Genomic DNA, 57,409 nt, shown 5'->3' with positions numbered 1-57,409 from the left:
CCAGGCTTCCCACCGCCAAGCGAACGCCCTGCGCGCCACCGCGGAAGGACACAAGCCCCGGGCTGTGGCCCGAAGATTCCACCATCCGGGTGGAGTTCTCCACCGCGTGGCGCAGCATCTCATCGGCCTCTCCCGGACTGTACACGGGCAGCGGAGGCACGGGCTGATCCACCACGTACCACGTCCACAAAACCTCCTCGGGAAAGCCCTCGAAACCCCCGCCAGAAACGAGACCTGGAGCGTGGTCCTGCCTCGGAGACTCACCCGACACCACACCCACATCTGGGACGAGGACGTGGCACCGAGCAGGCTGGGCGTCGGATAAAACAATCCCAGATCCCACCCGCATCACATGATCGGCAGCGCCCGTCCCCGCGGGCAACAGGGGAACATCGCCAGGGCCAGCCAACAACAAAGACACCAACGGGCGATCCTCCAGCCCCATCGGCGCCTCCTCGGTCACCTCGCGGGCCTTGGCCATCAGACCCACCAACCCCGCGACCGGCGCCTCCGGAAGGATCTCCGGGGCGATCGCCGCCACCTCATCGGCGAACACGACCCGATGCCTCGAGCCCTGCACCGCATGAAACGCATCGATCACATAATCCGCACCGATCACGTCATGCAACCACCAGCCCAACCACAGGGCAGTATTTTGCACAGGCGACCACAGCTGTCGATACAAAGTGTTGGGAGATTCGATGTATGTCACCCGCATTAGCCTAAGCTTGTTGCCCATGAGCTTCAATCACCACGATCCCTATGGCGGCGATATTCTCAAGGGTCATGCCCGCCAAGCACGGAAGACCTATCCCCAGATCCCTGCGGAAAAGGACATGGTTGTCGAGGTCATCGCGGATGATTTCGTGGGCGCTATCGTCGGCGGGGAACGAACTGCGGAGGGGGATTTCATTCGCCTCGAGGATCGTTACGGCGCCACCCGCCTGTTTAAACTCCGCGAGGGAGCGTTCCTGCTGGAGGGGCAGCAAGTCACGCTGACGCGCTACATCGACCCCACGCTCCTCCCGCCGCAGCAGCGCATGTCCAACTCCGGCTCCCGGAAGGTGCAGGGGGTTCAGGCCAAGGTTGCTGCCCCTTCGCGCATCTGGGTGGAGGGACTGCACGACGCCGCCATCGTGGAGCAGGTGTGGGGCCATGACCTGCGGGTCGAGGGAGTGGTGGTCGAGTTCATCGAGGGGCTGGACAACTTGCCGGAGATGCTGCGGGAGTTCGGACCTACCGCCGACCGACGCGTGGGCGTGCTGGCCGACCACCTCATTGAAGGAACCAAGGAATCCCAGGTCGCCCGGGGCCTTGGACCGCACGTCATGGTCACCGGCCATCCGTACATTGACATCTGGGAAGCGGTGAAGCCCTCCAGCGTGGGGATCACAGCCTGGCCACAGGTGCCGCGCGGGGAGGATTGGAAGACAGGAGTGTGCGAGCGACTGGGGTGGGGGACTCCGCGCGAGGGCTGGGCGCGGGTGTACCGTTCCGTGCACAGTTTCCGCGATCTCGATTCCTCGCTGATCTGCGCGGTGGAACGGTTGATTGATTTTGTGACCGAGCCGCAGGGTTATTAGGTGGCTGGACGATTAGGACACTGGACTATTAGACCGCTGGACAATTCCTTGCGTGGAATTGTTCTCTGCACAAAATGCTGCCAACAGATAAGGTAGAGCTATGGGTCCAATTGTTTGGTTAATCGTCGCTGTAGTGTTCGCTGTTGCCGAAATGCTCACGATGGATTTTTCCCTCCTGATGCTGGCATTGTCCGCGCTCGCCGTGTCCGGCGTGGCACTCGCGGACGTGCCGCTGTGGGTGGAAATCGTCACCTTTGCTGTCTCCTCCCTGGTGACGTTGCTGGCAATTCGACCTCTGTTGAAGAAACGCTTTCACACCGATTCCGGCTCTGAGCGCTTCAGCACCAAAGAGCTGGAGGGCAAAACCGCCACCGTGGTGGAAGCGATCTCTGCGGCATCCGGATCCTCCGGGATGGTCTCCATCGACGGCAATTTCTGGACCGCCCAGGCCGCACACGCCGGCGAAGATTTAGAGCAGGGAGACGTGGTGCAGGTTCTTGAGATCCGCGGGAATACCGCGATCGTCTGGAAAGGCATCTAGCACGCTAAGCCCACTACCAGCGAAGAGAGTAGACAAATGTCACCATCACTCATTGTCACGGGTATCGTCGTCGCGCTCATTATTGTGATCATGCTGAAATCCATCGCCCTGATTCCTCAGGGCGAGGCAGCGGTCATCGAGCGTCTCGGCAAGTACACCCACACCGTATCTGGAGGGCTCACCCTCCTTGTCCCCTTCATCGACCGCATCCGCGCCAAGGTGGACATCCGCGAGCAGGTGGTGAGTTTCCCGCCGCAGGCCGTGATCACCAAAGATAACCTGACCGTTGCGATTGATACCGTTGTGACGTTCCAAATTAACGACGCCGCCGCGGCCATCTACGGCGTAAACGATTACCTGGTGGGCGTGGAGCAGGTCTCTACCGCCACGTTGCGTGACGTGGTGGGTGGAATGATGCTGGAGGATACCCTCACGTCCCGTGAGACCATCAACCAGCGGCTTCGTGGAGAGTTGGACACCGCAACCACCAACTGGGGCCTGCGCATCGCGCGCGTGGAGCTCAAGGCGATTGATCCGCCACCGAGCATCCAGAAGTCCATGGAGCTGCAGATGCGCGCGGAGCGTGAGAAGCGTGCCATGATTCTGACCGCTGAGGGTCAGCGTGAGTCCGATATCCGCACCGCCGAGGGTGAGAAGCAGTCCAAGATTTTGTCTGCCGAGGGTGAAAAACACGCGCGGATCTTGGCTGCCGAGGCTGAGCGCCAGGCGGAGATCCTGCGCGCTGAGGGTTCCCGTGCTGCCGCCTACATTGAGGCCCAGGGTAAGGCCAAGGCGATCATGAAGGTCAGCGCCGCGATCCGCTCCTCGCAGATCACGCCGGAGGTTCTGGCCTACCAGTACTTAGAGACGCTGCCTGAGTTGGCCAAGGGTGACGCTAATAAGACGTGGATGATTCCTACACAGTTTGGGGATTCTCTGCAGCAGTTCGCCCGTTCCATGGGCTCCGCAGATTCCGATGGTGTGTTCCGTTTCGAGCCCGCTCCGGTGGACGAGGAGACGAAGAAGCTGGCGACGGAGGACGAGGAGGAGCACTGGTTGCAGTCCAGCGCTACGGAGGAGATCGCCGAGGCAGTGGCTCAGGCCAATGCCGAGGCCGCGAAGACCGTGGACCAGGCCGCACCTACGAACTCCCTCGGTCAGTAGGGGGACTGCAGCTGCTCCACGCGGGCGAGCATGTGGATGGCGAGGTTCCATCCCGCTTGCTCGGCCTGCCATCCGGCTGCGGCTAAGCGCTGGCTCATAGCCTGCTTTGATATTCCCACTTCGGCCGCGGCCTCACTCTGGCTCAGACCCGATCGCAACAGGGCAGTGGCCTCGCGGCCTTCTTTGGTGCGACGGGCCAGCACGTGGGCGAGGAGTGTAAAGGCGGACACCACGTCGTCGGCCACCTCGGAGGCATATCCCGGGGCGACCACCGCACCGGGGCCTGGCATCTCGACCCGCACGGCCACGTGCGTTGCCTTGAGGCTGGGTTGGATTGTCCGCTGGGCCGCGTCCTTCAGGTGCTGGTGGATCTCCTCAACAGAGTCGTAGTATTCGTTGAGCTGAGACTCGGCTCCGGCAATCACGCCGATGCCGATGGCGAAGTCTCCCGCCTGAAGCAGGCTGAGCACCAGGCCGCCGGTGTGTTCTGCATTGTCCGACAGGCAGACAAAATCTTCCACGCCGATGGCGTCCACGGACAGGACTGCGGCGGATTGGGAGAGTGCGTGAACAATGTCGCGTACATAGGCAGCCCGTCGACGAGAGCGACCTCGGTACGATGCATGGATTGCGAACATACCCCTTAAGTTACACCGACGTGTCGTGTTGTTTGAGTTGGGCACGCCAGTTCAGCAGCTCTCGGGCAGACAAGGCAAATCCACTGACTACAACCACGAAGCTCAAGGCCAGGATCCATGGACTGGAACCCGACGCCAGGGCGTCCGCTGCCATCACCGTGGCAATGGTGTTTGGCGCCGACCCCACCACCGTGGAGAAGAGGAAGCCAGCCATGGGCATCATCGCCAACCCGCAGGAGTAGTTGAGGATGGAAAAAGGGATGGCCGGGACCATCCGCATACCCAGGACCGCGATCCATCCACGCTCAGCCACGATGCCCTGGAGAAGGTGCAGGCGGTTGTCTCCCTGAGTTTTCTTTTCGACCCAACGTCGGCCGAGGCGTCGGACTAAGGTCAGCGAGATCATGGCAGACAGCGACAGGCCAATCAGCGCCACAACGCTGCCCAGAACGGCCCCGAAGAGCAGGCCGGCAGCAATCGTCCACACGGTGCGGGGCAGGGGGAATTGCGTGAAAAACACCATGAGCACGATGAACACCACTGGAGCCCAGGTTCCTGCGGCTTGGACCCGGTTTCTGATGTCTTCGGGATCAGGGAGTGGCGCGAAGCGCATGAGCGCCAGCAGGGCGAGCAACAGGACAATGGCGAGGAAAATCTTCCGATACTTGCGGAAAAAGTGAGGACGCCCCGTGTCTTGTGTGTGGGTTTCCCTCTGCTGATCCATAAGCTGTGAACCCCCAAAGCTGATCACGGAGGGAAAGAAGTGTGTCCGGAGGGGGACTTGAACCCCCACGTCCATTAGTAGGACACTAGCACCTCAAGCTAGCGCGTCTGCCATTCCGCCACCCGGACCTGGGTGAAGCTCTTCACAGTTGTGAAGGCAACGCGGATTACTTTAGTACCAGTGGCACTGAGAAAACAAATGCACAGCTCAACACAATCGTTATAGATATACTCTCAGGGAATTCTCAGGTGATTTTCCTCGGCTTTAGGTAGTGACTTTCACTAAGATGAGGGGCATGCCTTCCAACGAACGCCTTCACCAGCCAACCTACATTGACGATCGTTTCCCAGGGCCAGATCCTTATGCACCACTGGCGGACCTTCCTCAGCTGACCGTTACCAGCGAGACCTTTGCCGATGGTGACCGCATCCCCGAGGATCAGCTGGGTGGAAACGACATTTCCCCGCAGCTGTCCTGGACCCCAGGACCAGAGGGAACCGAGTCCTATGCCGTAACTTGCTTCGACCCAGACGCGCCCACCGCCAGCGGATTCTGGCACTGGGCTGTCTTTAACATCCCTGCTGATGTCACCTCGCTGGACCTCGGCGCAGGTTCCGGGGATCTCTCCGGCCTTCCCGATGGTGCCGTTGCACTGCGCGGCGATAGCCGCTCCTACGCCTACTACGGCCCACAGCCACCAGAGGGACACGGCCCACACCGCTACCTCTTTGCCGTCCATGCCGTAGGCGAGAAGCTCGAGATCGGGGACCGCAACACCCCCACAGTCCTGGGCTTCAACCTACAGTTCAAGGCTGTGGCCCGCGGCATCCTGTGGGGATGGGCTGAGAACTAAACCTCACGCCACGGCAGGCCGCAACCCACGGCTTCGGAGATGTTGCTGAATCCGTGGGCTCGCACCTGCTGCGCCAAGCCGAGGTGAATGTCCCGGATCCAATCCGGGCCACCATAAATGAACGGCGTGTAGCCCTGCAGCAGGGTAGCGCCAGCAGCGATGCGCTCCCAGGCCTGGCGAGGAGTCTCGATTCCTCCCACACCAATGAGGATCAGGCGGCTACCAGCGCGGGCGTAGATCCGTTCCAGCACTTCCTGGGCTCGGGCAGCGACTGGCGCGCCCGAGACTCCGCCAGCACCCAGCGAACGAACATACGTGCCGTCGGTGGCCAAGCCCTCGCGACTGATCGTGGTGTTCGTGGCGATCAGCCCGGCAATGCCGGTCTCCAGGGCGAGGTCCGTCACGGCGTCGATATCTTCATTCGACAGATCAGGGGCAATCTTCACGAACAAGGGTTTATCGCTGGTCTCTTGAACAGCCGCGATGATCGGCTTCAAGGACTCCACCGCCTGCAGGTCGCGCAGACCAGGCGTGTTGGGGGAGGAGACGTTAATCACCAGGTAGTCCGCCACATCGGCCACGAACGCGGTGGATGCGCGGTAATCACCTGGAGCCTGCTCCGGCTCGCAGCGCTTCGTCTTGCCCATGTTCACACCAATGGGGATGTTGGTTGACCTCCGGGCCAAGCGGCGCGCAGCTGCTTCCGCACCGTCGTTGTTGAAGCCCATGCGGTTCAGCAACGCACGGTCTTCCGGCAGACGGAACAGTCGCGGGGTGGGGTTGCCCGGCTGTTCCACCGAGGTCACCGTTCCCACTTCTGCAAAGCCGAATCCGATGGGACCCCAGGCGTCGACCTCCTCGGCATTCTTATCGAAACCAGCCGCAAGTCCCAAGGGGCGCGGAAAGTCGATGCCCGCCACGGTCTGGGACAGCACGGGGTCGTGGACAACCATCGCCCTGTCCAACAGCTTGTGTGCAGCCGGAAGAGCAGCGAAGGTTTTCAGAGCAACGGACATCGCCCCGTGGATACGCTCAGGCGCGACCCGAAACATCACATCCTTCACTGCCACGTCGTAGATTTTTCCTCGAATATCTCGCAATGCCATGGTGTTGTTTTCCTTACACTTCGTAGGTGACAGCCACACCGAGGGCGTTCACTCCGGCGCAGCTAGTCCGGCGCTTTCGTCTCCGCATAGCCGCCGGTTATTCGCCCGCGATCTTCTTCACGGGGTACTGGGTGGATGGCTTGTCGGCGTTCTTCTTCACCGCGGTGTCGATCGCGGAGGCCTCAATGGTCTGCACGTCGCCATTCTTCGACAGCAGCATCAGACCGTGATCACCGGTGGGGTAGACCGCCGCGATGTTCGCGAGGGTCGCCATGTCAGCCACAGCGACGGGAACTCCCGTGGTGATGTCAAAAGCGGTCAGCGTGTTATCCGCGGTGGTGGACACCCAAGCCAGGTTCCGTTGGCTATCCCAGGTCACCGCGAAGGGCGAATGCCCGGTGGGGGTGGACTGATGCAGGCGGACCACGTCGTTCATGGTGTAGATGAGCAACTGGTCTTGGCGGGTATCGCTGGCCACCACCACACCATCGGTGGACGCGCTGGCAGCAACCTGGCCCACACCCTGGCCGATGCGCAGTGCTGCGTTGTAAGCCTTGTCTGCGGGGGCAACATCATTGATGCTGGTGCGGGTGCGGTCGATCATGGCCACGCGTTGCGGGCCATCATGAGGCTGAACCAGCACGCTGCGATCCAGGTCCTTGGAGACAATGTCATCGCCGACGGTCTTGCCCTCCGCGTCAAAGAAATAGACCTTGTCGCTATCGCTGGTGCTGTAGGCGCCCAGGCCATCCGCGGTGAACGTGCCGCTTCGCACAGTCCCCTTCGTGTCGACCTTCCGCGCTTCCTTTCCCTCTGCCGTGTACTCGATGAGGCTCGAGCCACAGGCCAGGGCCACACCAGCGCCAGAGGTGGCGATGTCCGTGCAGTCATCGGGGACGGATACGGAGCGGGCCTTCGCGTCGCCAGGGGAGGCGATCAGCAGGGAGGATCCAGCCAGCACGCCGATGCTCTGGGAACTCTCGTGAGCGTTGTCACCGAGAGGTCCAAACGCCGCCGACCGGAAGTTCGCAGTGTTGCCGTCCTTCACATCGGCGTCTGCAAACACACCCCGGGCAACGGAACCTGCAACGCTGTCCGATTGAGCCTGCGGAGAGTCCACTGCCTTCATCGGCAGATCGGCAACGCTCGGCGCCCCCTGATCCTGAGTATCTCCGTCCGGCAGGCCCGGCAGGCTGGAACCACAGGAGCTTAAGCCCAGGCCAGCTACCGCCAAAACGGCCACCGACATACGGGTTGCGGTCTTTCGCAGCGTGGGTGTGTGCAGCAGGTTTTTCACCTTATTAAGGCTACCAGCCTTTCACTGCGCTACCGCGTTGGGTCTTTAGGTGTATGGTCTGTGTTCATGACAACAGAACTTTCGTGGGCACAGACGATTGTCCTTGCCATTGTGCAGGGGCTGACCGAGTTCCTGCCTGTGAGCTCGTCGGGGCATCTGCGCATCGTCTCCGAGCTCTTCTGGGGTGCGGACGCCGGTGCGTCGTTCACCGCCGTGATCCAGTTGGGCACCGAGGCCGCCGTGCTGGTGTACTTCGCGAAAGACATTTTCACCATCGCCAAGGGGTGGCTGTTGGGCCTCACCGATTCCTCGAAGAGAGGCTTTGATTATCGGATGGGCTGGATGGTGATTGTCGGCACTATTCCTATTGGCCTGCTGGGCTACTTGGGCAAGGACTTGATCCGCGATTCCTTGCGCAATTTGTGGATCACCGCGGCGATGCTGATTCTGTTTTCCTTTGTCTTTATGCTGGCCGAAAAGATCGGAACACATAAGCGCTCCTTCGAGCAGCTAACCATGAAGGATGCCGTGTGGATGGGCCTTGCCCAGTGCCTGGCGCTGATCCCTGGTGTGTCCCGTTCCGGCGGCACGGTGTCCGCGGGTCTGTTCTTGGGCCTCAACCGTGAGGTTGCCACGCGTTTTTCCTTTCTGCTGGCGATTCCTGCCGTGTTGGCGTCCGGTATTTTCTCCTTGCCCGACGCCTTCAGCCCCGCATCCGGCGGCCAGTCCGCGAGCGGAGCGCAATTGCTGGTAGGCACCGCGATCGCTTTTGTGGTGGGGTATGCCTCCATTGCATGGCTGCTGAAGTTCGTGGCTAATCACAGCTTTGCGTGGTTTGCCGTCTGGCGCATCCCCGTGGGTCTGTTGGTGATGGGACTGCTGGCGTTTGGTGTGCTCCAGCCCCTGTAGTTGTCCCATCAACAAGTTGCTGCCGTAGAATGTGACACATGCATTCGTGGCCAATTCCTGATGTCCCTGTACTTCCCGACCCAGCCCCAGAACTGCGTTTGTATGACACTGCAGATGACGCGGTCAAACCGGTCGATGTCTCGGGAGGGGACTCCGGGGAGGTGGGGATGTACGTGTGCGGTATAACGCCCTACGATTCCACCCACTTGGGACATGCTGCCACCTATCTGGCCTTCGATCTGGTCCACCGATACCTAACCACCGCAGGTCACTCCGTTCATTACGTCCAGAACATCACCGATGTGGACGACCCTCTGTTTGAACGCGCCGAGCGCGACGGTGTGGACTGGCGCGACTTGGGTACCGACCAGATCAACCTGTTCCGTTCCGATATGGGAGCGCTGCAGGTCATCCCGCCGCGAGACTATGTGGGCGCTATGGAGTCCATCGATGAAGTGGTGGAGATGACTCAGAAGCTCCTTGATGCCGGCGCCGCCTACCAGCTCACTGAGGATGAATACCCGGACATTTACGCCGACCGTCACTTCACGCAGCAGTTTGGCTACGAGTCCCGCTATGACCAGGCCACGATGGAGCAGTTCTTCGCTGAGCGCGGAGGCGATCCAGACCGCCCTGGGAAGAAGGATCCTTTGGACGCGTTGTTGTGGCGGGCTCATCGCGAGGGCGAGCCGCAGTGGGACGCTCCCTTTGGTGCGGGCCGCCCGGGCTGGCACGTGGAGTGTTCCGCCATTGCCACTCGGCGCCTGGGCACGCCTTTTGCCATCCAGGGCGGCGGCAACGACCTCCGGTTCCCACACCACGAGTTCTCCGCCGCTCATGCGGAGGCTGCCACCGGCGAGGAGCGCATGGCGGGACACTACGTCCACACCGGCATGATCGCGTTGGATGGCACCAAGATGTCCAAGTCGCTCGGCAACCTGGTCTTTGTCCACAAGCTCACCGAAGCGGGGCACGAACCGTCCGCGATCCGCTTGGGGGTGTTTGCCGGTCACTATCGTGATAATCGTGATTGGTCCGACGCCATCTTGGCCGCCGCGGAAGAGCGCCTGGCTCGTTGGCGTGGCGCTGTGGATGCCGTGCGCGGGGCTGAGGTGAGCGAGCAGGCTCTGGCTGATTCGCGGTCGCTCATTGCCGATGTCCGCGCGTGTCTGTCCAACGATCTGAACACCCCCGCCGCTTTGGACCGGATCGATCAGTGGGCTGAGTTGTGCCTTCAGGACGCAGGCCAGCATGGCGAGCGCGCTGAGTCGGCTGCGCAGGCGGTTGAGCTCGCCACCTCCGTGCGCACCGGACTGAATGCCCTGCTGGGGCTCAGCCTCTAACCCCGGAGGAGCGCATGTCCACGCACACCCCTGACCAACGCAGCGCCGAAGGCCTCGCCACCGAGTTCATCTCCAACCTTCGGGCGCTGTCCACCGGCAGCTACCTGCGCCCCGAGGAGAAGACCTTCTGGGAATCGCCGTACCCAGAAACCGTGGTCGACCAGGCGCAGACGATCCTGTCGCATATGATCGACGCCGCGCGCGATGGACAAGGCACTGCTGCCGAGAACGCGGTCTCGTCTTCTCACGCGATTGCTGCCTCTGACGCGCTCACGGTCCGCGTTCCCCACAGTGCCTTAGAGCAGGACGAGGTGCGGCCGGAGCCCACGCCGGCGTCGAAAAAAATGATTGGTCAGATCCAGCCCCACGTTGAGCAGTTGAAGCAGCTGTCGGATCAGCACCTCGGCGCGGTGCTGGACGTGGAGGAAATCGACGAGCTAGTGCAGATCGTCGAGGTGCTCGCCGAGGACGGCGGCGCGCAGGCGTCGGTGGTGGGTGGACACGTGCGAGCGGTGTGCGAAGACTAGCCGCGCGGCTCACGCACGCGAGCCAGCAGCAACCCCTGATTCACGGTTCCCACAGGTCCCCGCTCGTCGTAGATTCTGGTGACGGTGGTGCCCACGCCATCGGGACCATAGTTGGCCTCGGAGACGTGGCCCACCCACTCGCCGTACGGCACTGCGTGCAGGTACACCGTCATGTCCACATTCATCCACGTCCACTCGCGCGGATCCAGAATCTGGTTCAGCCCGTTGGAAATATCGACCGTTTTCATCAGCCGCACCCACGGGCTATCCTCTTCGCCGAGCACAACCGGTAAATTACTGCGCGACCAGTAGACGTGGTGGATCGGGCTGTCAAAGTCCCAGTGATGCTTAATCGCCTGCTCAGGGCGGTCGATCTGCACCACGTCGATGGAGTCAATGTAGCCCGAGCGCCAGAACTCCGTGAACTGCTCCGCGCGCACTCCATGTTCTGGTCCGGGAATATTCTCGGCGACGTGGCGCACCAGATCCACCGTGGAGTCCGACTTAATCCACCAGCCTGTTCCGCGGATAAACTCCCGGCCGTCGGCATCGGTAATCACCGTTTCTATGTAGCTGATGCGCTTGCCTCCGCGTAGCAGGCGAGAGGTGCACGTCAACTCGGAGAGGGGAACCGGGCCCAGAAGCTCCACGGTCATGCGGGAGAAGCGGCCGTGCACCATGTCCAGGCCGAATTCTTTGGCCGCCGCCTCAAGGTTCACGGCCACCAACGCAGCTGGGGGAGAGCCGTGTTGGAAACCGCCGCCGCCCCACGGGCTCTCGGTGTGAACGGTGGGCAGATACGTGGCGGTGAGGACCTGTTCGGCTTGATTGGCTGCGTCTGGGGCGGCTGCGTCTGAGGTGGCTGCATGAGGACTGTTGTTGAGGGAACTCTCTTGAGCCACGAAATAGGCCTGCTCAGCATTCTTGGGTTGTGACACGTTCGCTACCTTTCGCACGAAGTTGGTGTTGCAGTGGTGTTGTTTTGAACTTCTACATACATGTGACACTCCTCACCTTAGAAGCCGTTGGGCGCATTGTCTGCGATTCCCCTAAAATCGGACACATTATGAAGGCAATTGTGTGGGATATGGACGGAACGCTGGTGGACTCGGAGCCGTTGTGGGGGATCGCAACGTACGAGATGTCCGAGAAGATGGGTGCCCGCATCACCGAGGATGTCCGCGCACAGACAGTGGGGGGAACCACGGAGAACACGGTGCGCCTGTGTGCCGCGTTCAACGACCTCACGCTCACGCCCGAGGAGGAGGCGGACTGGGCGCAGTGGATGTTCGACCGAGTCGGCGAACTTCTATCCAAGGAGCTGGAGTTCCGGCCGAATATCCCGGAGCTCCTCGCCGAAGCGAACCAGCGGAACATCCCCATGGCGCTGGCCACTAACACCACGCGATCCCTCACGGCGCTGGCGCTGAACACCATCAACGAGGACCATTTCCACTTCACGGTCTGTGCCGATGAGGTGGATGCCGGCAAGCCCGCGCCAGATCTATATCTCACGGCGGCAAAGGCCTTGGGCGTGGATCCCGGCGATTGCCTGGTGCTCGAGGATTCCACCGCGGGAATGCAGGCGGGCCTCGCGGCCGGGTGCCGTGTGCTGGGTGTACCCACGGAGGATGACGTGGCAATTCCGGACGGTGTTCCCACGATCTCCGAGTTGGCGGGACAAAACACGCTGGCGGGAATGAGCATCGCGGATCTGGAGGATATGTTTGCGCGCATCGAGCCACTCGCCCCCAAAGCGGGAGGCATCGGCGCATCCTCAGCGTGAGCGTGGCAGAATAGATGACCGTGAGTGATTCCGCGAAAAATTCCGAGCAAAAGACATTCGAGTCTCTGTTTGCAGAGCTGGCCAAGAAGGCACAGGAGCGACCTGAGGGGTCCGGCACTGTTCAGGCCTTGGATAACGGTGTCCATTTCCAGGGCAAGAAAATCGTCGAGGAGGCCGGCGAGGTCTGGCTAGCCGCGGAGTACCAGTCCGATGAGGAGTTGTCCGAGGAGATCTCCCAGCTGATTTACTGGTTGCAGGTTGTCATGGTGGGCCGTGGGCTCACCCCTGAGGATATTTACAAGTATCTGTAATCCCCATCAAAGTTTTTAAGGAAACCACAGTAGATGTTGCGCGTTGCCGTCCCGAATAAGGGTTCACTGTCCGAAACTGCTACAGAGATTTTGAAGGAAGCCGGGTACGTCACCCGCGGCGATTCTAAGTCGCTCACCATCACCGATGACGCCAACGGCGTGGAGTTTTATTTCCTCCGCCCGAAGGACATTGCAATCTACATCGCCTCGGGACACTTGGACATCGGCATCACCGGCCGTGACTTGGCGGCGGATACGCGCGAGGAGGTCGACGAGCTGCTGCCGTTGGGCTTCGGCGCCTCCACGTTCCGTTACGCTGCGCCGGCGGGCGAGGACTGGTCGATCGAGAAGCTGCAGGGACGCCGTATCGCCACCAGCTATCCGAACTTGGTGCGCAAGGACCTGAATGCCCGTGGGATCGACGCCACAGTGGTGCGTTTGGACGGCGCGGTGGAAATTTCTATCCGCTTAGGTGTGGCGGACGCTATCGCCGATGTGGTGTCCACCGGCCGGACGTTGCGCAAGCAGGGTCTGGAGCCTTTCGGTGAGGCGCTGTGCACCTCCGAGGCTGTTATTGTGGGCCGGAAGGATGCCCCGGTTACGGACGAGATGAATGTGTTGATCAAGCGCATCGAGGGCATCCTGCACGCGCGGACGTACCTGATGTTGGATTACAACATTCCGGCGGACAAGCTGGAGGAAGCATCCCAGATCACTCCTGGTTTGTCCGCCCCGACGGTGTCCCCGTTGGCGAACGCAAACTGGGTGGCTGTGCGAGCGATGGTTCCTCGCAAGGAGGCCAACCACTTGATGGACAGGCTGTCCGCCATGGGGGCGAAGGCCATCTTGGCCTCGGATATTCGTATCGCTCGCATCTAGCCGCAGCCACTCGCCAGTGCCGCGGCTTATCCGAAGGTGAAGGAGTGGATGCTCATGCCCTCGGGCACCTTCAGCACCACTCGTCCGGTCTCCGGGCTTTTTGTATCAATCGCATTGATCGTCCCGTCGCGGGAGCTGAGCTTCATCGCCGTGTCATTGACCTGAATCTTGCCAGGCTGCGGTGCCTGGGAGTACACCAGCTGCACGGTGGAGGCGCGGTAGTTGAGCACCACCCAGGCATCCTTGCCAGCGGTAGCCTTTTCACCATCCAGGGTCCATGTCCCACCCAGGGCATAGCGCTGAGTAGCAACGCGCTGTACCGCATCCTGTGCACTTACACCGGCGGCGAAGTCGTGCTGACCGAGGCTGTACTCCTGCTCAGGGTTGAGCGCCGTATCGAAGAACTGTGCGCGTTCCACACCAATGTAGGTCTCTGGGTTGCGCCCTTGGACCAGGGCATTTCCTTTGTTTCCGCCGTGAATGTCCTCCACGGGCTCCGGAAGCTTCACGCCGGGATTGGCCTGCGTCAGCAGATCGCGCACCAGCTGTTCGGTCTCTCCATAGGCACCTTCGCCCTCGTGGATCTGCCGGACGTTGCCCTGTGCATCGACCAGGTAGTGTGCCGGCCAGTACTTGTTATTGAACTGCTTCCAGGTGCGGAAGTCGTTGTCCTGAGCCACAGGGTAGTGAATGCCTTGCTCCTGCACAGCGCGGGCAACATTCTGGGCATCGTGCTCGAAGGCATATTCCGGGGCGTGCACGCCGATGATCTCAAGGCCCGCGTCCTTGTAGCGGTCGTAGAGCTTCGTGACGTGTTCGTTGGCGCGCTGGCAGTTGATGCAGGCAAAGGCCCAGAAGTCGATCAGAGTGACGGTCTTGTTGGTCCGGGGATCGATCGGGTGATCCGTATTGATCCAGTTCGTCAGGCCTTTCAGCTCTGGCACCTCGCCGCAGTCTTGAGCGATATGAGCTGCGGTCATTCGGCAGTCCTCCAGCGCACCGTGTCCGCCCGCACCCGTGGCATGACGCAGTGCGGATTGGGTGGATTCGTTGGAGTTGAACTTCTCCTGCGCCGTGGCCGTCCAGTCCGGCAGCGAACGCTGCAACGCGGCAGGCGCATCCAAAGCGATCGCCAGGGCCAGCACCATCACCAGCGCGCCCGCCGCCTGGCTGATGCGCGTGCGGTGCTTCCGGACAATCTGGGCGCGTTGGCTGAGCGCGGAACCGGCCGTCGCCAGGAAGAACAGCGGGGTACATGCACCCGCAGCAAAGCTGACGGTCAGGGCGATGGTTTGCCAGCCAATGTCGCCGGTAGCACCGGCAACGGTGATCGCGGCCAGCACAGGCCCAGCACAGGGAGCGTACACCAAACCCAGAGCCAAGCCCACGCCGAAGCCGGACCCGGAACGGCGAGTGAGGGCGTCGAGTTTCTTAGAATGCGGAAGGTAGGTGAAGGGGCGCTCCAGGAGCTCGCCCACGCGCGGGATGAACATGCCCAACCCCACAAGCACCAACAGAATCACACCAGCCCAGCGCAACGTGGCCGTCGGCAGCCCCAGAGCGTGGAGGATGATGGTTCCCACCAACGTGGTGAGGGCGAAGCTTAACGCAATGCCCGTGGCCACCAACACGGGCTTACGCCGCTGATCCGCCGAGACGGCAAGAACAACGGGGAGCACCGGCAGGATGCACGGAGATACGCCCGTCACCAGTCCGCCGATAACCCCAATGAGAATATATTCCCAGATCACAGTAGTGTTTCTCCATTTCTTGTTCAGTGCTTCAGTGAGCGCGCATGGATTGTTTCGCGCGGCATTCAGCGCACCGGGCGCTGGCGTGTTAGTCACAGGCACTGTCATCAAGCACTACGGAGCGACACGGCGTAGGGATTGTGGGGGTAGCGAATACCGGACGAGCAGCACCGGAGCGGGGGCAGGCTTCACCCACCCCCGTAAAGAAAAATAAAAAATATCCAATCCACCCCACCCCTGTGCTCCGTATGGACTCATGAAGCCTCCGGAGGGAGCACACCCCTCGCGAGCTTTGTCTCACACAATGCCTCTACGTGAGGCACCTACCGAAAGGACTACACAATGAACAATTCTGTCCACCGCACTGGAGTTCGCGTTCTGGCCGTTGCTGTCATGGCAACCGTTGGTTTGGGCCTGGCAGCCTGCAACGACAGCAAGGATGACTCCAAGATGGAGTCCAGCACCAGCTCCGAAGCTCCAATGATGAGCGAAAGCGACAAGATGTCCGACAGCTCCGAAACTCCGATGATGAGCGAGATGAGCGACAAGATGTCTGACAAGTCCGAGGAGGCCATGAAGGACAAGGACAACATGATGTCCGAGAAGTCCGACGAGCCTGCCATGACCGACAAGATGTCCGACAAGATGGGCGAGATGACCGAGAAAATGGGTGAACAGGCCGACAAGATGGAACAGAAATAGCCACAGTAGCGCTATTATCTGAATCTATGTCCTTATCCCCACCTACTCGCACGGAGCAGATGCCCTCCTTGGAGGATCTTCTGGTGCGCGTTCAACGTGGGGATAAGCATGCCTTTTCCTTGTTCTACGACGCCCTCGCGCCGCGAATCTTGGGCCTGTGCGTCCATGTGCTGCGTGACCGGGCTATCGCGGAAGAAGTGACCCAAGAGGTGTTCATTGAACTGTGGAACAATGCGTCCCAGTTCGATGCACGCCAGGGCTCCGCGTCCAGTTGGGCGTTTCGCTTGGCGCGCCTGCGATCCATTGATCGCTTGCGTTCCTGGCAGGCCAGCCAGCAACGCGATGATCGCGAGTACCGCCTAGATAGCGCTCGCGCGCACAGCTCGGTGGAAGATCAAGCACTCACGGCGGTCGAGCACGACCGTCTGTCGCACGCCATTGTCGCTATTGGGGAGCCTCATTCCACCGCCGTCCGCCTGGCATACTTTGGCGGTTTGAGCAGTAGGGAAGTGGCCGAAACCACCGGAGTGGCAGTGGGAACTGCAAAAACACGTATCAGGGATGGGCTGAAGAAACTGAAGGCAGCACTTCGCAGCGACGCTCAGGAAGGAGGAACGCGATGAACGCTTCTCATGATGATTCTGCGTATCCGGCCCCGCGCTCGCTCCGCGACTGGGATCCGGAGTTGGAGGAGCTCATCGGTTATTCCGTGACCCCCGTGGAGCCATCCGCTGAGTTGAAGGAGTCCCTTTTCGACGCGCTTCCTGACCGTCAGGATCCGGAAGCGCAGGCCGCAGGCGCGAAAGACTCCGCAGCACACGACCTCACAGCGCAGGATAGCGAGTCTGCTGGTGACGATCGGACGGTCGTCGACCTTGACAGCAGGAGGCCGTTCCGTGGGGCTCGATGGGCGGTGGGTGCCGCGGCGGCGTCGGTATTGCTCATCGTGGGAGGGACAACGATCTGGAGCCCTCAGGATACGGCGACCAACACAACCCAGCACGAAGCAGCGGGTGAGGTCATTCAAGGCGACGCGGCGCACGACGTCATGGATTCGATCATGGCGGCGCATGACGTGCGATCCACGTCGATCAACGCCGACGGGGCGAATCTGGACGTGGTGGTGTCCCACTCGATGGGCAAGGGCGGCGCGATGGTCAACGGCTTCTCCGCGGTCGATAAAGGTATGGGTGCACAAGTATGGTCCATCGACGAACACGGCCGAGCACGATCCGCCGGCGTGATCGCGCAAGAGCCGCATAGCGACGTCTGGATGCCTCTACCAGCAGATACGATGAGCGTAATGGTCACGGAAGAGCCCGTGTCCGGCTCGCACGAGCCGTCTGGCGAAATTTTGGCTGAGCAAAAACTCTAACGCTGTTAGGGTGGGGATACTAGCCAACACAACGAAAGTTAGGATCCCCGCAATGGCCGAAGACTACGAGGTAGGCACCTCACCCACGTACCGAGCTCATCCCGGCGAGAAAGCAGGCAAGGGCCAAGATCAAGATTCCAGCGTGCGGCGCAACACCCCGCTGGTCTCCTCCACAGACATCGTCACGTCCGCGGAGACGCACTCTCTGGAAGCCCGCTCATCCAACAATTTCCGCACCGAAGAGGACCTGCTGGGAGAGCTGGATATTCCCGTCGACGCCTACTACGGCGTGCATACGCTCCGCGCAGTCGATAATTTCCAGATTTCCCGTACCACCATCAATCAACTTCCCGAATTCATCCGTGGAATGGTCATGGTGAAAAAGGCGACTGCGCTGGCCAATAACGAGGTGGGGGCATTGTCTGATGACAAGAAAAATGCCATTGTGTGGGCCTGCGACCAGGTGCTGGAGAACCACCGTGCCATGGATCAATTCCCCATTGATGTTTTCCAGGGTGGCGCGGGAACGTCCGTCAACATGAATACCAATGAGGTGATTGCCAACCTGGCGCTGGAATATATTGGCGAACCCAAGGGATCCTATGACGTGATTCACCCCAACGATGATGTCAATATGTCCCAGTCCACGAACGACGCCTATCCCACCGGATTCCGGCTGGGACTGCATTTCGCGATCGACCAACTGATTATGCATCTAGAGGGATTGCGGCGTGCTTTCGAGGCCAAGGGGCGCGAATTCAAACACATTCTGAAAATGGGACGCACGCAGCTCCAGGATGCAGTTCCCATGTCCTTGGGGGATGAGTTCAAGGCATTCGCAAACAACCTCTCGGAGGAAAAGCTGCAGCTCCAGCGAGCTCAGGCACAGTTGCGTGAGGTCAACATGTCCGGCACCGCGATCGGAACCGGGGTGAATACGCCTCCCGGATATCAGGATGCTGTGATCAAACACCTCAGTGAGGTCACCAAACTGGAGATTGTTCCCGCATCCGACCTGATCGAGGCGACCAGCGATACAGGTGCGTATGTCAACGCACATGCGGCAATGAAGCGAGTGGCGATGAAGCTGTCGAAGATCTCGAATGACCTGCGCTTGTTGTCCTCCGGTCCGCGTGCCGGGCTCAACGAGATTAATCTGCCTCCGCGGCAAGCAGGATCCTCCATCATGCCCGCCAAGGTCAACCCGGTGATCCCGGAGGTTGTGAACCAGATCGCCTTCAAGGTGTTCGGTAATGATGTGACCGTATCTATGGCGGCGGAGGCAGGGCAGCTTCAGCTGAATGTGATGGAGCCTGTCATTGCGCAGTGCGCCTTTGAGTCGGTGCGCTTCCTGGCTCGCGCGTGCACCACGCTGCGGACGCTGTGCGTGGTGGGCATCACCGCCAACGAGGACGTCTGCCGCGAGTTCGTCGAGAATTCTATTGGAATTATCACTTATTTGAACCCCCTGATCGGCCACCACAACGGTGATCTGATCGGTAAGGAGGCCGCGGCAACTGGCAAGTCAGTCCGTGAATTGGTGCTGGAAAAAGAACTTCTTGACGAAAAAACCCTGGATGACGTGCTCTCTCCTGAGAACCTATTGAACCCCCGTTGGCAAGGCAAGAAAAAATAGGAAAAATTTTTTGCCAAAGGTATTCCCTTCCGTATGTAGTTTGGTTTAAGATACCTTCCGTGAGGTAAAACTGGGGCTGAGCACCCGTTCAGCCCCAGCTCACACCGCTGATATCTAGGTTAGATTCAGCACGCTGAAGGGGGTTGCCATGACCACACCGCTTTGGGGAAAGCACGTGGTCACAGGAGTTGCCATCACCACACCGATGGCGCTCCTGGTGGCTGGGTGTGGGGAGGATGCTAAGTCCACCCCGCACCCAGCCCGGCAAGGCGTCGGCCTCGTCTCTCAACAAGACGGGGGCACGCGCAGCCTCGCTGCTCGAGCATCGACGCCTCAGCGCGATACTGAAGGGGAACACTGGTGGTCCGCGGATCCTACGGATCCGTGGGACACACCGGTGTATAAACCGCAGCGCTTCACCGGCAAGCCGCTGGCGCTGCAGCCACTGTTGGGGGACGAGATTAAGGAGGTACTTACAGAAGAACAGATCTGTGTGACCCGCAAGTTGTGGAGCGGCTCGAGGCCATCGGAATCGAGCCTGCTTCACAACTTCGGTTCAACACACCACAGGTCTGCATCTTCAGCTATGACTATTTTCAAGAATACTGAAGGGGGATCACTACACATGGATACTGAAGGGGAACCGGAATGATGCTCGAGTTAAACCACGCTGATACGCGTTCCGTATTAGGAAGGATCAGCACCGCGACTCACAACGGTCAATGCGTTGAGAGTCAGCTGAACTGAGCTCATTAAAAGGAGGATGCCATGACCACAACGCTTTGGGGAAAGCACGTGGTCACAGGAGTAGCCATCATCATCTCGATGGCGCTTCTGGTGACTGGGTGCAGCGCGGACATTTCGTCCAACTCTCACCCAGTCGGGCACAGCGTCAGCCCCGTCTCTCAACAAGACGGGGATGCGCGCAGCAACGCTGCTCGCGATTCGACGCTACAGAATGATACTGAAGGGGAACTGGAATGATGCTCGAGTTCAGCCATGCCGATATGAGTTCTGCGCTCAGATCAAAAATCGGCACCGCTCACAGCGCTCGCTGTCCTGACAAGCAACTGGACTCAGCTCATTAAAAGGAGGATGCCATGACCACAACGCTTTGGGGAAAGCACGTGGTCACAGGAGTAGCCATCATCATCTCGATGGCACTCCTGGTGACTGGGTGCAGCGCGGATACTTCGTCCAACTCTCACCCAGTCGGGCACAGCGTCAGCCCCGTCTCTCAACAAGACGGGGACGCGCACAGCAATGCTGCCCGCGAATCGACGCCACAGAAAGATACTGAAGGGGACATCTGGTTTGACGCGGAACCCACGGATCCGCTGGACAAACTGGTCTATAAATCGCAGCGCTTCATCGGCAAACCGCTCACACTGCGACCACTAGAGGGGGACGACCTAAGGGAGGAGTTTAAAGGAAAACCAGACCTGTGTGACCCACAGATGTTGGAAAGGCTCGGAGAAATCGGGATCGAGCCCGCTTCACAACTTCGGTTCAACACACCACTAACACTGACATGCAACCTGTGGATTGACCTTCAAGAACTGATCATGCACATCATTTCGCGGAACTATCAAGTAGGGGATCTCTCGGAGATGGCGTACGAAAAACTAGGTAAAGACCAATACATGCTTAACCCAATCTTCGAGGAACTTACCTGCGCCGCCACAGGATACGTGGATCCACACATGTTTGAATACTTCGCCATTCAAACCGTAGGAGGACCACGCACAGACGAACAGTGCCAAAAGGCGCTCAAGATTCGTCAAATTTTTAAGAATATTGAAGGGGGAACATCGCACATGACGATCGAAGGGGAACCAAAATGATAATCGAGTTCAATAAGGCTGATATGAATTCTGTACTCCGACGAATCACCGCCGCCGTTACCGAGATGTCGATGGCCAAGCGTGCCACACTATCTCCGGGAAAATACACGCAATCACCGACACTCAACGCTGCTTTTAGCCAGCACCTGTCTACATTATTTGGCCAGACAGGGGCACTTTTTGAGGTTGTAGAAAAGCTCGCACTAGATGCTCAATGGCTTCGAGCGGTTTTTAAGGTCCACACTGAGGTGTTCGCCGAGCAAGAGGCTGACTCCGCATTCGTCCTGAACCGGATCTACAATGGATCAGATCCATTCCTCAACATGGGACTGTCCAAGGTAATCCCACAACGAGATCTTGAGCCAATTCACAATCTCACCTACACAACTCCACCAGGAGTGGCAGAAGCGACCATGCCCCTCCAAGCCCTCATCGCGATGTTCACCTCGGATGACGCAGCACCGTTGATGGTGGCAGAGCAATGGCGTTCAAGTGGAAACCAATTAGAGACGGCGCTGCAGGACCTTCATAACGCGTCCACATCTATTGGGCTTAGCTTGAAGGGTTTGTCCTTCGATGCTGCACGCAGTGCCATCCAGGACATCACGTCCATGGGAGAGATCGTGGTTGCGAACGCCCGGATCATGGAGCAGTCGGTACGGCAGTTCCCTGTGGTTCGAGCAACCAACCTTTCTGCGCTCCAGGCAATTCAAGCCTCCACTGCGGCAATTCCCGAGCAAGCAGAACGGATCGCTGCCGAACAAGCTGCCGTGGCGACCTACGTCACCTCCACGCTGCAGCCCTCACTCGAGCTCGTGAAACCGCCTGTTGTCAATCTTGGAGTTCCGGTAGCCGGGCACACAGGAGGGGGTTCCCTGTCTGCCTACGCATCGGGCACCGCCAGCGGCCCAGTTGGTATCCATCACATCGGAGGCAATCTCTCGCAGGCCGCCGCATCCGACGGATCCCAGGCATTTTCTAGCCGAGTAGCAGATGCCGCTCAAGCCGCGGGGCATGGGAATGCGAACGCGGCGCAGGCAGCTACCGCTCCATCCAACACCCCAGTTCAAGTGCCTGCTGCGGCAGCACACGTGAATCCGTCCGGGACGGTTTCCGCCGCTGGGGCTGGCGCTCACGCAGGAACACCCACTCCCGCGATGGGACTCGGCGCCCACGGAGGCGGGCTCCATGCTTCCGGGCAGGGACAAGCCGTGGCGACTCACGCTGCGAGCACTCACAACCTCACGCATGCTATGGCACCCGTGGGACATGCGAACTCCCAGCTTGGGGTGCGCATGCACCAAGAGGGAACGGCCCATAAGCATCCGTCGTCCAACGCGATGAAGGGAGCTGCACCTGGAAAGCCAGCCCCCACACCGTCCACGGGTGTGGGGCCAACGCCCGGGTTCGGGGGCGCGCCACACAATCAGTTTGCTCAGGCAGGACAGAGGTTTGGGTCACCGCGCCTTCCTCAGCTTCCGTACTCGGCGACCAACATGATGAACGGGCAGAGCGCTGGAATGATGAACGGGCAGGGTACCTACGCAGGCACTGGTGGACAGACTGGTACAGGCACTGGTGTTCGGGGCGGCACATCTGCCATGATGTCGCCCGGCGCGGGCGGGCCTGCTAATCGCTCTGCACTGTCCATGGGAGGCAATGGCGGTTCATCCAGAGCTACATCTGGGTTCGGCAGCTTTGCTGGAGCTGGCATGGGCCGCGGATCGGGGGCTCAATCGTCGTCTAACGCTGGCTCATCGTTGAAGGCTAACTCCGTAGTTCGGGAGTACTTCCTGCGGGAGTTCATGGGGAAGCGGGACACGAAGAGAACCGTCAATAGAGTGATCACGCGGGGTTAAAAGCCTCCGGGGCGGACCCCACTGATCGCTCACCGGTTCACTTCACGGATCCGGGCCCTGGCTCGGATCCGCTGAGTCCCTTTTGGTTAGAAACCTTCTGGAGCGCCGGGATATTCCGGTGGTGTCCCGTCAAAGGCGGGGCACAGCTCCTGGAAGGAACACCATCCGCACAGCTTGGACGTCTTAGGCTGGAAGTTTCCAGACCGGACATCCGCAGAGATCTGATCCCACAGGGTCCCCAGATCTCGTTCAAAGTAGTTCAACTCCGCAGGAGTAGGTGTGAGAACCATGTCATCGGCCACCTTAAGGTACATCAGCCGAAGCTGAGCCGGAATCTCACCCATCATGCGCCACCACACCAGCGCATAAAACTTCATCTGAAACAGAGCCGATTCCGCAAAGCGCGGGATCGGCTTCTTCCCTGTCTTATAATCCACCACGCGAACAGCACCGGACTCCGCTACATCAACACGGTCGATGAATCCACGCACGGGCACACCATTCGGCAACGTGAAGTCCACATACTTCTCGCACTCGTGCGCATCGAAGCCTTGGGGGTTCTCCATCCGAAAGTAACCCTTGACCAGCTCCCGGCATTCCACCAGAAAAGCCAGAGTGTCCTCCTCGGTATCTGGAACAAGCTCCAGCAGTTCCGGCTCTTTGTCTGTCATCTTTGCCCATTCGGGCTTCAGCATCTTCACGGCCACAGGGTAGGTACGCTCGTCGCGCTGAAGCTGATGCAGATTCTCCAGGACAGCGTGCACCAGCGTGCCCTTCACCTGAGCGAGAGTCGAGGGCTCAGGCAACTTATCAATGGCACGGAACCTATACAGCAATGGACACTGCTTGTAGTCACTCGCGCGAGAGGGGGAGAGAGCCAGCTTTGTTTTCACCTTCTCCACACTAATACATCCCGTCCCAGGCCCTATCTCCACTGCGCACGTAGGGGCGGTGTCTCAGAACGTCGACTCGATGACAAGGAGATTTTCGTTTGCGCTGGTCAGAGAGTTTCGCGAAAATCTGGAGGCGATCGAGTCGACGTTCTCAGACACCGCTGTTTGTAGAGACGTCTTGGATGTGAAGAGGACCTGGATGGAGAAAAGGCTTGTATGTAAAGACGCCCTACATGCAGAGAAGCCTGCAGACAACATCACAAGAAAACTGCAAACAGCATCACACGCCAGCATCACAAAGGCAGGCCATGCTTCCGCCTGTGGCGCCTGACAAGCTGATTCGCAGCAGCGCACACCAAGATCACCAGGAATATCCACGCCACGGAGGTCAGCTGGTAGTGGTGATACATCAAAGCCCCCACAATCGCCCCGGTAGACAAAGAGATCCACAGCGCCAGATGCAGAATCCAGACCAGGTGCTTGCCACCAAAGAACGCGTCCACGAAGCGTTGCCCCATCTTCACCAACGTGCCTGTCATGTAGGTAAGGGGAATGGAGACTTCTCCATTGCGTTCAAACACACTGTTCATCATGCCGATGCCCACGGACAGGCTGAGGATCGCGATGTGTTCCATGTCTGCCAGGATCAGCAGCGTGGTGATCCCAAACACCGCAGTGATGCTCCACATCACCGCCTCGCGACCGCGGTACACATCCCACGTCCTAGTACTCAGGCGGGTAATGAGCGCTCCAGTCATCACGCCGATCAGAAACAGGATGATGCACGAGCCCGCCAGCGTAGCCTGGTTTACGTTCCCTTCCACCAGCGAGGTTGCCGAGCGCGTGGTATTGCCGGACATGAAGGACAGGAACACGCCGCCAAGATGGATGAATCCCACCGAGTCCACGTACCCCGCAACGAAGGTAAGGGCCAGGGCTAGGATGCGTTCTCCCAGGCGGAAGTTGATCATCGGTTGTGTCCTTTACATGTCTGCTACATGTCAGCCGGTGTATTCATGTCTGCTGGTGTATTCACCGACGGCAGATACTTTAGCGGTATTGCCTGGTCGTGGACAATGCTTGAACCCGTGGATCGCCCCCGCCAGCGCACATCGCGGCTGGGGCAACTAGGATCAGAGGGTACGTACTCTCTATCAGCGAAGGACTTTCCACCGTCATGGCTTATTCTGGACCTTTTCAGGCTGGCGATCGTGTTCAATTGACGGACGCTAAGCGGCGGCATTTCACTATTACGTTGGAGGAAGGCCAGAGCTTTTTCACGCATAAGGGCGAGATCAAGCATGACGAGATTATTGGCTCTGACGAGGGCACGGTGGTGACCTCGTCCACGGGCGCTGATTATCTGTGCTTCCGGCATCTGTTGGTGGATCATGTGTTGTCGATGCCGCGTGGTGCTGCGGTGATTTATCCTAAGGATGCGGCGCAGATCCTGGTTGAGGGTGATATTTTCCCTGGTGCGACGGTGTTGGAGGCGGGCGCTGGTTCTGGCGCTATGTCGACGTGGCTGCTACGTGCGGTGGGCGAGCGGGGGAAAGTTATTTCTTATGAGATCCGTGAGGATCATTTGGAGTATGCCGAAAGTAATGTGCGTGAGTATTTCGGCGGCCATCCCGAGAATTGGGATGTGCGTTTGGGGGATTTGAAGGGCGTGACGAAGGCTGATGTGGGGGAGGTTGACCGTGTGTTGCTGGATATGTTGGAGCCGTGGGAGATGTTGGACACGGTGAAGGATGTTCTTATTCCTGGTGGGGTGTTTATGACGTATGTGGCGACGGTGCCGCAGTTGATGAAGGTGATGGAGGGGATTCGCGAGCTGGGTTGTTTCACGGAGCCGAAGGCGTGGGAGTCTTTGGTGCGTGAGTGGAAGGTGGAGGGTTTAGCGACGCGCCCTGAGCACCGGATGAATGCCCATACTGCCTTTTTGATTTTAGCCCGACGCCTAGCTGATGGTGTGACCGCGCCGCGCCCTCAGCGGAGGGCGCGGCGCTAGGCGTGGGCGCTGCCGCCTGAGGTTTTTCGTTTTCATTACTTTTACCGTTTTTTGTTCCGTTGGTTTTCGACATTATTTTCTTCCCATTTGAGAGGGGTTGTACTCCACGATGACTGAGACTTTTCACAGTGACCCGAAGGATTCTTCTTCTGAGTCTGAGGGACCGCGTTCGGTTCGTGAGCTTCAGATCGCGAACCGGACGTTGGGTGCGCGTAATGCCAAGTTGGTAGAGATGTTGAAGTCCAGCCGGGAGAAGTTGGAGGAGATGAATAGCCGGCTGGAGGCGTTGGCGGAGCCTCCGAACACGTATGGGACGTTGTTGGAGGTGAATCCAAAGGGCTTGACGGCCGAGGTGTTTACGGCGGGTCGGCGTATGCGTTTGCAGGTGTCTCCGCTGGTGGAGCGGTCGAGTTTGATTCCTGGTTCGACGGTGCGTTTGGGGGAGGGCCAGCAGGTGGTGGAGGCCTCAGGCTATGAGGATTCCGGCGATGTTGCCCAGGTTGTGGAGATCGTGGGCGAGCGGTTGATTGTGGCCGATAAGTTGGGCGAGGAGTCCGTGGTGAAGGCTGCGGGGCGTTTGCGTGAGGATGTGTTGAATAAGGACATCACGCCGGGCCAGTCGGTGATTGTGGACCGTAAGTCCGGGTGGGCTTTTGAGGCTGTGTCGCGCACTGAGGTCACGAGTCTGGTGTTGGAGGAAGTGCCGGACATTAACTACTCGGATATTGGTGGTTTGTCGCGTCAGATTGAGCAGATTCGCGATGCGGTGGAGCTGCCGTTTTTGCACCCGGAGGTGTACACGGAGTACGGTTTGCGGCCTCCGAAGGGCGTGTTGTTGTATGGCCCTCCGGGTAATGGAAAGACGTTGATTGCGAAGGCTGTAGCGAATTCTTTGGCAACGTCTGTGGGGGATTCGGATGTGAGCTACTTCCTGAACATTAAGGGCCCTGAGCTGTTGAATAAGTTTGTGGGCGAGACGGAGCGGCAGTTGCGTCAGATTTTTGAGCAGGCTCGGCGTGCGGCGAGTTCTGGCCGTCCGGTGATTGTGTTTTTCGATGAGATGGAGGCTCTGTTCCGGACGCGTGGCACGGGCGTGTCTTCGGATATGGAGTCCACGGTGGTTCCGCAGTTGCTGGCGGAATTGGATGGTGTTGAGGGGGTGGAGAATGTGATCGTTATTGGTGCGTCGAATAGGGAGGAGTTGATTGATCCTGCTATTTTGCGCCCGGGTCGTTTGGATGTGAAGATCCGTATCGAACGTCCCGACGCCAGCGCGGCATCCGATATCCTCTCGAAGCATTTGACGGCGGATACCCCCATTCATCCTGCGCTGCTGGAGGAGTACGGGTCTCCTGAGGCCGCGGCGGATGCTCTTCGCCAGGAGATTGTGCGCCAGGTGTTTATTCAGGACGATGAGCACCGGTATGTACGTCTGCACTTTGCCGATGGCACTGCCCAGGACTTGTATTGGTCCGACTTCCTGTCAGGAGCGATGCTGGCCAACATCGTGGATCGCGCGAAGACCTTGGCGGTCAAAGAGGCGATCGGAAATGCGCATGATGCTGCGTCGGAGTCGGGGGAGCGCGCCCCGCACGGTCTGACGTTTGAGCACATTACTGCGGCGGTCGCGAAGGAGGCTCATGACAATGAGGACCTTCCGGATACCACGAATCCTGCGGAGTGGGCTCGGATTTATGGCCATACGTCCAAGCGCGTGGTGGACATGTCTTTGTTCTAGGAACGGCTGAGTTAGAAGGGAAGTCCCATGGGGCGTCACATCATTGGTTCGGAAACGGAATACGGAATTGTGGCTGTGGATGATCCGGACATCAGTCCGATCATCACCAGCACCCAGGCTGTTGTTGCCTATGCGGATACTAGCGGCCAGGGGATTAACCGCCGAACGCGCTGGGATTACGAGAATGAGTCTCCACTGCGGGATCTTCGCGGTTTTGATTTGCGGCGTTATCGTTCGGGTGCGGCGCCGGTGATGGATCCGAATGCAATTGGTGCGGCGAATGTGATTACTGGTTCCGGCGCGCGCTTTTATGTGGACCATGCCCACCCGGAGTATTCCTCGCCAGAGACCACGAACGCCTATGACGCCGTGGTGTGGGATAAAGCGGGGGACGTGATTATGCACCAGGCAGCTCAGGCCTCGGGACAGGTGGACGGGCAGCCAGAGCTGAAAATCTACAAGAATAATGTGGATGGAAAAGGTGCGTCCTATGGCTCTCACGAGAATTATCTGTTCCCCCGCGACGTTGATGTGCAACGCATGCAGCAGGCATTGATTCCTCACTTTGTGACGCGCCAGATTTTCACCGGCGCAGGACGAGTGGGCCTGGGTGCCACAGGGGGCACGGAAGGCTTTCAGATTTCCCAGCGTGCGGATTATATCGAGACGGACATTTCCCTGGAAACCACGCTGAACCGTGGAATTATTAATACGCGCGACGAGCCGCACGCAGATGCCGATCAGTGGCGCCGTTTGCACGTCATTATTGGCGACGCCAACATGTCCGAAACCGCGGCCTACTTGAAGTTCGGTACGACTGCGTTGGTGCTGGCCGCGGTCCAGCACGGTGCGGACTTTTCCGATCTGGCGCTGCTGGACCCTGTTCCAGCCGTTCAGCAGGTCAGTCGGGACTTGAGCGTGTCCGAAGAGCTGAAATTCTACGGCAATCGCTCCATGACTGCGATCCAGGTGCAGCGCGAGATCCTGTCCCGCGTGGAGTCCACGCTGGACAACGCGGGTTGGTTCGGTGTTCCCATGGCTGAGGACGACGATCGCCAGGTCCTGCGCCTGTGGGCCCAGATCTTGAATGACTTGGAGCGCGACCCCCTGTCCACTGCGGATCGGCTGGATTGGACGGCGAAGCTGGCGCTGCTCAACGCTTACCGCGCTCGAGGTGTGGAGTGGTCGGACCCGCGGATGGCTCTGGTGGATATTCAGTACAGCGATATTGATCCTGCTCGTGGGCTGTATTACGCCTTGGTGCGTAAGGGACGTATGCGCACGCTGGTGTCCCAGAAGGACATCGATCACGCGGTGGTGTGCCCACCGCGTGATACCCGCGCCTGGCTGCGCGGGCAGCTGGTGGGTGCCTATTCCCAGCAGGTACTGGCCGCGAACTGGGACTCCATTGTGTTGGACACCCCGTGGCAGGACCATCAGGCCACCCGCGTTCTCCTGGACCAGCCCGTGGGCTTTACTCACCGCGAGGTGGGGGATTTGTTCCCGTGCTATTCGTCCAGCGCGCCGGCGTCGGACTCCATTAGCCCCCTGGAGGAGGTAGTTCACGGCATCGCCGCGGCACAACCCACCAAGGTGGTCGGTGTGGGCTAGAGTACACTTGTGCTATTGGCGTGGAATAAACATGGGAAGGAGCGCACACCATGACGACAGGTGGATCTGGACAGGTCAACGCCGGCGGCAGTCGCGGCGATAATGACAGCATTTTTGACCCGAATTCCGTCACGGGTGGCCAGGAGAACCTGAAGGTTTCCGGCACCGATGATCTTTTAGATGAGATCGACGGATTGCTGGAAAGCAACGCGGAGGAGTTTGTGCGCTCCTATGTTCAAAAGGGCGGGCAGTAGGAATCTCTGAAGCTGTGTCCTCTGTATCTGTATCCGGCGCCCACATTCGGCGAATCATGGGTGTAGAAACCGAATACGGCATCACCAATGTGCTGAATTCTTCTCGCCGACTGGGCCCGGATGAAATTTCGCGTCAGCTGTTTGCTCCGATTGTGGAGCAGCATCGTTCGTCCAACATCTATGCGGATAACGCCTCCCGGCTGTATTTGGACGTGGGCTCTCACCCGGAGGTTGCTACGGCGGAGTGCGACTCGCTGCACCAGCTGATCGCGCACGACCGCGCGGGCGACATGATGGTGCACGACCTGGCCGTGCGCGCGGAGGAGGCCTTGGCTGCCAAAGGCGTGGGCGGGTCGGTGTACCTGCTAAAGAACAACACGGATTCCTTGGGCAATTCCTACGGCTGCCACGAGAACTACCTGGTGGGGCGCGACGTGTCCCTCAAAGGTCTGTCCCGCCAGCTTCTGCCGTTTCTGGTGACGCGCCAGCTGTTGTGCGGCGCGGGCAAGCTGGTCACGCCCTCGATGGGAACCCCGAACGACCAGGTAGAGGCCGGCTTCAGCATGAGCCAGCGCGCCGATCACATGTGGGAGGGTGTGTCCAGCGCCACCACGCGGTCGCGCCCGATTATCAATACTCGCGATGAGCCGCATGCGGATTCCTCTCGCTACCGGCGCCTGCACGTGATCGTGGGAGACTCCAACATGTCGGAGGTGACGACGGCACTGAAGATCGGTTCCACACTGCTGGTGTTGGAGATGATCGAGGCTGGCGTGGCGCTTCCGAACTTCGAGATGGCCAATGAGATTCGCTCTATCCGCGACGTCTCTCGTGACTTCACAGGCACAGTGGAGCTGAACCTGCGCGGGGGCGGGGTAGCCACACCGTTGGAGATCCAGCGTGCGTTCTTGGATGCCGCGCTATGCTGGCTGAAGGACCGTCCGGAACCTGAGCAGGATGAACACGGCCGGTGGCTGGGAACTCCTGCCGCACAGTTGCTGCCAGTGGTGGATCTGTGGGGCCGTGTTCTTGACTGCTTCGACAGCGGGGATTTCTCTCCCGTCGCGACCGAGGTGGACTGGGTGATCAAGAAGACGCTCATGGACCGCATGGCCGAGCGCAATAATCTGGACGCCTGTGATCCCCGCCTGGCGCAGGTGGATCTGACCTATCACGATATTCACCCTGATCGCGGCCTGTTCCATGTCCTCGCCAAGCGTGGGTTTGCCAAGACGCTGCTCACGCAGGAGGAGATTCGGCATGCGCAGGCCCATGCGCCGGAAACCACCAGGGCGGCTCTGCGAGGCGCATTTTTGAGGGCCGCTCGCGATAACAATGTGAGCATCACGGTGGACTGGACCCGGCTGAAAATCAACGGCGAAGGCGGCTGGGAAACGATGCTGGGTGATCCTTTTGCCCACATCAATAGCGATGTGGATGAAATGGTGCTGAGCATGTGTAGTTTCGGCGCTCAGGATTCGCACTGTAAGGACTGTGGCTTGGATTTCGAAGATAAGATCAGCGGAATCCTCAACGGCGGCGGCAATAAGGTGTGCCTGCGAACCCCTACGCATTTGGATCTGTCCTAGGCTGGGAAAACTCATGAATGCTAATCAGCCTGTCGCTGTGACGTGGGAAGAAGGCGCTGAGCGCCTCTTCAACCTGGTTATTGCGTTGATTAATTATGGTCCCCGCAGCGTGACCTGGATTCTGGAGAATGTGGACGGCTATAAGCGCCCGGCGCGCGAGGTCAACCGCCACACCCAGGAACAGATGCTGCGTCGCGATCGGGCCACGTTAGCGCGGGCGGGGGTGCACATCACCACCACGCTCACAGAGGTGGAGGATGACTCGTTTGCCGTCTCTGGCCGTTCGTCGCGCAAGGAATCTGTGTGGAGCATTAGCCGCGAAGATTTTGAGCTTCCCGATATTGAATTCACGGATGCCGAGGCTGAGGTCATTAGTGCCGCGGGCCTGTGGGCTCATTCCAAGAATATGAGCACGGCAGCGCAATCTGCGTATGCGAAATTATCCGCGCTGGGAATAAGCCGCACAGATTCCTCCATGGTGTTATCCAATGTTCCGGATATGACCACGCTGGATGCTGACAGTCTGGATGCGATGTTCCGGGGGCTGGATGAGCATAAGGTTATCGAGTTTTATTACTACCCGTCGCTGGTTGAGGAGCCGGTGGAGCGCCGTTTGGAACCATGGGCCTTCGGCGCCATCGGCGGGAAGATGTACCTGACGGGTTTTGATGTGGATCGCGGCGCGCAGCGCACGTTCCGCCTGTCCCGGATTGACTCTATCGAGGTCACGGACACTCCCGGCCAGCAGGAAGTGCCTGGGGGCACGCCGATGGAACTGATCGAACAGGGACTGGCCCGCACGGGTCAGCGTGTGACGGTCACCGTGGAGTTCCCGGGCCCCGGCGCGCAGGAGCTCAAGGCGATGTGCAATGCCGACGGGACAATCGGCCCGATCGATCGGGATACGATTGTCCGTGCTGCGGCAAGTTATGCCCCCGACGCCGTGGTCACCGCGCCGCCTGATGTTGTCGCAGATATTGTGGCGTTGCTGACGCGGGCTGCGGGTAAGGAGCAGGCATGAACCCGAAGTTGACGATGCAGCAGCAATTCGAGCGTTCGTTGACGTTGTTGGCGTGGTTTCGGAATCATCCGGATGCGTCGTTCCTGCGCGCCTCGCAGGAACTGAACATTCCTGTTCCTCAGATTCGTCATGAGCTGAGCAAATTGATGTTGTGCGGCCTGCCGAATTCTAAGGACACGGGCTTCCTCATCGATATCAATATTGGCCGGACCAGCGCCTCGGTGATGCAGGATGCTGGGTTGTCGAAGCCTCTCAATCTGTCGGTGATGGAGGCTGGGGCATTGCTGCTCAGTCTGGAGGCCGTGCGGAGCACCTTGCCTCAGCACCGCCACGCTGCGGTGGACTCTGCGGTAGCGAAAATCAAGGCGCTCATGCGAGGGGAGAGGGCTGCTCTGACCGCGGCCGGCGTCGAACAGGACAACGCGGAAACGGGCACCACGTCGCACGGCCCGCTCACCGGATTGGCGCAGGACATGTCCCAGGCGGTTACGCAACGCAGCCTGGTACGGTGCGAGTACCGCTCCCTGCATTCGGATACATTCAGCGCGCGGGTGCTGGTGCCGGATCACCTAGGTCTCATTGAAGGCACCACATACCTGTGGGCCCGCGAGGTCGACGACGAGGGGCGCGCGGCGCTGACGCACAAGAAGTTCCGGCTCGACCGCATGGAGCACGTAGACATCGACGCCGCGGGCAGCGCCGACTTCGCAGGCCTGCGCAAGGCTCCGACCATCGACCCCTCCGACCCCTTTGGATTCGACGCCACCAGCACCCCGGACGCCTGGGCCAGCCTCGAGTTATCTCCACAGGCGCGATGGATGCTGGAGTACTACCCCATGTGGCAGGAGACCCCCGATACCCAGGATGATGGCAGTTCGTCGATCACGGTGGCCTTCCCCAATACGGGTGTGTGGCTAGAGCGTTTCCTGGTGGCAAATGCAGAGCGCATCACGCCGATAGCTCCCGAAGGGCTGGGCGACCGGGTGCGTCAACGGGCGCTTCGTGGCCTTTCGGCCTATAGTCAAGGGGACAGCTAGTCAGCGCGCTGTGCCTATGCGTTGCTTGTACGTTGTGCGTGCTGAGTAGACATCCCGCTTAATTGTTCTAGGAAAGGCTTGTGGTCACATGTCCTTGGGTCCATGGGAAATTATCCTGATCCTTCTGGTCATCTTCCTGCTATTCGGAGCCACGCGGCTTCCCAACGCCGCCCGTTCGTTGGGGCGCTCCATGCGCATTTTCAAGTCCGAGATGGACGAGATGAAAAATGACAAGAATGCTGCGAATTCCACGCCGAATAACCAGGCGATCACGGACCAGGCTGCTCAGGCTCCCCAGTCCCCGCAGGAGCAGCAGTTGAATCAACAGGCTCAGCCGCAGGTTGATCCCCAGGTCGCTCCTCAGCCTGAGGCCCAGAATGTGAACAAGCCCGAAGGCGATGCTCGTTAAATCCAATGACGTCTTTTGATTCGCAGCAGGCACCTCTTCAGCAAGGGGTTGCCAATCAGGCGATGAACTCTCGGCGGAAGTTCCGGCGCACGAAGAAGCCGAAGAACCCCAAGGGAGAGATGCCGATTCTGGAGCATCTCGAGGAATTGCGGCGCCGCCTGTTGGTGGCTCTGGCCGCCATTGCCGTGGGGACCGTGCTCGGCTACATCTGGTACGACACGCACATTGGCCCGATCCCGCACGTGGGAACGATCCCGAGTTTGGGTGAGATTCTTCGTGGCCCGTACTGCTCGCTGCCTCCCGAGGCGCGATTCGGCGCGTCGGATGGCGAGTGCCGTCTGTTGGCGACCGGCGTGTTTGAGATGTTTGTGCTCCGCTTCAAGGTGGGCGCCCTGGCGGGGCTCGTGTTTTCCTCGCCGATCTGGCTCTCCCAGATTTGGGGGTTCATTACCCCTGGCCTGCAGAAGAATGAGAAGCGCTGGACGCTGATCGTGGGTACCGTTGCGGGCACCCTGTTTATGATCGGTGCGGTGCTGGCGTACTTCGTGCTGGCCTTGGGGCTGGAGTTCCTGCTGACGATCGGTGACGAGGCGCAAATCTCCGCGCTGAATGGTGAGCGCTATTTCAGTTTCGCGATCGGCCTTCTCCTGGTGTTCGGCGTGAGTTTTGAGGTTCCGCTCATCACCGTGATGCTGAATGTCGCCGGGGTGCTGAGCTATGAGCAGCTGAAGGAAAAACGCCGATACATTATCGTGTTGCTGTTTATCTTCGCTGCCTTCATCACTCCTGGCCAGGATCCCATCTCGATGGTGATTTTGGCGTTGTCCTTGTGCCTGATGATGGAGATCGCCACGCAGATCGCCCGTCTGAATGACAAACGCCGGAAGAAAAAGGCCGCAGAGTGGCTCGCCGTGGATGATGAATCCGCCTCTACCATCGACGCCGCCTCGCCTGTCACCGGCTCCAGTGGGCCTGTGGCCCCGGCTGAACCTGTTCGTGCATCCAGCGATCTATCCACGGATGATATCGAACCAGCCCCTGCGCCGCGTAGCCGTAGCGGCGCCCGACCACAACCGAGCAAGTACCCTCATCAGAAACCCGATTCGGGTCAGCAGGGTGGAGGGTCGTATTTCGACGACGTCCTCTAAACACCGTGCCGTGCCCCTTCTGAAGGAGAGATTGTGTCTGACGTGCAGCAGTTTGCCGCAAGTTATGATTTTCCCTTAGATGACTTCCAACTCACGGCCGCCCAGGCCATCGCGGAGGGGCGCGGCGTTTTGGTCGCTGCCCCCACGGGCGCGGGCAAAACGATCGTGGGGGAGTTCGCGGTATACACCGCGTTCCGCAATCAGGGGACGTGTTTTTACACCACCCCGATCAAAGCGCTGAGCAACCAGAAGTATCACGATTTAGTGGCGCGCTATGGTGAGGACAATGTGGGTCTGCTGACCGGCGATGTCACGCTCAATGGGGACGCACCCATCGTGGTGATGACCACAGAGGTGCTGCGCAATATGATTTACGCGGACTCCGACCGCCTCAGCACCCTCACCCACGTGGTGATGGACGAGGTGCACTTTCTGGCCGATCCTTCGCGCGGGCCGGTGTGGGAGGAAGCGATCCTCAACCTCGACCCGCGGGTGATCCTGGTGAGCCTGTCGGCCACGGTGTCCAATGTGGAGGAGTTCGGTGGGTGGCTCAGCACCGTCCGTGGACACACGGACATCATCATCACGGAGAAGCGTCCCGTTCCACTGAATCAGTTCATGATGGTAGGCCGCCAGATTGTTCCGATGTTTGAAACGCGCGGTCAGGCGGAGCAACAGCAGCACCTCGGTGCGATCAACCGCGCTGTCATCGCGGCGGCGGCCAAGGCCGAGGAATCCGGAAAGCGACGCGGCACGAAGCGCTCGGACGCCGTGCTGCACATGGCCAACGCAGGCATGCTGCCGGCCATCTACTTCATTTTTTCCCGCGTGGGCTGCGACGCTGCCGTCAAACAGCTGCTGGTGGATCGGGTGGACTTCACCACGGATCGCCAGCGAGCCGAGATCTTAAGAACCATCGACGAAGGCGTTCAGGGCCTGACCGAGGAAGACCTCAATGTCCTGGGCTTCCGCCAGTGGCGCAGAGCCTTGTCCCGGGGCTTCGCCGCGCACCACGCGGGCATGCTGCCGGCTTTTCGGCACATTGTTGAAGACCTGTTTTCCCGCGGGCTGCTGAAAGTCTGCTTCGCCACGGAAACACTGGCGCTGGGCATCAACATGCCCGCGCGCTCAGTGGTGTTGGAGAAGTTGATTAAGTTCAACGGGGAAGCCCACGTGGATCTCACTCCAGGTCAGTACACGCAATTGACAGGGCGCGCTGGGCGTCGAGGAATTGATACGAAAGGCAACGCGGTGGTCCTGTGGTCGCAGGGCATGGACCCCTACGCGGTCGCCGATCTGGCCTCCACGCGCACCTACCCGTTGGATTCCACCTTCCGGCCGGGGTACAACATGGCGGTCAATCTCATCGCCACGAAGGGGTTGGAGGCAAGTCACCGGCTGCTGGAGCGCTCCTTTGCGCAGTACCAGGCCAACGGCTCCGTGGTGGAGCGAGCCGAGCAGTTGGAGAGGCGCCGGCGGGAGCTGGCGGCCGATAAGCACGAGCTCCAGGAGCTGCTGGAGGATGTATCCCCGCATCTGGTGGATGAGTCCCTGCTGAACTCCGACGGATCGATGAACCTCGACCAGGCACTTCAGGACGCGCTGGAGTATGCGGAGAAACGCCGTGAGCTCTCCGCCAAGGAACGCCACGCGAAACGCTACGCTCGGAAGCACTCGGCGAAGGAGGTGCTTCGCCTGCTACAAGGCCTGCGGGTGGGTGATGTGATTGCCTTGCCCATCGGCAAGAACCCGTTGATTGCCGTGGTGGTGCGGGCGGATCACAAGCCGCATAACCCGCGCCCGACGATCATTACGGAGGAAGGCTGGGTGGAGCGGATTAACGTCGACATGTTCGGCAACACCCCGCTAATTATCGGTTCGATGACGCTGCACAAGGGTGTGGAGCGCAATCCGAAGCGCCAGGCGCGCAGCGTGGCCTCTCACTTACGCAGGCTCCCGGTGGAGCGCCCTCGCAAGCTGAAGGCGAAAGCCCGCGGAGGGTCGATGGAGGTGGCGAAGGCGCGCGATGAGGTACACAGCCATCACGTCCACCTATGGCCCGCCCGCGAGGAGATCGCCCGCGCCGCGCAGACCTATCTCAAGTCCCAGCGCCGAGTGCAGTATGAAGAATCTGTGAGTCCGGAATCCACCGATTCTTTGGCGTCCCAGTTCAACCGCATTCTGTCCCTGCTGGAGGAGTTGGATTATGTGGAGCTGGATCGCGATGGCAATTCCACACCCATGTCAGCGAGGATCACGGTGGAGGGGGAGCGCTTGGCGCGGATTCACCATGAGTCCGATCTGCTGGTGGCCCAGTGTTTGCGGCGCGGTGTGTGGGACGCGCTGGATCCGGCGGAGCTGGCTGCGGTGGTGAGCGTGTGTGTGTTTGAGAATCGCCGTGAGACCGGAGGGCAGATCGAGTTGCCCACGGAGGCGTTAGAGACCGCCATTGATCAAACGATCCGCATTTACAACGAGCTGTCTACCGACGAGGAGCGGCATGATCTGTCCGTCACTAGGGTTCCGCAGTTGGGTTGCGCCACGGCGTTGCACCAGTGGACGGCCGGCGCGCCGTTGGAGTATTGCCTGATGGCGGCGGAAGCGGCTGGTGCGTCGCTCACGCCGGGTGATTTTGTGCGCTGGTGCCGCCGGGTGATTGATCTGTTGGAGCAAATCAAGCACACTGGTTACTCTGCCGAGGCCAAGGCGGCCGCACGCAAGGCTGTCGCCGCCATCAATAGAGGAGTTGTAGCTCTCGATGAATCCTAACGTGAAGAGCCCGAGCGCGAAGAAGATCGCGATATTCGGCGCAACCAGTGAGATTGGCGGGGAAATCGCTCGCCGTCTGGCGCCAGGCCAGCATCTTATCCTTGCTGGTCGACGCCACGGCGCGCTGTCCGAACTGGCCCGCGACCTAGAAGAACTCGGTGCGGCGGCAGTGGAGTGCGTGGACTTTGATGCGATGGACACGGACAGCATGAGCGCCGTCCTTGACCAGATCGAGGCCACGGGCCCCATCGATACGGCTCTGGCGATGTTCGGGGTGCTGGGTGACCAGAACGCGGCGGAGGACAGTGGGGAAGAGGTCTACCGGATTCTCCACACCGATTTCACGGCGCAGGCGGTGTTGCTGACCGAGCTGTCCTCCCGCATGAAGCGGCGCGGGCGCGGCATCCTGGTGGCGTATTCGTCCATCGCGGGTGCCCGGGTGCGTCGACCGAACTATGTCTATGGCTCGGCCAAGGCCGGTTTGGATGGTTTCTGCCAGGGCATGCAGGATGCGCTGGTGGGAACGGGCGTGAGCCTGATCATCGTGCGGCCTGGTTTTGTGATTGGCCGGATGACCCAGGGGATGGATCCCGCTCCGATGTCCACCACCCCTGATGTGGTGGCGGACGCCACGGTGGAGGCGATTGCGCACAGCGAAAGCCACCCGGGCGCCCACGGGGATGTGTGGATTCCCCGACGCCTGAAGCTGCTGGCGCAGATCATGCAGTGGGTGCCTCGGTGGCTGTGGCGACGGGCACCTCGCTAGGCAGCGCCTCACTCAGGCGCTGACACGCTTACACGTGAGCGATGTTGAACACCAGCGTGCGGAGCATGCCGAGCAAGGCGAACGCGGCGGAGGCTGCGAACACGCCCAGGGAGAACTTCAGGAGGAAGTCCTTCACGGCGTCACCCGTATCGAGGCTGGACTTACCGTTCGGTGAATCGTCAGCACCCTGTCCCGTAGTGGTGCCCATTCCCGGCTTCGGAGGGTTGCTCTGACCCGGGGTTGGAGAGTTAGTGGCAGCGGTCGAGCTTCCAGGAGCTTCTGCTGCGTGTGCCGTTGCCGGGGCAACCAGTCCGGAAGACAGGCCTGCGGCCAGTGCCAATGCGATAATTCCACGGCGCTTCATTGTGTAGGTCCTTACTCAAGTGTCTCAATGGGATAACGTTTGCTCGATCAGCGAGCTGTCGCTGACAGATCACCCATGTAAGCGATTAGAATGGTGTCTTTGTTACCACTTCACCAAAGTTTTTTGTTTCTCTACTCAAAACGCTCACATCTTTTCAAGGAGACTACATGCCCTATGTGCCCCTGGCATACCTGATCGTCGAAGCCCTCGCCTTCTACCTCGTCGGCAAGTGGATCGGTTTCGGGTGGACGGTCCTCCTGCTCGTGGCGCTGTTCGTGGTGGGAATGTTCCTTGCTGCTCAGCAGATCCGGGCCATCGCGGTCCGTGCACTCAACTGCACGGAGCAGCCAGGAAAGCTCACCGCTGATGCCGCGCTCTCAGTGGTGGGAGCACTGGCTGTGGCACTGCCAGGACTGGTCACTTCCGTGTTAGGCGTGCTTCTGCTGATCCCCACCACCCGTGCCATCGCCCGCCGGATCATGGGCAGTGCCGCTAGGGCGGCACTGGCCCGATTCGGCGGATCCGCCTTCGTCACCGCCACACGCTACGGAGCACCCGAGGCCAGCAACCGCATCCCCGGGTGGGGAGAAGTGATCGACCACCGCGATGACGAATTCGATGGCAACTCGAACACCCCTGATCGGCGCAATGACATCTAAGGCACGGTCTCAGGCCACCACGCGGAGCTCCGCGGCCAACGCACACCACACCACGCGCACCTCAGCGATTGCACTGTATCTTCTGCGCGCGCTCGCCGCCGCGTTCAGTGGAGTCCTGGTGTTTCTCAGCTTTCAGCCCGCCGGACTGTGGTGGGCCGCACCGGCGGGCTTTGCGCTGCTATTCCTCATCGTCACCCCACGCAATGCCCGCAGCCTCGCCTGTATTCATGGCCTTACTCTTTACGGGTTCCTGCTGCCGTGGGTGGGGGAGTACGTCGGCGCCATCGCCTGGATTGGATTGGCTCTTGTCCAATCGCTCTACTCGTTTCTCTTCGGCTGGGGACTGCGCAGTCTGCTCGGCTGGAAGAAACTCCAGCACTCCCTGCTTTCAGCAGGGGCGATAGCTGCTTGGTTCGTCGCCACGGAGTGGCTGCGTTCCTCCTGGCCCTTCGGTGGATTCGCATGGGGACGTATCACCTGGGGACAGGTGGGTGGTCCTCTCGCCTCGCTCATTTCCTTTGGCGGTCCAGCGCTGGTCACGTTCGCGGTGGTATTGGTGGGCGCGCTGTTGGCGTCGTTGATCAACATCCTCATGCGTGCGGCGACGGAACGGGGGCACGCACGTCGGCATTCGCCCTTCCTGCCCAGCTCCCGGCCGCTCGCCCCCATCGTCGCGTTGGCGGTGATCGCGGTGATCAGCGTCTGCGCGTATTTCTCGGACGCTGTTCTGCCAGAAACGGACGAGCAGCCCGCCGCCTCCACCATCAGCATTGCAGCAATCCAAGGAAATGTTCCGCGCGCAGGGCTGGACTTCAACACCCAACGACGGGCAGTGCTAGACAACCACGCAGCTCAGACAGGAAAGCTGGCCGAAGAGGTGCGGCAGGGAACGGCCCCTCAACCCGACCTGGTGCTGTGGCCGGAAAATGCCTCCGACATCAATCCCTATGTCAACGAGGATGCCCAGACCATTCTCAACAGCGTGAACCACGCGATCGGTGCCCCGATTCTGCTGGGCACGGTGACTCCCGAGCACAACCGGATGGTGGTGTGGACCGAGCAGCAGCCAGCGGACACGCACGACAAGCGCTTCCTGCAACCCTTCGGAGAGTACATGCCCCTGCGGGACCTCCTCAGGCATGTCAGCCCGCTGGTGGACCGTGCCGGCGACTTTAAGCCTGGCCACGGCAACGGACTGGTGCACATGACTCCGGAAAGGGGAGAGCATCAGGGCCAGGAGATCCCCATCGGTATCGCCACCTGCTACGAGGTGGCCTTCGATGAGGCATTCCGAACCTCCGTGCGTGCCGGTGCGCAACTGCTCACCACGCCGACGAACAACGCCACCTTCGGGTTCACCGACATGACCTATCAGCAGCTGGCCATGAGCCGGATGCGAGCCATTGAATACGACCGTGCGATCATCGTTCCCGCAACCAGTGGCGTGTCCGCGATCGTGGATCACGACGGACGAGTCGTCCAAAAATCGGGCTTATTCCAGCCCGCGGTCCTGCAATCATCCGTGGAACTACGAAACACGATCACTCTGTCAGCAGTTGTAGGTCCTTGGGTAGAATGGATAATATGTGCCGCTGGTGCACTGTGTGCTGTCCTTGGACTATTCCTTGCTGAAAAGCCTCGCCCCACCCGCACTCGTGTGCGGAAGCGAACCCGGCGCAGCATACACTCCCGGTGACAACGGAATACCTAGCGGAGAAAAGAAGAAAGGTTTATCCCCACACATGGCAAAGCTGAGCGATAAGACACTTGTCATTATCCCTACCTTCAACGAGCGCGAAAACCTCCCGCTGATCATCAACCGTCTGCTGACCGCAGAGCCGGAGCGTGTGAATGTTTTGGTCGTCGACGATAACAGCCCTGATGGCACCGGCGAGGTTGCCGAGGAACTGGCATCCAAGGATGAGCGCATCAAGGTCCTGCACCGCGAAGGCAAAGGCGGACTGGGCGGCGCGTACATCGCAGGATTCCGCTGGGGCATCGAGCACGACTACGAAGTGCTGTGCGAGATGGACGCAGATGGTTCCCACAGCCCTGAGCAACTGAACCTGCTGCTGGACCGCATCGATACCGGCGCAGAACTGGTCATCGGTTCCCGTTACGTCAAGGGCGGAAAGCTGGTCAACTGGCCGGTCTCCCGCCAGATTCTCTCCCGCGCAGGAAACGTGTACGCATCCATCGCGCTGGGCGCCGGCCTGTCCGACATCACCGGCGGATACCGCGCCTACCGCACCGAGGTGCTGGAGGCCATGGACCTGGATGCCATTGACTCTGCCGGATATGTTTTCCAGGTGGACCTGGCGTGGCGTGCAGTCACCATGGGATTCGACGTTCGCGAAGTGCCCATCACCTTCACCGAGCGTGAAATTGGCGATTCCAAGATGAGCGGAAACATCATCTCGGAGGCCATGCTGAAGGTCACCAAGTGGGGAGTTGCGCACCGCGCTTTCCAGGTGAGCCAGTTGGGCAAGGAGTTCTGGCGTATCGGTTCCGGCTCTGTGAAGTCCATGTTGAACAACTAGGGCATCGCTTCAGGACTCAGATGCGATGAAACCCCTCCGGCCTGTTATCTCAGGCGGGAGGGGTTTGCTGTTGGTTGTGAGCGTGTATCGCTCTGTGCAGCGATGCTTTTGAGATGCCTTGAGTGCGCTGCGTGTCCTAGCGGGAGGATCCTGACTCTTGTTCCTTCAGCAGCTTCACGGCATTACGACGACGCTTGCGCAGAAGCTCCAAACGCTCATCCAGGAGAACTTCCAGCTCTTCGATGCTGCGGCGCTCGCACAGCATGTCCCAGTGGGTACGTGGTGGCTTCACAGGCTTGGATTCCTGGCCATCGCCTTCCACGAGCACACCAAGCTGGCCGTTTTTGCACATCCACTCTTGAGGGATTTCCGCATCATCGGCGAAGGGAACTTCGTAGACCTCGCCATTGTCGGTGCGGTACTTCACCATGCGGCGTGGAGCCAGGTCGTGGTCGCGATCCGTTTCATAGGACACTGCACCCATACGACTTCCGCGCAGTACGCGATCTGCCATTGTGAACCTCACACTCCTCGTGTTTGTTGCGTCTGCGATGTTTCACGCATCAATTATTCAGCTCCCATAGTCTACCGGGTGATGGGGTAGAGGAGCCCTTCACACCCCTATTCAACGTACGACGCGTAGAATTTGTTCCCGTGGCTGCCAATTCTTCTTTTTCTTCAGATTCTTCCCCTTCGTCAGACGCTATCGATACTTACGCTTCTGCGGCGTCCGGCTCTCGCTCTCCGCAGACACGAGAAGACGCTGGCCGAGCCGCTGGACAGACCCAGGCATCATCTGATCTCAGCCCTTTCGGGCAGCCCTTCGCGAAGAGGCGAGGAGCCCGACGCAAGCCTGTTCCGTGCGCATGGTGCGGCAGGGAAGTGCAGCCCAACCCTAAGGGCCGTCATCGCAAATATTGTGGGCAGTCCTGCCGGCAGCGCGCCTACGAGCAGCGCGCTCGGCTAAAGAACACGGGCATCGAAGAGGACTCCATCATTCTGCGCCCCTCAGCTGTCAATGCTCTCCACGATCAGCTATTCGAGTTGCGGTGTGCGGCAGAGGACATTGTCACAGCCGTGTCCGAGGGCGAGGATCCACAGGCTATGGAGGAGTTAACCAACGAGTTGTTGGACCTCGCCCGAAAGGTGGAGCGCTTCCGTATCACCTAGGAGTCAAGGAACATGTTTAATTAGGCATCCATAACACCACCCCGTTAGGCTAAGAGGCATGCGTAAAGCCATCATCACGTTCGGAACCATCGGCATCATTTTGTGCGCAGTGTTTGCGCTGCGTCCGATCGTGAACATGTTCGTCGGCAATCCAGGACTCCGGACCGCAAGCATCAGCACGGGTGGTGATCCTGCAACGACGGACATGAACGGATCCTGGGTGATCATCCCTGGCCAGGGCGCGAATCAGTCCCAGGTGGGCTACACGTTCCACGAGGTGCTCCCAGCGGGAGCGAAGGAAACATCTGGCCGCGCTGATAATCACAAGGAGCAGAACATTAAGGGGCATGTCACCGTCCACGATGATGTGCTGACCGAAGCAGTTGTGAGTGTCCGCGTCGATGGCATTAGTAGTGACGTGGAAAAACGTGACATTAATGTGCGCAAGAAGATACTGGAAACACAGGAGTTTCCCGAGGCATCGTTTACTCTGACGGATCCTGTGGACGTGTCATCACTCCCTAAGGATGGCACCACCGGGGAAATTACCGCGACTGGGGATCTGTATATCCATGGTCAAACGAAACAGGTGACGGCTACCTTCAAGGTGCTGAGAACTGGCGACAATGTTGTCCTGTCGGCAAATATTCCTTTTAATCGTCTAGATTTTGGTGTAAAAACCCCGGAGTTTGTTGCTGCAAAGATTGAGGAACAGGGCACCTTGGATGTGCTTCTTGTTCTCCAGAAGAGTTAAGTATGAATCCTCAGATTGTCCTTTATTCTCGCATCATGCGCCTTGTGGTGCTGATTGCTTTTATTATCTTCCTTCTCCTGGGTGAAAACACCTGGGTACACTACACCTTTGCTGCTACCTGTGGTATCATCGCTGCGTTAACTGCGTGGCAGTTGTGGGATTCTTACACTAAAGGAGGGTAGAGAATGACTACCGGTCCAGATTTGCAAGATTTAATCAGTGCGAATGATCTCAAGGGGGTAAAGCAGTGGCTTACATCCCAGAGTTCTGTCGATATTGCCGGCGAGCTGGGCTTTTTGCCCCATAGATCCCAAGTTGTCGCGTTTCGATTGTTGCCGAAAGATCGCGCCCTCACTGTATTCGAGCATCTGGATCCACCTCACCAGGCGGAGCTTCTGGAAGTGATGCGCCATGAGAATGTGGAGGAGTTGTTCGAGAATCTCGAGGTGGATGACCGTGTCCAGGTTCTCGAGGAGATGCCCGCCAAGGTAGCAGCTCGTCTGCTTGATGGTTTGGATGACCAGGAGCGTAAGCGTACCTCGGCGTTGCTGGGTTACCCCAAGGAGTCAGTGGGTCGCCTTATGACCCCGACGCCCACGGTTCTCGATCGTTCGGTGAGTCGCGAAGAGGCGCTGGCTAAGTTGCAATCGCATCATGTGTCCATGCCAACGATCGCCGTCACTGATAATAATCGGCGCCTCGTGGGACTGGTTCACTTGTCCACAATTGTGGCGGCGAACGACGGAACCATTATGGATGAGCTTCTCCTGGAGGAGAAGCATCAGGTCAACGCGGTGGTGGACCAGGAGGTTGCTGCGCGCTTGATGCAGGAGGCTGACCTTCTGGTGTTGCCGATTGTGGATGATGAGCAGCGCCTGTTGGGCTTCTTAACGGTTGATGATGCCATGGAGGTCCTGGAGGAAGAGGCCACCGAGGATGCGTATCGCGCCGGTGGTGCTGAGCCTCTGAATGAGCCTTACTTGAATGCGACTGTGTTCACCTTGGCTAAGAAGCGTGGCGTGTGGCTGATCGTTCTTATTTTCGCAGCATTTTTAACGATCAACGTGATGGAGTCCTTCGAGTCCACACTCGAAGCGATTGTGGTGTTGAGTGTTTTCGTGCCGATGATTATTGGTACGGGCGGTAATGCTGGCTCTCAGGCGGCCTCATCGGTGGTGCGTGCACTCGCCGTGAATGAGGTGAGACCGCGAGATGTGGTGCGCGTGATTTGGCGTGAGCTACGCGTTGGACTTTCTCTGGGCGCTTTTTTGGGCTTGGTGGTATTTCCTATTCTGTGGCTGCTGTACGCGGCAGATGTGGCGGCAACGATCAGTTTGACGATTGTCTTTATCTGCGGCTGGGCATGCATTGTGGGTGGAGTATTGCCACTCGTGGCAAAGAAGCTGAAAGTTGATCCGGCTGTGTTCTCCACACCGGTGGTGTCCACGCTCGTGGACGCTACAGGACTGATCATTTACTTCACGATCGCCAATATCATTCTGGCAGATCAGATCGCCGCAGCGATGAGCTAGCCGCCCGAGATTTTCCATCAATTCGTCAATGTGACGTTTTATAGAGATTGAAGGGAGTGTGTTTCGAGCGCGATCATACCGAAAGAAACGCACCAACAATCACCAGCAACCAAGACCGCTGGCTCTTGGTCGCCACATCACACACTCGGCATGTCGCCACAACGCGAAGTCAACACACCATCACAACGCACGCCCGGCAATATGCATGAGTGACGCAGTACAAGCTCAACTCCTCAGGAGAGCTCATCGAGCTCACCGCGATGCACTACTGCTCCCCAAGATCATTAAATACCGATAATATACATTATGACACTTCTAGTTTATAGGCCGTGGCCAGGGGTTTCTCCCCTGGCCGACTCAGCACATCAGCGCCGGCTTAGTCTTCTCCGGCATCGACCTAACGCCTAGGAGCTTCCGAGCGAGATTCCGCCGGAGCCCTTCCGGAACAGAGATCCGATCGCCTGGGCGGCACGACCGTCACTGGACGCCTGTGCCGAGCCAGCTGCTGGACGCTCCAGCGATCCCGCGGCGGACAGCGCCGAGGACGCCTCGGCCGATCCCGTTGGCGAGGACCCTGCGCCACCGGGAGCCGCGTCGTCGGAAATCTGGCATTCGCCGCTCACCGGTACGCCGCGGAAACGATCCAACATGAACCCGAAGCCAAAGGCTCCACCAGAGATCGCCTGGATGAAGTGGTTGTACTTGCCAATCTCCGGCAGGATGTCATCGCGGTAGACAACCTTTCCGCCCTTTTCGCACCACTTCCGTGCCAGGGTTTTCGCCTGCTTGTATTCCACGTTCTGGTCGTAGCGACCGGAAATGATCATGATCGGTGCCGCGTTAACACCTTTACCGATCAGCTGGTCATCCATGGCCTTTTGAGCCTCGGGGCTATCGGCCACAATCTCGTCCAGGCTCTTGCCCGAGTTCGTCCACTGGCTGGTAGTCTGATTGCCATACTTGTCCTCAATCTCATCAGTACAGGTGGTCTTGAGATCCTCCAGCACGTCCTTGCCCTTGTCAGACAGGTGCTGGTCAAGGATCGGACGCAGTTCTGGGTAACGCGCCAGAAGGCCGTTGATTGAGAAGCCGATCGCGCCTACCAGGTCGGAGCCGTCGATGTTCTTCTGCACCTCGTTCAAGTCCGCCGGTGGCGCGGACGCATACGCTCCAGCCACATCCAGGTCCTTAGCGTAGGAGCTGACCTCCTCCACGGCAGCGGCGGAGGCGCCGCCACCCTGGGAGTGGCCGTAGAAGCCAATCTTTCCGAAGTTCTCGGCACCCACCAGGTTCCTGGCTGCACGGGCGGCATCTGCCATGGCGTGTGCCTGGTCCAGGCGGTTCATGTAGGTGTGAACTGGCTCGGTTCCCATGCCCACGTAGTCCGTGACCACCACGCGCACGCCCTGGTTCAGGAAGACCCAGTCGTAGAGTCCCTCGAGGTTCACCAGGCGTCCTGCGGTGATGGGGTCTGGCTGGTTATCCAGTGGCCACTGCCGCGATGGCGCGCACTGGTCACCCTGACCAACGGTTCCACGGCCGACCACCAACGTTGGACGAGGGCCAGGGCCCTTCCACTCCACGTTCGGCTCCACAACGTAGCCGGTCACAGGAACCAGGTCGCCGTGCTGCGTGGTTGTGGTGTACATGATCTTGGTGGCCTTGTCGGGAAGATTGAAATCGGCATCTCCCATCAGGCGGTTGTAAGCAGTCTCCTTCTTCCGCAGGATCTCCCCTGGCGTGGTGGGATTGACGTCGTGGATGTTGTAGAAATCATCACTTTGCCCCCTCACCACGACGGGCGCGGCACCCTGAGAGCTCAGTGCGGTGATCGATTGCAGCGACCCAATGTCGCTGGCGTTGGCTGCGTTAGCCGCTGGCGCGAACGCCGCTGCAGCGAACAATGGCACGCTGACCGCAGCGCACAGCCTCAACCCCAGGCTGCGCGATGAGGAACGGTGACGGACGTGAGTGGTGGTCCTTCTTTTCATGCTTGTAGCTTTCCCTCGTAGAAACGGTAGAAACGAACGTGTACCGCCACCGCCGGTGGCTGTGGCTAGTCAAAAGTATGTTCCTTCCGCGAGCCATTGTCTTGAAAATATTGTTTTTCTTTCACAAACAATGGTTTTTACCCCCAAAAGTGGCAGGCGCGCGGCTCAAGCACGGTCCCAGGGACGCCCCAAGAACACCCTTTAGGACGCACCCTCTGCCCGCATCAGCTGCTCCCCTGCCCGAACCAACGCCGCCACCTCACGGTCCCCGACGGAACCGATGAGCTGCACACTCGTGGGCAACCCGTCCTCCCCCAGCCCCATCGGCACGGTCAACCCCGGGTGCCCCGAGACATTCCACACCGCCGTATACGCCACCGACGGCATGCTCGCGAGCCCCGCGCCCACTAGCCCCTTCCCCGTCAGGACGCCGGCCTTCCTGGGCCGCCCGGCCACCGTGGGCGTGAGCAGCACATCGTACTCAGCGAACGTCCGCTCCATCCTCTGCCCAAAGCGCTCCGACCATGCGAGCGCCCAGCGCAGCACAGGACCACTCGCCCACGCGCCCAGCACCCTGGTCCACCGATGCCGCGCCTCAATCCGCCGCGGATGCTCCAGCCCCGCGATCTCCGCCCGAATCCCGGCAAAAAATTGCACCAGAAACGCCGGCGCGGGATCCGGGTGACGCAGGTCAATGTCCGTCACCGTATGCCCCTGGCTGCGCAAAATATCCGACGCCCGGCGCACCGCCCGCCGGTTCTCTCTCACTAGTCGCGTCAGCGGGCTGAGCGGACGCACACTGACGCCTATGCGCAAGGGTGTCGGAGCGGGAGGCTGGGCGTCGGATATATCAGAATCAGCAGTACTATCCCCAGCAATGACGGAATACGCCAAGCGCACATCGGCGACGGTCCGAGCCAGCGGGCCTGCGGTACCGAGCGCGTACCACAAGTGCTCGTAGGGGCTGGAGGGAACAACACCACGGGCGGGTTTCAGGCCCACGATGCCGCAGTGGTCGGCGGGGATGCGCACGGATCCCCCGCCGTCGCCGCCGATTGCCAGGGGAACCATGCCATCGGCCACCGCGGCCGCCGACCCACCGGACGATCCGCCCGGGGTGTGCGCAGGATGGACGGGATTGCGGGTGATGCCAAAGCGCTGGGACTCGGTGAAGGGAAACGCGCCGAACGCAGGCATGGCTGTCTTGCCGATGATGATCGCGCCGGCGGCTCGGAGGCGCTGCACGATGAGAGAATCTTCTGTCCGCGGTGTGGAGTTTCCCGAGGTTCCGAAGCTGGTGACGCAGCCGGCCACGTCTACCTCGTCCTTGATCGCCACGGGAACGCCGTGCAGAGGGCCGCGCTGATCGGCGGGAAGCTGGTCAAGCTTTTCGGCCTGACTGAGGGATTCTTCTCGCAGGATGATCGTGAAGGCATTGAGGTAGTCGTTACGCCGCTCGATACGCTCCAAGGCCGCGCGGATGCCCGTCACCGCCCCGTGTTGAGTGGCGGCATCGCGCCACTGATGAGCGTCGAGGGTGTGCCACTGGACTGTATCCTCAGCGTGCTGCTGCACTGTAATGTCACTGCGCCGTGGCGCCATGTTGTCACTGTGCTTCGGCATCCAAGGCCTCCACCTGCGACCGGAGCGCCTCGCCCACACGCTTACCCGAGTGGATGCATCCGCCCAGGAACGTGCCCTCCAGGGCATTCTTTCCGTGGACACCGCCACCACCGAAACCAGCGACCTCGCCGGCGGCATACAAGCCAGGCAGCACCTCGCCGTCACTGGTCAGGCAACGTCCAGACAGATCCGTTTCGATACCACCCAGCGTCTTGCGCGTCAGTAAGCGAATGCGAATGGCAATCAGCGGGCCCTTTGATTCGTCGAGCAATTTATGCGGAGCCTCACAACGCACAATACGGTCTCCCAGATAGCCGCGGGCCATGCGAATGTAATTAATCTGCGCATCCTTGGAGTATTTATTATCCACCTGAGAATCGCGGTGCTCAATGGTGCGCCGCAGATCATCCTCATCAATCTGCGGATTATCAGGGCCCACCAGCTCGTTCATCTGGGAGACCAAATCGGACAAGTTATCAGCCAGAATCCAGTCCTCACCGTGGTCCATAAAGTTCTTCACCGCATAGTGAGTCTCTTTGCTGGTCACCTTCTGCACCAGGTTCTTCACGGTCTTGATGGTGATGTCATCGTTTTGCTCCGACCCGGAGAAAATGAACTCCTTATCCGCGATGGCCTTGGTGAGAATAAACCAGCTGTAACCATGGCCGGATTTTCCGATCTCCTCCATCGTGGCGATAGTATCGCCGCCCGGAATGATATTCGTGGGGAAACGCTTACCCGTGGCATCCAGCCACAGAGAAGATGGTCCCGGAATGATACGGATACCGTGCTTCGGCCAAATGGGATCCCAGTTCATCATGCCTTCGGTGTAATGCCACATGCGGTCAGTGTTCACCAAGTTGGCGCCGGCCTTATGGGAGATCTCGATCATGCGCCCATCCACATGGGCAGGAACGCCCACCACAATGTTGTCCGGCATTTCGCCCCAGCGCTCCGTGGGCCAGGACCTACGCACCAGATCCAGGTTTCCACCGATACCGCCGGAGGTCACCACCGTGGCGGTGGCGCGCTCCTCAAACTGCCCCACCACCTCGCGACTGGACTTCACACCACGATCGGAATCATCCTCAGCCAGCAATGAGCCGCGAACGCCCACCACCTTGGTGCCCTGAGCCGTATCCTCAGTGATCAGCTCATCGACCTGGTGACGGAAACGGAACTCTACCTTGCCTTGCCGCTCGAACTCCTCCAGTGGTTCCCGGAAGATACGCACCACTTCCGGACCTGTACCCCAGGTGACGTGGAATCGCGGGACGGAGTTTCCATGCCCGGCACCGTCACCACTTCCCCGCTCGGCCCAGCCGACCGTCGGCAGGGAACGTAGCCCCAGGGCGCGCAGGTAGTCACGCTTTTCGTGGGTAGCGAAGCGCACGTACTCACGTCCCCATTGGCGAGGCCAGTAGTCATGGGCAGCGTCGTCCCACTGCGCTGAGTTCTGCCAATCACGCCAGGCCAACTCTTCACTGTCCTTAACACCCATCAGGCGCTGCTCGGGAGAGTTCACGAAGAACAGACCACCGAGGGACCAGAATGCCTGGCCGCCCAGATTCTTCCGGTTTTCTTGATCCAGAACAAGGACCCGCAGTCCACTTCGCGCGGCCTCGTATGCGGCGACCATGCCAGACAGTCCCGCTCCAACAATGATGACGTTGAACTGTTGGTTCTGCGTAGCCATCTCATTTCCTCTCACACAGTGGGATTAATTTCTAGTAGAAACGATAGCTGCAGCTGAAGCCTGTAGCAGGGTTTTTCCTCAACGAGTAACAAACTCATGGTCACACTACCCCCATTTATGCCATCGCTCATTCCACTGTATGGAAGGCCCTGCACTAGGGTGCTTAACACAATCACGTCAGCGATTCAGCTCAATCGCACTGCACGTTTTTGCCATCACGACGTTCCTACTGGCGTTCCATGTGAGGAGAACCTATGACAACGAGCACTGCATCGGCGGTGAACACAGACCCACATCCTATGGATGACAAGACAACGCGTCGCCGCGTGGTCGTCGCATCAACCGTTGGTACCACCATCGAGTTTTACGACTTCTACGCCTACGCAACAGCTGCGGTGGCAGTATTTCCCTACCTCTTCTTCCCTAAGAACGAGGATCCGAAGGTCAACCTGTTGGCCTCCTTTGCGGCCTTCGGACTGGCCTTCGTTGCCCGCCCCTTGGGCTCCATCCTCTTCGGCCACTTCGGTGACCGCATGGGACGCAAGGTCACCCTGGTCGCTTCCCTCCTCACGATGGGTATCGCAACCTTCATTATCGGTATTCTGCCCACCTATGCCCAGATTGGCCTGTGGGCTCCCGCGCTGCTGGCGCTCATGCGCTTCAGCCAGGGACTTGGACTCGGAGGTGAATGGTCCGGCGCGGCACTCCTCGCCACGGAGAATGCACGGCCCGGCAAGCGCGCCTGGGCAGCAATGTGGCCTCAGCTCGGCGCTCCCTTTGGCTTCATCCTCGCCAATGGCCTCTTCTTGATTCTGGTGCTGTCCCTCGGCCACGAAAGCGGCGACATCACCGGCGCGTTCATGAGCTGGGGTTGGCGTATCCCATTCCTGCTGTCGATCATCATGGTAGCCATCGGCCTCTACGTCCGTTTCAAGTTGGAAGAAACGCCCGTGTTCAAAAAGGCGCTGGACGACGGCAAGAAGGTAGGCCTGCCCCTGGGCACGGTCTTCAAGACCGCCTGGAAGCCGCTGATCCTGGGAACGGTGGTCATGCTGTCCACCTACACCTTGTTCTACCTGGTGACAACCTGGATCTTGTCCTACGGCATCGCCAACCCAGAAAAGACCGCGGGCCTGGGAATCCCCTACGTGGACTTCCTGCAAATCCAGCTGATTACGATCTTCTTCTTCGCGATCTGTGTGCCCATCTCCGGACTTCTGGCCGACCGCTTCGGCCGTAAGAAGTTCCTGGCCACCGTGTCCGTTCTGATGCTGATCTTCAGTGCAACCTTCCCACTGTTCCTGGCTCAAGACCAGGCCACCGAGCTGTCCGTGGGCATCTGGCTGGCCATCGGCATGAGCCTGATGGGCATGATCTTCGGACCCATGTCCGCCGTGCTTCCGGAGATGTTCCCCACCAATGTCCGCTACACCGGATCCGGTATCTCCTACAATGTGTCGTCCATCCTGGGTGCAGCGGTGGCTCCGTTCATCGCCACCTCCCTGGTCAATGAGTACGGCGTGCACATGGTGGGCGTGTACCTCGGCGTGGTCACCCTCATTACACTGCTCGGTGTGATCGCCATGAAGGAAACCCGCCACATCAACATGGACGAGGTCTAATCGCCGACCGACTCGGCTCACCTAGCGCTGCGACTCGGCTCGGCTAGCGCCGCGGTATCCTCAGCGCCTCGGCCGGAGAGCAAATTGGACACACTCGATGTCCTTGCTCTCCACAAGGGCCTGGTGCAGCGCCAGCTGATAATCCCACAAGCGGCGGAACACGTGGTCAAATCCCGCCGCCGCAGCCTGGCGGTCCCGTGACAGGAAGTTCGCACGCCACAGCGGCAGCGTTGCCCCCAGGTGCGCCCCCAGGTAACTCTCCGCCGTCACACTCAGATCCGTGCTCTTCAGCACCGTCGAGCGGACCTCATCCACCGTGGGATAGTGCATCCCCGGCCACACGTACGCGCGCATCACGTCCAGGGACTCACGGGCCGTCTCACGCATGCCCGGCGCAGCCACGATGGACTGGATGATTGCGATGCCATCGGCGGCCAGGAGCCGGTCCACTGCGCGCAGGAAATGCACCAGGCGATCCTTACCCACGGTCTCCATGCGCTCCACTGAAAAGATCGCTTCGTAGCGGCCCGACCATTGGCGCGGGCTGGGGATCGGCGTGCTAATCACTTCGACATGGATCGCACCGGACAGACCCGCGGCACGTGCGCGGGCCATCACCGCCTCGGCGTGATCCTCGTCCCCCGTCAGGACGTCCACGTGTGCGCCGCGCAGCGCAGCCTGGATGGCCAACTGCCCTCCCGACGAGGGAAGCTCCAATACCCTGTCCCCAGGGCGAACCCCAGCATGGTCAAGCATGACTTCAATGCGTCTACGCTGGGCGTCGTCCAAATCCTGGCGTTCCACCTCCACGGGCGAGCCAAGCCAGGTTTGCTCAATCGTCACAGGCGCCACCTTCGACCCCCTTGACCCGCGCACCCGTACGTCCACGTGTTCGCGGGACGTCGTGCGGGAGGAGGAGGAAAACAACGCTGAGCCCGTCGCCCGCGTGGCACCCGCGTACAGCTCGATCAGACCCTCCGGTAGTTCCCCCGGCATGGGCTCGCCCGCGCGATCGGCCACGGACGGCTGGCGGCGAGACAGGAATTGGCCCAGCCGCGCCTCGAACGGTTGCGTCAGCAGGACCTTCAGGACCTCGGACAGAGGATCGGCATCCCACTCCCCTGCCATGTAGCCTTCGGCCAGCCCCAGCCACCCGGCGGCGACCAGGCGATCGATCAGCTGGCCGTCGCGCACAATCATGTGGGGATCAGTCTGGGAGTCCAGCGCCACCCCGTGCTCGCGCAACAGAGCATTGAGGCGCTGAGTGACCGTTGCTGCTCGGCGAAACATCATCACGGCCTCTGGTGTGCGCGATAATTGTGGCCAGCGCCGCTGATCGATGTATCCGTCCGAGCGTTTCACCCCTAACCGTCGCCTCTTTCCTTACATGCGTGGGTACTTATACTCTCATCACCAGCTGGGCGGGCGGGCCCACCGTCTCCGCGGCGATCGCCCGGCTCTCAGACTGGGAACCTCCCCCGAAGTTACTAGGAAAACCACATTTTTCGCTGGAAGACACCGCACTTTCAACACTTTTCTTGCGAACTTGAGCCCCTAGACCATCCCTGGCTAAGTGAAAGCCACCCGATGCTATTAGGATGGTGTGGAACATAGAAGCGCCAATAGAGGAGAAACCCGCCGCATGAGCAGCAACACCCAGCGCACCAGCACTGGCCGCCACCAAGTAGTCATTATCGGTGCAGGATTCGGTGGACTTTTTGCAGCAAAGAAGTTCAAGGATAAGAACGTTCAAGTCACCATCGTTGATCGTACCAACCACCACCTCTTCCAGCCGTTGCTCTATCAGGTAGCAACGGGCATCCTGTCCTCCGGCGAAATCGCACCGTCCATCCGCCAGATCATGGCTGATCAGGACAACGTTCGCGTAGTCAAGGGCGAGGTCCGCAAGGTTGATACCGACGCCCGTACCGTGTACGCCGACTTGGGCGGCAAGGACGAAATCCTGACCTATGACTCCCTCATCGTCGCCGCCGGCGCCGGTCAGTCCTACTTCGGCAACGAGCACTTCGCCGAATTCGCGCCGGGCATGAAGTCCATTGACGATGCCCTGGAGATCCGCGCGCGCGTCACCGGCGCCTACGAGCGTGCCGAGATTGCCGATGATCCCGATGAGCGCCAGCGCCTGCTGACCTTCGTGGTGGTGGGCGGTGGCCCTACCGGTGTGGAGCTGGCCGGCCAGTTGGCGGAGATGGCTCACCGTACGCTGCGTGATGAGTTCCGCGAGATCAACACGAACAACGCACGCATCGTCCTGGTGGACGGTGGCCCACAGGTGCTGGCACCATTCGGCAAGCGCCTGGGCCGCAAGGCCGCACGCATCCTGGAAGACATGGGCGTGGAGGTTGTGCTGAACTCCATGGTCACCAGCGTGACCAAGGAGGGCGTGACCTACAAGGACATGAAGACCGACGAGGAGCACTTCATCCCTTCCTACGCGAAGATCTGGTCGGCCGGTGTGTCTGCGTCGCCTCTGGGTAAGCACATTGCCGAGCAGCTGGGCGTGGAGACGGACCGCGCGGGCCGCGTGATGGTCAATGATGACTTGAGTGTGGGCTCTGACCACAACGTGTTCATCGTGGGCGACATGATGAACCTCAACAACCTGCCTGGTGTGGCTCAGGTTGCTATGCAGGGTGGCCAGTATGCCGCGAATGCCATTGTGGACGAGGTGGAAAATGGTGCGTCCCCGGAGGCCCGCAAGCCTTTCGAGTACTTCGACAAGGGCTCCATGGCCATCATTTCCCGTTTCAATGCTGTGGTGAAGATGAACAAGGCCGAGGTCTCCGGTTTCGTCGGCTGGGTCATGTGGCTGGTGCTGCACCTGATGTACATGGTTGGTTTCCGCAACCGCCTGGTCGCCGGCATTTCCTGGGGACTCAACTCTGTGTCTCGCCGTCGTTGGCAATTGGTGGCGACGCGTCAGCAGCTCCACGCCCGCAATGCGTTGCGCAAGCTGCGTGAGCTGGAGGATAAGGAGAACATTCGCTCCATCGAGGTGCGCGATAATCTGCGCTTTGGCGAGGGCCGCGATACCCGCGCCGTGTCCGATTAATGAGATTGTTATAATCTCCGACGCCGGCCTCACAGCGCCGCCGCATCGAGTGGCGGCGCTGTTGTGTTAGGAGCGCGTCTTCGGCATCACGGCTGTCTTCAGGAAGGTGAGTGCGCAGACTTTTCCAGTGGCTTCGTTGACGTGCTCGATGCGCCACAGGTGAGTGGTGCGCCCGAGGTTTTCGGGAGTGGCGGTAGAGATGATGACATCGCCTGCTTTAGAGGGGCGGAGGAAGTGGGTTTCGTTGGAGGTTCCCATCACAACGGACTGAGAGCCTGCAGCGATGTAGCTTGCCATCGATCCCGCGGTTTCACCCAAGGAAGCGTAGACCCCGCCGTTGGTCACGCCCCAGGGCTGGAGATGCTTGGCGTCGATTTCAAGGCGGAGCACCTGCTTCTTCGGTTCAATTGCCACGTAGGTCACGCCCAAGGTGCGGTCCAGGGTGGGAGCGAGGGCGGTAAACTGATTGATCTCGTCAATTTCAGAGCTGTCCAGTGCGCGTTGGCTGGCGATGGTCGACAGTTCCAGGAAGCGCTTCATCACTTCTGCTTTATCTGGGGACGGTGCCATAGTGTGTTGCCTTTCTTCTGTGACACTTCTTAGCCACGTAGTCTAGCCATGGCTGCTGGCGTTCAGGCTAGAATAGGAAAACATGACTATTTCTTTCGATTCCTCCGCCGTTGGGTCAGCACACATTGGTGTGGTGGGTCTGGCTGTGATGGGCGCCAATATTGCACGGAACTTTGCCAATAATGGACACACCGTTGCGGTGTACAACCGAACCACTGCCAAGACTGAGGCTTTCATGGAGGAGTTCGGTTCCACGGGCAGCTTCGTTCCCGCGGAGAGCATCGAAGAATTCGTGTCTGCGCTGGAGCGTCCCCGCCGTGCGTTGATCATGGTTCAGGCTGGTGCCGGCACGGATGCGGTGATCCAGCAGCTGGCCGATGCCATGGATGAGGGCGACATCATCATCGATGGTGGTAATGCTCTGTACACGGACACCATCCGACGCGAGGCCGAGATGTCCCAGCGCGGGATCAATTTCCTGGGCGCTGGCATTTCCGGTGGCGAGGAGGGCGCCCTGAATGGTCCGTCCATCATGCCTGGTGGCCCTGCGGAATCCTGGGAAGCGCTGGGCCCACTGTTGGAGTCCGTGGCGGCGAAGGTGGATGGCACCCCGTGTGTGACGCACATCGGCCCTGATGGCGCTGGTCACTTCGTCAAGATGGTGCACAACGGCATCGAGTATGCAGACATGCAGGTGATCGGCGAGGCCTACCAGCTGCTGCGCTATGCGGCGAACATGGAGCCCGCGGAGATTGCCGAGGTCTTCAAGACCTGGAATGAAGGCGACCTTGATTCCTATCTGATTGAGATCACCGCGGAGGTGTTGTCTCAGGTGGACGCCGCCACGGGCAAGCCGCTGGTCGATGTGATTGTGGATTCGGCGGGACAAAAGGGCACGGGCCGCTGGACGGTGAAGGCTGCGCTGGACCTGGGCATTCCTACCACGGGTATCGGCGAGGCTGTGTTTGCCCGCGCGCTGTCTGGCGCCCGGGAGCAGCGCAACGCCACCATCGGGTCTTTACCGTCGGGTGAGCTGTCCACCCTTGAGACCTTGAACATCGATAAGGACCAGTTCGTGGAGGATGTCCGCCGCGCGCTCTACGCCTCCAAGTTGGTTGCGTACGCCCAGGGCTTTGATGAAATCAAGGCTGGTTCCGATGAGTACGGCTGGGATGTTGATCCGCGCGACCTGGCCACCATTTGGCGCGGTGGCTGCATCATTCGAGCGAAGTTCTTGAACCGTATCCGGGAGGCGTATAATTCCGATCCTGCCCTGCCGTCGCTGCTGTTGGATCCATACTTCAAGGGTGAGCTGACCGAGCTGATTGATTCCTGGCGCCGGATTGTGGTGATCGCAACCCAGCTGGGCCAGCCGGTTCCGGTGTTCGCCTCTTCCCTGTCCTACTACGATTCACTGCGGGCCGAGCGTCTCCCTGCTGCTCTGATCCAGGGCCAGCGCGACTACTTCGGCGCCCACACGTACAAGCGTGTGGATCGTGATGGGAGCTTCCATACCTTGTGGTCTGGCGACCGTAGCGAGGTTGAAGCTTAAGTGCCCCGAGGCTCATCAGACGGTTCTTCTGGTTCATCGCCGCGGCGCCGCGTGGTTCGGCGCGGTAGCCGCGTGATTAATGATTCTTCCGGCGGGCGCCGGAAGAATCATGGTTCTGGCTCGGCTCAGTCGAAGCGTCGTACGCACACTCAGAAGCCACAGCAACGCAAGCGCGCCGCCTCGCAGGCT

53 protein-coding genes, 1 tRNA gene and 1 pseudogene (1 of these 55 cut by a window edge) are annotated in these 57,409 nt (G+C 59.8%); 38 read left to right on the top strand and 17 right to left on the bottom strand.

Features of this window, described 5'->3' with window-relative positions:
• Positions 1–712, bottom strand: partial view of a hypothetical protein gene (locus IAU67_RS04395; RefSeq protein ID WP_483400392.1) — the 5' portion only. Its footprint begins 215 nt before the window's first position; only the first 712 of its 927 coding nucleotides appear in the window; its start codon is at positions 710–712; its stop codon lies beyond the left edge, outside the window.
• A gap of 25 nt (positions 713–737) precedes the next feature.
• Between IAU67_RS04395 and IAU67_RS04390 the strand changes: the two genes are divergently transcribed.
• From IAU67_RS04390 to IAU67_RS04380, 3 genes are all read left to right on the top strand, one after another.
• Complete coding sequence (locus IAU67_RS04390; RefSeq protein WP_151841518.1) at positions 738–1,583, top strand: DUF3097 domain-containing protein; 846 nt, start codon at positions 738–740, stop codon at positions 1,581–1,583.
• A gap of 100 nt (positions 1,584–1,683) precedes the next feature.
• The gene (locus IAU67_RS04385; protein WP_151841517.1) at positions 1,684–2,124 is read left to right on the top strand and encodes an NfeD family protein; all 441 of its coding nucleotides are present in this window, start codon (positions 1,684–1,686) and stop codon (positions 2,122–2,124) included.
• A 36-nt stretch (positions 2,125–2,160) separates the two neighbouring features.
• A complete protein-coding gene (locus IAU67_RS04380; RefSeq protein ID WP_151841516.1) occupies positions 2,161–3,288 on the top strand; it encodes an SPFH domain-containing protein in 1,128 nt (375 codons plus the stop codon).
• Here the strand turns inward: IAU67_RS04380 and IAU67_RS04375 are convergent.
• From IAU67_RS04375 to IAU67_RS04365, 3 genes are all read right to left on the bottom strand, one after another.
• Positions 3,282–3,926 carry a DNA-binding protein gene (locus IAU67_RS04375; protein WP_151841515.1) on the bottom strand — a complete coding sequence of 215 codons (645 nt, stop codon included), beginning with the start codon at positions 3,924–3,926 and terminating at the stop codon, positions 3,282–3,284. The genes IAU67_RS04380 and IAU67_RS04375 overlap by 7 nt on opposite strands.
• 10 nt (positions 3,927–3,936) lie before the next feature.
• Entirely contained in the window at positions 3,937–4,650 is a 714-nt protein-coding gene (locus IAU67_RS04370) for a TVP38/TMEM64 family protein (RefSeq protein WP_151841514.1), read from the bottom strand.
• A gap of 42 nt (positions 4,651–4,692) precedes the next feature.
• Positions 4,693–4,778: transfer RNA gene (locus tag IAU67_RS04365), tRNA-Leu, on the bottom strand.
• Between the two features lie 167 nt (positions 4,779–4,945).
• Between IAU67_RS04365 and IAU67_RS04360 the strand changes: the two genes are divergently transcribed.
• Positions 4,946–5,503: a YbhB/YbcL family Raf kinase inhibitor-like protein gene (locus IAU67_RS04360; protein ID WP_151841513.1), complete on the top strand. Its 558-nt coding sequence runs from the start codon at positions 4,946–4,948 to the stop codon at positions 5,501–5,503.
• Here IAU67_RS04360 and IAU67_RS04355 read toward each other — a convergent pair.
• Together IAU67_RS04355 and IAU67_RS04350 are read right to left on the bottom strand one after the other, a co-directional pair.
• Positions 5,500–6,609 (bottom strand): quinone-dependent dihydroorotate dehydrogenase, encoded by a 1,110-nt coding sequence (locus IAU67_RS04355; protein WP_151841512.1) that lies wholly within the window; start codon positions 6,607–6,609, stop codon positions 5,500–5,502. The two genes, IAU67_RS04360 and IAU67_RS04355, sit on opposite strands and share 4 nt — an antisense overlap.
• A gap of 97 nt (positions 6,610–6,706) precedes the next feature.
• Positions 6,707–7,906, bottom strand: a complete 1,200-nt coding sequence (locus IAU67_RS04350; RefSeq protein WP_151841511.1) for a hypothetical protein — start codon at positions 7,904–7,906, stop codon at positions 6,707–6,709.
• Between the two features lie 66 nt (positions 7,907–7,972).
• Here IAU67_RS04350 and IAU67_RS04345 point away from each other — a divergent pair, with 66 nt between their 5' ends.
• From IAU67_RS04345 to IAU67_RS04335, 3 genes are read left to right on the top strand one after another with little or no spacing between them, the layout of a single operon-like run.
• Positions 7,973–8,815 (top strand): undecaprenyl-diphosphate phosphatase, encoded by an 843-nt coding sequence (locus IAU67_RS04345; protein WP_151841510.1) that lies wholly within the window; start codon positions 7,973–7,975, stop codon positions 8,813–8,815.
• A 38-nt stretch (positions 8,816–8,853) separates the two neighbouring features.
• Positions 8,854–10,158, top strand: coding sequence for a cysteine--1-D-myo-inosityl 2-amino-2-deoxy-alpha-D-glucopyranoside ligase (mshC, locus tag IAU67_RS04340; protein ID WP_151841509.1), 1,305 nt, complete (start codon positions 8,854–8,856; stop codon positions 10,156–10,158).
• 14 nt (positions 10,159–10,172) lie between these two features.
• Positions 10,173–10,685 carry a hypothetical protein gene (locus IAU67_RS04335; RefSeq protein ID WP_151841508.1) on the top strand — a complete coding sequence of 171 codons (513 nt, stop codon included), beginning with the start codon at positions 10,173–10,175 and terminating at the stop codon, positions 10,683–10,685.
• Here the strand turns inward: IAU67_RS04335 and IAU67_RS04330 are convergent.
• The gene (locus IAU67_RS04330) at positions 10,682–11,623 is read right to left on the bottom strand and encodes a thioesterase family protein (protein WP_225723437.1); all 942 of its coding nucleotides are present in this window, start codon (positions 11,621–11,623) and stop codon (positions 10,682–10,684) included. The genes IAU67_RS04335 and IAU67_RS04330 overlap by 4 nt on opposite strands.
• Positions 11,624–11,751: 128 nt before the next feature.
• Between IAU67_RS04330 and IAU67_RS04325 the strand changes: the two genes are divergently transcribed.
• From IAU67_RS04325 to hisG, 3 genes are read left to right on the top strand one after another with little or no spacing between them, the layout of a single operon-like run.
• Positions 11,752–12,471 carry an HAD family hydrolase gene (locus IAU67_RS04325; RefSeq protein WP_151841507.1) on the top strand — a complete coding sequence of 240 codons (720 nt, stop codon included), beginning with the start codon at positions 11,752–11,754 and terminating at the stop codon, positions 12,469–12,471.
• 20 nt (positions 12,472–12,491) lie between these two features.
• Positions 12,492–12,782, top strand: a complete 291-nt coding sequence (locus tag IAU67_RS04320; RefSeq protein WP_225723436.1) for a phosphoribosyl-ATP diphosphatase — start codon at positions 12,492–12,494, stop codon at positions 12,780–12,782.
• Positions 12,783–12,815: 33 nt separating this feature from the next.
• Entirely contained in the window at positions 12,816–13,661 is an 846-nt protein-coding gene (hisG, locus tag IAU67_RS04315; protein ID WP_151841505.1) for an ATP phosphoribosyltransferase, read from the top strand.
• A 26-nt stretch (positions 13,662–13,687) separates the two neighbouring features.
• Here the strand turns inward: hisG and IAU67_RS04310 are convergent, their stop codons facing one another.
• Positions 13,688–15,409: a cytochrome c biogenesis protein CcdA gene (locus IAU67_RS04310; RefSeq protein WP_187767986.1), complete on the bottom strand. Its 1,722-nt coding sequence runs from the start codon at positions 15,407–15,409 to the stop codon at positions 13,688–13,690.
• A gap of 345 nt (positions 15,410–15,754) precedes the next feature.
• Between IAU67_RS04310 and IAU67_RS04305 the strand changes: the two genes are divergently transcribed.
• The 7 genes from IAU67_RS04305 (at position 15,755) to IAU67_RS04275 (ending at position 22,828) form a co-directional block, all read left to right on the top strand.
• Entirely contained in the window at positions 15,755–16,114 is a 360-nt protein-coding gene (locus tag IAU67_RS04305) for a hypothetical protein (protein ID WP_151841503.1), read from the top strand.
• Between the two features lie 26 nt (positions 16,115–16,140).
• The gene (locus tag IAU67_RS04300) at positions 16,141–16,737 is read left to right on the top strand and encodes a sigma-70 family RNA polymerase sigma factor (RefSeq protein WP_187767963.1); all 597 of its coding nucleotides are present in this window, start codon (positions 16,141–16,143) and stop codon (positions 16,735–16,737) included.
• Positions 16,734–17,489, top strand: a complete 756-nt coding sequence (locus tag IAU67_RS04295) for an anti-sigma factor (protein WP_151841502.1) — start codon at positions 16,734–16,736, stop codon at positions 17,487–17,489. The genes IAU67_RS04300 and IAU67_RS04295 overlap by 4 nt, the downstream gene beginning before the upstream one ends.
• A gap of 52 nt (positions 17,490–17,541) precedes the next feature.
• Positions 17,542–19,125, top strand: a complete 1,584-nt coding sequence (gene aspA / locus IAU67_RS04290; RefSeq protein WP_151841501.1) for an aspartate ammonia-lyase — start codon at positions 17,542–17,544, stop codon at positions 19,123–19,125.
• 768 nt (positions 19,126–19,893) lie between these two features.
• A complete protein-coding gene (locus IAU67_RS04285) occupies positions 19,894–20,109 on the top strand; it encodes a hypothetical protein (RefSeq protein WP_151841500.1) in 216 nt (71 codons plus the stop codon).
• Positions 20,110–20,225: 116 nt separating this feature from the next.
• Positions 20,226–20,969 (top strand): hypothetical protein, encoded by a 744-nt coding sequence (locus IAU67_RS04280; protein WP_151841499.1) that lies wholly within the window; start codon positions 20,226–20,228, stop codon positions 20,967–20,969.
• Positions 20,970–21,217: 248 nt separating this feature from the next.
• On the top strand, positions 21,218–22,828 hold the full coding sequence (locus IAU67_RS04275) for a hypothetical protein (RefSeq protein WP_151841498.1): 1,611 nt from the start codon (positions 21,218–21,220) through the stop codon (positions 22,826–22,828).
• An 86-nt stretch (positions 22,829–22,914) separates the two neighbouring features.
• On the opposite strand, the gene IAU67_RS04270 is transcribed toward IAU67_RS04275, so the two are convergent.
• Both IAU67_RS04270 and IAU67_RS04265 read right to left on the bottom strand, forming a co-directional pair.
• Positions 22,915–23,721, bottom strand: coding sequence for a RecB family exonuclease (locus IAU67_RS04270; RefSeq protein ID WP_151841497.1), 807 nt, complete (start codon positions 23,719–23,721; stop codon positions 22,915–22,917).
• 293 nt (positions 23,722–24,014) lie between these two features.
• On the bottom strand, positions 24,015–24,692 hold the full coding sequence (locus IAU67_RS04265) for a YoaK family protein (RefSeq protein WP_151841496.1): 678 nt from the start codon (positions 24,690–24,692) through the stop codon (positions 24,015–24,017).
• Positions 24,693–24,898: 206 nt separating this feature from the next.
• Between IAU67_RS04265 and IAU67_RS04260 the strand changes: the two genes are divergently transcribed.
• From IAU67_RS04260 to IAU67_RS04210, 11 genes and pseudogenes are all read left to right on the top strand, one after another.
• Positions 24,899–25,732 (top strand): tRNA (adenine-N1)-methyltransferase, encoded by an 834-nt coding sequence (locus tag IAU67_RS04260; RefSeq protein ID WP_151841495.1) that lies wholly within the window; start codon positions 24,899–24,901, stop codon positions 25,730–25,732.
• A gap of 109 nt (positions 25,733–25,841) precedes the next feature.
• Positions 25,842–27,470: a proteasome ATPase gene (gene arc / locus IAU67_RS04255; protein ID WP_151841494.1), complete on the top strand. Its 1,629-nt coding sequence runs from the start codon at positions 25,842–25,844 to the stop codon at positions 27,468–27,470.
• A gap of 27 nt (positions 27,471–27,497) precedes the next feature.
• A complete protein-coding gene (gene dop / locus IAU67_RS04250; protein ID WP_151841493.1) occupies positions 27,498–29,081 on the top strand; it encodes a depupylase/deamidase Dop in 1,584 nt (527 codons plus the stop codon).
• Between the two features lie 50 nt (positions 29,082–29,131).
• Positions 29,132–29,335, top strand: coding sequence for a ubiquitin-like protein Pup (locus IAU67_RS04245; RefSeq protein ID WP_151841492.1), 204 nt, complete (start codon positions 29,132–29,134; stop codon positions 29,333–29,335).
• Positions 29,336–29,391: 56 nt separating this feature from the next.
• Positions 29,392–30,792, top strand: a pseudogene (gene pafA / locus IAU67_RS04240) (Pup--protein ligase); the annotation flags it as partial.
• 145 nt (positions 30,793–30,937) lie between these two features.
• Positions 30,938–31,945, top strand: coding sequence for a helix-turn-helix transcriptional regulator (locus tag IAU67_RS04235; RefSeq protein WP_151841491.1), 1,008 nt, complete (start codon positions 30,938–30,940; stop codon positions 31,943–31,945).
• Positions 31,942–32,982: a helix-turn-helix transcriptional regulator gene (locus IAU67_RS04230; RefSeq protein WP_151841490.1), complete on the top strand. Its 1,041-nt coding sequence runs from the start codon at positions 31,942–31,944 to the stop codon at positions 32,980–32,982. Before IAU67_RS04235 ends, IAU67_RS04230 begins: the two co-directional genes overlap by 4 nt.
• A gap of 88 nt (positions 32,983–33,070) precedes the next feature.
• Positions 33,071–33,391 (top strand): Sec-independent protein translocase subunit TatA, encoded by a 321-nt coding sequence (gene tatA, locus IAU67_RS04225; protein WP_151841489.1) that lies wholly within the window; start codon positions 33,071–33,073, stop codon positions 33,389–33,391.
• Positions 33,392–33,453: 62 nt separating this feature from the next.
• Positions 33,454–34,539, top strand: coding sequence for a twin-arginine translocase subunit TatC (gene tatC / locus IAU67_RS04220; protein ID WP_342355622.1), 1,086 nt, complete (start codon positions 33,454–33,456; stop codon positions 34,537–34,539).
• A gap of 42 nt (positions 34,540–34,581) precedes the next feature.
• Complete coding sequence (locus IAU67_RS04215) at positions 34,582–37,308, top strand: DEAD/DEAH box helicase (protein WP_151842365.1); 2,727 nt, start codon at positions 34,582–34,584, stop codon at positions 37,306–37,308.
• Positions 37,298–38,074, top strand: coding sequence for an SDR family NAD(P)-dependent oxidoreductase (locus IAU67_RS04210; protein ID WP_151841488.1), 777 nt, complete (start codon positions 37,298–37,300; stop codon positions 38,072–38,074). Before IAU67_RS04215 ends, IAU67_RS04210 begins: the two co-directional genes overlap by 11 nt.
• A gap of 28 nt (positions 38,075–38,102) precedes the next feature.
• On the opposite strand, the gene IAU67_RS04205 is transcribed toward IAU67_RS04210, so the two are convergent.
• Complete coding sequence (locus tag IAU67_RS04205; protein WP_151841487.1) at positions 38,103–38,438, bottom strand: hypothetical protein; 336 nt, start codon at positions 38,436–38,438, stop codon at positions 38,103–38,105.
• A 167-nt stretch (positions 38,439–38,605) separates the two neighbouring features.
• Between IAU67_RS04205 and IAU67_RS04200 the strand changes: the two genes are divergently transcribed.
• From IAU67_RS04200 to IAU67_RS04190, 3 genes are read left to right on the top strand one after another with little or no spacing between them, the layout of a single operon-like run.
• Positions 38,606–39,097 (top strand): FxsA family protein, encoded by a 492-nt coding sequence (locus IAU67_RS04200; RefSeq protein ID WP_151841486.1) that lies wholly within the window; start codon positions 38,606–38,608, stop codon positions 39,095–39,097.
• Positions 39,087–40,793: an apolipoprotein N-acyltransferase gene (lnt, locus tag IAU67_RS04195; RefSeq protein WP_151841485.1), complete on the top strand. Its 1,707-nt coding sequence runs from the start codon at positions 39,087–39,089 to the stop codon at positions 40,791–40,793. The genes IAU67_RS04200 and lnt overlap by 11 nt, the downstream gene beginning before the upstream one ends.
• Positions 40,794–40,839: 46 nt before the next feature.
• A complete protein-coding gene (locus IAU67_RS04190; protein WP_151841484.1) occupies positions 40,840–41,637 on the top strand; it encodes a polyprenol monophosphomannose synthase in 798 nt (265 codons plus the stop codon).
• Positions 41,638–41,773: 136 nt separating this feature from the next.
• Here IAU67_RS04190 and IAU67_RS04185 read toward each other — a convergent pair whose 3' ends face one another.
• The gene (locus IAU67_RS04185) at positions 41,774–42,151 is read right to left on the bottom strand and encodes an RNA polymerase-binding protein RbpA (protein WP_151841483.1); all 378 of its coding nucleotides are present in this window, start codon (positions 42,149–42,151) and stop codon (positions 41,774–41,776) included.
• A 368-nt stretch (positions 42,152–42,519) separates the two neighbouring features.
• Between IAU67_RS04185 and IAU67_RS04180 the strand changes: the two genes are divergently transcribed.
• The 4 genes from IAU67_RS04180 to mgtE are packed head-to-tail and all read left to right on the top strand — an operon-like array spanning position 42,520 to position 45,093.
• On the top strand, positions 42,520–42,807 hold the full coding sequence (locus tag IAU67_RS04180) for a hypothetical protein (protein WP_151841482.1): 288 nt from the start codon (positions 42,520–42,522) through the stop codon (positions 42,805–42,807).
• A 58-nt stretch (positions 42,808–42,865) separates the two neighbouring features.
• Positions 42,866–43,561, top strand: coding sequence for a YceI family protein (locus IAU67_RS04175; RefSeq protein ID WP_151841481.1), 696 nt, complete (start codon positions 42,866–42,868; stop codon positions 43,559–43,561).
• Positions 43,562–43,563: 2 nt separating this feature from the next.
• Complete coding sequence (locus tag IAU67_RS04170; protein WP_151841480.1) at positions 43,564–43,743, top strand: hypothetical protein; 180 nt, start codon at positions 43,564–43,566, stop codon at positions 43,741–43,743.
• 3 nt (positions 43,744–43,746) lie between these two features.
• On the top strand, positions 43,747–45,093 hold the full coding sequence (mgtE, locus tag IAU67_RS04165) for a magnesium transporter (protein ID WP_151841479.1): 1,347 nt from the start codon (positions 43,747–43,749) through the stop codon (positions 45,091–45,093).
• Between the two features lie 404 nt (positions 45,094–45,497).
• Here mgtE and IAU67_RS04160 read toward each other — a convergent pair whose 3' ends face one another.
• From IAU67_RS04160 to IAU67_RS04150, 3 genes are all read right to left on the bottom strand, one after another.
• Positions 45,498–47,084, bottom strand: a complete 1,587-nt coding sequence (locus IAU67_RS04160; RefSeq protein ID WP_151841478.1) for a lipase family protein — start codon at positions 47,082–47,084, stop codon at positions 45,498–45,500.
• A gap of 201 nt (positions 47,085–47,285) precedes the next feature.
• Positions 47,286–48,707 (bottom strand): amidase family protein, encoded by a 1,422-nt coding sequence (locus IAU67_RS04155; RefSeq protein ID WP_225723435.1) that lies wholly within the window; start codon positions 48,705–48,707, stop codon positions 47,286–47,288.
• Positions 48,691–50,403, bottom strand: a complete 1,713-nt coding sequence (locus IAU67_RS04150) for an FAD-binding dehydrogenase (RefSeq protein WP_151841477.1) — start codon at positions 50,401–50,403, stop codon at positions 48,691–48,693. The genes IAU67_RS04155 and IAU67_RS04150 overlap by 17 nt, the downstream gene beginning before the upstream one ends.
• Positions 50,404–50,657: 254 nt before the next feature.
• On the opposite strand from IAU67_RS04150, the gene IAU67_RS04145 reads away from it, so the two are divergent.
• Positions 50,658–52,025 carry an MFS transporter gene (locus tag IAU67_RS04145; RefSeq protein ID WP_151841476.1) on the top strand — a complete coding sequence of 456 codons (1,368 nt, stop codon included), beginning with the start codon at positions 50,658–50,660 and terminating at the stop codon, positions 52,023–52,025.
• A gap of 60 nt (positions 52,026–52,085) precedes the next feature.
• Here the strand turns inward: IAU67_RS04145 and IAU67_RS04140 are convergent, their stop codons facing one another.
• On the bottom strand, positions 52,086–53,387 hold the full coding sequence (locus tag IAU67_RS04140) for a class I SAM-dependent methyltransferase (protein WP_225723434.1): 1,302 nt from the start codon (positions 53,385–53,387) through the stop codon (positions 52,086–52,088).
• Between the two features lie 280 nt (positions 53,388–53,667).
• On the opposite strand from IAU67_RS04140, the gene IAU67_RS04135 reads away from it, so the two are divergent.
• Entirely contained in the window at positions 53,668–55,098 is a 1,431-nt protein-coding gene (locus tag IAU67_RS04135; RefSeq protein ID WP_151841475.1) for an NAD(P)/FAD-dependent oxidoreductase, read from the top strand.
• Between the two features lie 66 nt (positions 55,099–55,164).
• Here IAU67_RS04135 and IAU67_RS04130 read toward each other — a convergent pair whose 3' ends face one another.
• Positions 55,165–55,668 (bottom strand): PaaI family thioesterase, encoded by a 504-nt coding sequence (locus IAU67_RS04130; RefSeq protein ID WP_151841474.1) that lies wholly within the window; start codon positions 55,666–55,668, stop codon positions 55,165–55,167.
• An 82-nt stretch (positions 55,669–55,750) separates the two neighbouring features.
• Here IAU67_RS04130 and gndA point away from each other — a divergent pair, with 82 nt between their 5' ends.
• Positions 55,751–57,220, top strand: a complete 1,470-nt coding sequence (gene gndA, locus IAU67_RS04125; RefSeq protein ID WP_151841473.1) for an NADP-dependent phosphogluconate dehydrogenase — start codon at positions 55,751–55,753, stop codon at positions 57,218–57,220.
• Positions 57,221–57,409: the final 189 nt, after the last annotated feature.

This window comes from Corynebacterium zhongnanshanii (assembly GCF_014490575.1).
GTDB classification, from domain to species: Bacteria; Actinomycetota; Actinomycetes; order Mycobacteriales; family Mycobacteriaceae; genus Corynebacterium; species Corynebacterium zhongnanshanii.
This window is presented reverse-complemented; position numbering and strand designations above follow the sequence as displayed.

Excerpts from the sequence above, each read along its gene's own strand:
- dop (WP_151841493.1), top strand. The coding sequence starts at position 27,498 with ATGGGGCGTCACATCATTGGTTCGGAAACGGAATACGGAATTGTGGCT.
- tatA (WP_151841489.1), top strand. The coding sequence starts at position 33,071 with ATGTCCTTGGGTCCATGGGAAATTATCCTGATCCTTCTGGTCATCTTC.
- IAU67_RS04305 (WP_151841503.1), top strand. The coding sequence starts at position 15,755 with ATGAACAATTCTGTCCACCGCACTGGAGTTCGCGTTCTGGCCGTTGCT.
- IAU67_RS04280 (WP_151841499.1), top strand. The coding sequence starts at position 20,226 with ATGACCACAACGCTTTGGGGAAAGCACGTGGTCACAGGAGTAGCCATC.
- IAU67_RS04295 (WP_151841502.1), top strand. The coding sequence starts at position 16,734 with ATGAACGCTTCTCATGATGATTCTGCGTATCCGGCCCCGCGCTCGCTC.
- IAU67_RS04375 (WP_151841515.1), bottom strand. The coding sequence starts at position 3,926 with ATGTTCGCAATCCATGCATCGTACCGAGGTCGCTCTCGTCGACGGGCT.
- IAU67_RS04190 (WP_151841484.1), top strand. The coding sequence starts at position 40,840 with ATGGCAAAGCTGAGCGATAAGACACTTGTCATTATCCCTACCTTCAAC.
- lnt (WP_151841485.1), top strand. The coding sequence starts at position 39,087 with ATGACATCTAAGGCACGGTCTCAGGCCACCACGCGGAGCTCCGCGGCC.
- tatC (WP_342355622.1), top strand. The coding sequence starts at position 33,454 with ATGAACTCTCGGCGGAAGTTCCGGCGCACGAAGAAGCCGAAGAACCCC.
- IAU67_RS04245 (WP_151841492.1), top strand. The coding sequence starts at position 29,132 with ATGACGACAGGTGGATCTGGACAGGTCAACGCCGGCGGCAGTCGCGGC.
- IAU67_RS04170 (WP_151841480.1), top strand. The coding sequence starts at position 43,564 with ATGAATCCTCAGATTGTCCTTTATTCTCGCATCATGCGCCTTGTGGTG.
- IAU67_RS04160 (WP_151841478.1), bottom strand. The coding sequence starts at position 47,084 with ATGAAAAGAAGGACCACCACTCACGTCCGTCACCGTTCCTCATCGCGC.
- IAU67_RS04135 (WP_151841475.1), top strand. The coding sequence starts at position 53,668 with ATGAGCAGCAACACCCAGCGCACCAGCACTGGCCGCCACCAAGTAGTC.
- IAU67_RS04155 (WP_225723435.1), bottom strand. The coding sequence starts at position 48,707 with ATGCCGAAGCACAGTGACAACATGGCGCCACGGCGCAGTGACATTACA.
- IAU67_RS04300 (WP_187767963.1), top strand. The coding sequence starts at position 16,141 with ATGTCCTTATCCCCACCTACTCGCACGGAGCAGATGCCCTCCTTGGAG.
- IAU67_RS04335 (WP_151841508.1), top strand. The coding sequence starts at position 10,173 with ATGTCCACGCACACCCCTGACCAACGCAGCGCCGAAGGCCTCGCCACC.
- IAU67_RS04175 (WP_151841481.1), top strand. The coding sequence starts at position 42,866 with ATGCGTAAAGCCATCATCACGTTCGGAACCATCGGCATCATTTTGTGC.
- IAU67_RS04260 (WP_151841495.1), top strand. The coding sequence starts at position 24,899 with ATGGCTTATTCTGGACCTTTTCAGGCTGGCGATCGTGTTCAATTGACG.
- IAU67_RS04230 (WP_151841490.1), top strand. The coding sequence starts at position 31,942 with ATGAACCCGAAGTTGACGATGCAGCAGCAATTCGAGCGTTCGTTGACG.
- IAU67_RS04385 (WP_151841517.1), top strand. The coding sequence starts at position 1,684 with ATGGGTCCAATTGTTTGGTTAATCGTCGCTGTAGTGTTCGCTGTTGCC.
- mgtE (WP_151841479.1), top strand. The coding sequence starts at position 43,747 with ATGACTACCGGTCCAGATTTGCAAGATTTAATCAGTGCGAATGATCTC.
- IAU67_RS04150 (WP_151841477.1), bottom strand. The coding sequence starts at position 50,403 with ATGGCTACGCAGAACCAACAGTTCAACGTCATCATTGTTGGAGCGGGA.
- hisG (WP_151841505.1), top strand. The coding sequence starts at position 12,816 with ATGTTGCGCGTTGCCGTCCCGAATAAGGGTTCACTGTCCGAAACTGCT.
- IAU67_RS04130 (WP_151841474.1), bottom strand. The coding sequence starts at position 55,668 with ATGGCACCGTCCCCAGATAAAGCAGAAGTGATGAAGCGCTTCCTGGAA.
- aspA (WP_151841501.1), top strand. The coding sequence starts at position 17,542 with ATGGCCGAAGACTACGAGGTAGGCACCTCACCCACGTACCGAGCTCAT.
- IAU67_RS04325 (WP_151841507.1), top strand. The coding sequence starts at position 11,752 with ATGAAGGCAATTGTGTGGGATATGGACGGAACGCTGGTGGACTCGGAG.
- IAU67_RS04380 (WP_151841516.1), top strand. The coding sequence starts at position 2,161 with ATGTCACCATCACTCATTGTCACGGGTATCGTCGTCGCGCTCATTATT.
- IAU67_RS04205 (WP_151841487.1), bottom strand. The coding sequence starts at position 38,438 with ATGAAGCGCCGTGGAATTATCGCATTGGCACTGGCCGCAGGCCTGTCT.
- IAU67_RS04390 (WP_151841518.1), top strand. The coding sequence starts at position 738 with ATGAGCTTCAATCACCACGATCCCTATGGCGGCGATATTCTCAAGGGT.
- IAU67_RS04360 (WP_151841513.1), top strand. The coding sequence starts at position 4,946 with ATGCCTTCCAACGAACGCCTTCACCAGCCAACCTACATTGACGATCGT.
- IAU67_RS04370 (WP_151841514.1), bottom strand. The coding sequence starts at position 4,650 with ATGGATCAGCAGAGGGAAACCCACACACAAGACACGGGGCGTCCTCAC.
- IAU67_RS04265 (WP_151841496.1), bottom strand. The coding sequence starts at position 24,692 with ATGATCAACTTCCGCCTGGGAGAACGCATCCTAGCCCTGGCCCTTACC.
- IAU67_RS04185 (WP_151841483.1), bottom strand. The coding sequence starts at position 42,151 with ATGGCAGATCGCGTACTGCGCGGAAGTCGTATGGGTGCAGTGTCCTAT.
- IAU67_RS04200 (WP_151841486.1), top strand. The coding sequence starts at position 38,606 with ATGCCCTATGTGCCCCTGGCATACCTGATCGTCGAAGCCCTCGCCTTC.
- IAU67_RS04235 (WP_151841491.1), top strand. The coding sequence starts at position 30,938 with ATGAATGCTAATCAGCCTGTCGCTGTGACGTGGGAAGAAGGCGCTGAG.
- IAU67_RS04210 (WP_151841488.1), top strand. The coding sequence starts at position 37,298 with ATGAATCCTAACGTGAAGAGCCCGAGCGCGAAGAAGATCGCGATATTC.
- IAU67_RS04285 (WP_151841500.1), top strand. The coding sequence starts at position 19,894 with ATGACCACAACGCTTTGGGGAAAGCACGTGGTCACAGGAGTAGCCATC.
- gndA (WP_151841473.1), top strand. The coding sequence starts at position 55,751 with ATGACTATTTCTTTCGATTCCTCCGCCGTTGGGTCAGCACACATTGGT.
- IAU67_RS04145 (WP_151841476.1), top strand. The coding sequence starts at position 50,658 with ATGACAACGAGCACTGCATCGGCGGTGAACACAGACCCACATCCTATG.
- IAU67_RS04355 (WP_151841512.1), bottom strand. The coding sequence starts at position 6,609 with ATGGCATTGCGAGATATTCGAGGAAAAATCTACGACGTGGCAGTGAAG.
- arc (WP_151841494.1), top strand. The coding sequence starts at position 25,842 with ATGACTGAGACTTTTCACAGTGACCCGAAGGATTCTTCTTCTGAGTCT.
- mshC (WP_151841509.1), top strand. The coding sequence starts at position 8,854 with ATGCATTCGTGGCCAATTCCTGATGTCCCTGTACTTCCCGACCCAGCC.
- IAU67_RS04345 (WP_151841510.1), top strand. The coding sequence starts at position 7,973 with ATGACAACAGAACTTTCGTGGGCACAGACGATTGTCCTTGCCATTGTG.